The 52,523-nt window shown below is 65.9% G+C and carries 50 protein-coding genes and 2 tRNA genes; 20 read left to right on the top strand and 32 right to left on the bottom strand.

Features of this window, described 5'->3' with window-relative positions; all coding sequences use genetic code 11:
- Positions 1–49 precede the first annotated feature (49 nt).
- From AAHM44_RS14200 to AAHM44_RS14165, 8 genes are all read right to left on the bottom strand, one after another.
- Positions 50–2,068, bottom strand: a complete 2,019-nt coding sequence (locus AAHM44_RS14200; RefSeq protein ID WP_342250393.1) for an acetyl/propionyl/methylcrotonyl-CoA carboxylase subunit alpha — start codon at positions 2,066–2,068, stop codon at positions 50–52.
- On the bottom strand, positions 2,068–2,523 hold the full coding sequence (locus AAHM44_RS14195; RefSeq protein ID WP_342250392.1) for a lysozyme inhibitor LprI family protein: 456 nt from the start codon (positions 2,521–2,523) through the stop codon (positions 2,068–2,070). The genes AAHM44_RS14200 and AAHM44_RS14195 overlap by 1 nt, the downstream gene beginning before the upstream one ends.
- Positions 2,520–3,512, bottom strand: coding sequence for a biotin synthase BioB (gene bioB / locus AAHM44_RS14190; protein ID WP_269575111.1), 993 nt, complete (start codon positions 3,510–3,512; stop codon positions 2,520–2,522). The genes AAHM44_RS14195 and bioB overlap by 4 nt, the downstream gene beginning before the upstream one ends.
- A complete protein-coding gene (locus AAHM44_RS14185) occupies positions 3,509–3,853 on the bottom strand; it encodes a hypothetical protein (RefSeq protein WP_342250391.1) in 345 nt (114 codons plus the stop codon). The genes bioB and AAHM44_RS14185 overlap by 4 nt, the downstream gene beginning before the upstream one ends.
- Positions 3,850–5,991 (bottom strand): methylmalonyl-CoA mutase, encoded by a 2,142-nt coding sequence (scpA, locus tag AAHM44_RS14180; RefSeq protein ID WP_342250390.1) that lies wholly within the window; start codon positions 5,989–5,991, stop codon positions 3,850–3,852. Before scpA ends, AAHM44_RS14185 begins: the two co-directional genes overlap by 4 nt.
- 147 nt (positions 5,992–6,138) lie before the next feature.
- Entirely contained in the window at positions 6,139–6,555 is a 417-nt protein-coding gene (mce, locus tag AAHM44_RS14175; RefSeq protein ID WP_342250389.1) for a methylmalonyl-CoA epimerase, read from the bottom strand.
- Entirely contained in the window at positions 6,552–6,794 is a 243-nt protein-coding gene (locus tag AAHM44_RS14170) for a hypothetical protein (protein WP_342250388.1), read from the bottom strand. Before AAHM44_RS14170 ends, mce begins: the two co-directional genes overlap by 4 nt.
- A 9-nt stretch (positions 6,795–6,803) precedes the next feature.
- Positions 6,804–8,330: an acyl-CoA carboxylase subunit beta gene (locus AAHM44_RS14165; protein WP_342250387.1), complete on the bottom strand. Its 1,527-nt coding sequence runs from the start codon at positions 8,328–8,330 to the stop codon at positions 6,804–6,806.
- A 261-nt stretch (positions 8,331–8,591) separates the two neighbouring features.
- On the opposite strand from AAHM44_RS14165, the gene AAHM44_RS14160 reads away from it, so the two are divergent.
- Together AAHM44_RS14160 and AAHM44_RS14155 are read left to right on the top strand one after the other, a co-directional pair.
- Positions 8,592–9,992: a helix-turn-helix domain-containing protein gene (locus tag AAHM44_RS14160; RefSeq protein WP_342250386.1), complete on the top strand. Its 1,401-nt coding sequence runs from the start codon at positions 8,592–8,594 to the stop codon at positions 9,990–9,992.
- A gap of 51 nt (positions 9,993–10,043) precedes the next feature.
- Entirely contained in the window at positions 10,044–10,802 is a 759-nt protein-coding gene (locus tag AAHM44_RS14155) for a class II aldolase/adducin family protein (protein WP_269575104.1), read from the top strand.
- Between the two features lie 17 nt (positions 10,803–10,819).
- Here AAHM44_RS14155 and AAHM44_RS14150 read toward each other — a convergent pair whose 3' ends face one another.
- A complete protein-coding gene (locus AAHM44_RS14150) occupies positions 10,820–11,620 on the bottom strand; it encodes a DODA-type extradiol aromatic ring-opening family dioxygenase (RefSeq protein ID WP_269575103.1) in 801 nt (266 codons plus the stop codon).
- A gap of 77 nt (positions 11,621–11,697) precedes the next feature.
- On the opposite strand from AAHM44_RS14150, the gene AAHM44_RS14145 reads away from it, so the two are divergent.
- From AAHM44_RS14145 to AAHM44_RS14135, 3 genes are all read left to right on the top strand, one after another.
- On the top strand, positions 11,698–12,210 hold the full coding sequence (locus AAHM44_RS14145) for a (2Fe-2S)-binding protein (RefSeq protein ID WP_269575102.1): 513 nt from the start codon (positions 11,698–11,700) through the stop codon (positions 12,208–12,210).
- A 119-nt stretch (positions 12,211–12,329) separates the two neighbouring features.
- Positions 12,330–13,238: an RcnB family protein gene (locus AAHM44_RS14140; RefSeq protein WP_269575101.1), complete on the top strand. Its 909-nt coding sequence runs from the start codon at positions 12,330–12,332 to the stop codon at positions 13,236–13,238.
- Positions 13,239–13,327: 89 nt separating this feature from the next.
- Positions 13,328–14,050 carry a prolyl hydroxylase family protein gene (locus AAHM44_RS14135; protein ID WP_184166754.1) on the top strand — a complete coding sequence of 241 codons (723 nt, stop codon included), beginning with the start codon at positions 13,328–13,330 and terminating at the stop codon, positions 14,048–14,050.
- A 39-nt stretch (positions 14,051–14,089) separates the two neighbouring features.
- Here AAHM44_RS14135 and dapA read toward each other — a convergent pair whose 3' ends face one another.
- A complete protein-coding gene (gene dapA / locus AAHM44_RS14130; RefSeq protein ID WP_269575099.1) occupies positions 14,090–14,971 on the bottom strand; it encodes a 4-hydroxy-tetrahydrodipicolinate synthase in 882 nt (293 codons plus the stop codon).
- Positions 14,972–15,042: 71 nt separating this feature from the next.
- Here dapA and AAHM44_RS14125 point away from each other — a divergent pair, with 71 nt between their 5' ends.
- From AAHM44_RS14125 to AAHM44_RS14105, 5 genes are all read left to right on the top strand, one after another.
- Positions 15,043–17,049, top strand: coding sequence for a transglycosylase SLT domain-containing protein (locus AAHM44_RS14125; RefSeq protein ID WP_269576439.1), 2,007 nt, complete (start codon positions 15,043–15,045; stop codon positions 17,047–17,049).
- A gap of 15 nt (positions 17,050–17,064) precedes the next feature.
- Positions 17,065–17,541, top strand: a complete 477-nt coding sequence (gene greB / locus AAHM44_RS14120; protein ID WP_269575098.1) for a transcription elongation factor GreB — start codon at positions 17,065–17,067, stop codon at positions 17,539–17,541.
- Between the two features lie 91 nt (positions 17,542–17,632).
- Positions 17,633–17,926 (top strand): acylphosphatase, encoded by a 294-nt coding sequence (locus AAHM44_RS14115; RefSeq protein WP_269575097.1) that lies wholly within the window; start codon positions 17,633–17,635, stop codon positions 17,924–17,926.
- A gap of 115 nt (positions 17,927–18,041) precedes the next feature.
- Positions 18,042–18,425, top strand: coding sequence for a DoxX family protein (locus AAHM44_RS14110; RefSeq protein ID WP_269575096.1), 384 nt, complete (start codon positions 18,042–18,044; stop codon positions 18,423–18,425).
- A gap of 78 nt (positions 18,426–18,503) precedes the next feature.
- Positions 18,504–19,301 carry a transporter gene (locus AAHM44_RS14105; RefSeq protein WP_269575095.1) on the top strand — a complete coding sequence of 266 codons (798 nt, stop codon included), beginning with the start codon at positions 18,504–18,506 and terminating at the stop codon, positions 19,299–19,301.
- 27 nt (positions 19,302–19,328) lie between these two features.
- Here the strand turns inward: AAHM44_RS14105 and AAHM44_RS14100 are convergent, their stop codons facing one another.
- The 3 genes from AAHM44_RS14100 to ettA form a co-directional block, all read right to left on the bottom strand.
- The gene (locus AAHM44_RS14100) at positions 19,329–21,098 is read right to left on the bottom strand and encodes a methyl-accepting chemotaxis protein (RefSeq protein WP_269575094.1); all 1,770 of its coding nucleotides are present in this window, start codon (positions 21,096–21,098) and stop codon (positions 19,329–19,331) included.
- A 140-nt stretch (positions 21,099–21,238) separates the two neighbouring features.
- Entirely contained in the window at positions 21,239–21,685 is a 447-nt protein-coding gene (locus tag AAHM44_RS14095; RefSeq protein WP_269575093.1) for a GNAT family N-acetyltransferase, read from the bottom strand.
- A gap of 5 nt (positions 21,686–21,690) precedes the next feature.
- Entirely contained in the window at positions 21,691–23,370 is a 1,680-nt protein-coding gene (ettA, locus tag AAHM44_RS14090) for an energy-dependent translational throttle protein EttA (RefSeq protein WP_184166778.1), read from the bottom strand.
- Positions 23,371–23,686: 316 nt separating this feature from the next.
- Here ettA and AAHM44_RS14085 point away from each other — a divergent pair, with 316 nt between their 5' ends.
- The 3 genes from AAHM44_RS14085 to dctA all read left to right on the top strand — a co-directional run bounded on the left by AAHM44_RS14085 (position 23,687) and on the right by dctA (position 26,956).
- Positions 23,687–25,069 carry a M20/M25/M40 family metallo-hydrolase gene (locus AAHM44_RS14085; RefSeq protein WP_342250385.1) on the top strand — a complete coding sequence of 461 codons (1,383 nt, stop codon included), beginning with the start codon at positions 23,687–23,689 and terminating at the stop codon, positions 25,067–25,069.
- A 185-nt stretch (positions 25,070–25,254) separates the two neighbouring features.
- The gene (locus tag AAHM44_RS14080; protein ID WP_269575091.1) at positions 25,255–25,488 is read left to right on the top strand and encodes a hypothetical protein; all 234 of its coding nucleotides are present in this window, start codon (positions 25,255–25,257) and stop codon (positions 25,486–25,488) included.
- Between the two features lie 130 nt (positions 25,489–25,618).
- Positions 25,619–26,956 (top strand): C4-dicarboxylate transporter DctA, encoded by a 1,338-nt coding sequence (gene dctA / locus AAHM44_RS14075; RefSeq protein WP_342250384.1) that lies wholly within the window; start codon positions 25,619–25,621, stop codon positions 26,954–26,956.
- A 12-nt stretch (positions 26,957–26,968) separates the two neighbouring features.
- Here dctA and AAHM44_RS14070 read toward each other — a convergent pair.
- The 4 genes from AAHM44_RS14070 to AAHM44_RS14055 all read right to left on the bottom strand — a co-directional run bounded on the left by AAHM44_RS14070 (position 26,969) and on the right by AAHM44_RS14055 (position 30,473).
- Positions 26,969–27,045, bottom strand: a tRNA-Pro gene (locus AAHM44_RS14070).
- A gap of 49 nt (positions 27,046–27,094) precedes the next feature.
- Positions 27,095–27,171, bottom strand: a tRNA-Ile gene (locus tag AAHM44_RS14065).
- A gap of 25 nt (positions 27,172–27,196) precedes the next feature.
- The gene (locus AAHM44_RS14060) at positions 27,197–28,213 is read right to left on the bottom strand and encodes a polysaccharide deacetylase family protein (RefSeq protein ID WP_269575089.1); all 1,017 of its coding nucleotides are present in this window, start codon (positions 28,211–28,213) and stop codon (positions 27,197–27,199) included.
- A gap of 1 nt (position 28,214) precedes the next feature.
- Positions 28,215–30,473, bottom strand: coding sequence for a histidine kinase dimerization/phospho-acceptor domain-containing protein (locus AAHM44_RS14055; RefSeq protein WP_342250383.1), 2,259 nt, complete (start codon positions 30,471–30,473; stop codon positions 28,215–28,217).
- 181 nt (positions 30,474–30,654) lie between these two features.
- Between AAHM44_RS14055 and AAHM44_RS14050 the strand changes: the two genes are divergently transcribed.
- The gene (locus AAHM44_RS14050; RefSeq protein ID WP_183995261.1) at positions 30,655–31,116 is read left to right on the top strand and encodes an Lrp/AsnC family transcriptional regulator; all 462 of its coding nucleotides are present in this window, start codon (positions 30,655–30,657) and stop codon (positions 31,114–31,116) included.
- A 79-nt stretch (positions 31,117–31,195) separates the two neighbouring features.
- On the opposite strand, the gene AAHM44_RS14045 is transcribed toward AAHM44_RS14050, so the two are convergent.
- Positions 31,196–32,446: a tetratricopeptide repeat protein gene (locus tag AAHM44_RS14045; RefSeq protein WP_269575087.1), complete on the bottom strand. Its 1,251-nt coding sequence runs from the start codon at positions 32,444–32,446 to the stop codon at positions 31,196–31,198.
- Between the two features lie 271 nt (positions 32,447–32,717).
- Here AAHM44_RS14045 and AAHM44_RS14040 point away from each other — a divergent pair, with 271 nt between their 5' ends.
- Positions 32,718–33,197, top strand: a complete 480-nt coding sequence (locus AAHM44_RS14040; protein ID WP_342250382.1) for a hypothetical protein — start codon at positions 32,718–32,720, stop codon at positions 33,195–33,197.
- A 375-nt stretch (positions 33,198–33,572) separates the two neighbouring features.
- Here AAHM44_RS14040 and AAHM44_RS14035 read toward each other — a convergent pair whose 3' ends face one another.
- The 7 genes from AAHM44_RS14035 to AAHM44_RS14005 all read right to left on the bottom strand — a co-directional run bounded on the left by AAHM44_RS14035 (position 33,573) and on the right by AAHM44_RS14005 (position 39,382).
- Positions 33,573–34,052: a glutathione peroxidase gene (locus AAHM44_RS14035; protein ID WP_269575085.1), complete on the bottom strand. Its 480-nt coding sequence runs from the start codon at positions 34,050–34,052 to the stop codon at positions 33,573–33,575.
- Positions 34,049–34,645 (bottom strand): GNAT family N-acetyltransferase, encoded by a 597-nt coding sequence (locus AAHM44_RS14030; protein WP_342250381.1) that lies wholly within the window; start codon positions 34,643–34,645, stop codon positions 34,049–34,051. Before AAHM44_RS14030 ends, AAHM44_RS14035 begins: the two co-directional genes overlap by 4 nt.
- Positions 34,642–35,346, bottom strand: a complete 705-nt coding sequence (locus AAHM44_RS14025; protein ID WP_342250380.1) for an ABC transporter ATP-binding protein — start codon at positions 35,344–35,346, stop codon at positions 34,642–34,644. The genes AAHM44_RS14030 and AAHM44_RS14025 overlap by 4 nt, the downstream gene beginning before the upstream one ends.
- The gene (locus AAHM44_RS14020; protein WP_184168298.1) at positions 35,339–36,565 is read right to left on the bottom strand and encodes a lipoprotein-releasing ABC transporter permease subunit; all 1,227 of its coding nucleotides are present in this window, start codon (positions 36,563–36,565) and stop codon (positions 35,339–35,341) included. The genes AAHM44_RS14025 and AAHM44_RS14020 overlap by 8 nt, the downstream gene beginning before the upstream one ends.
- A gap of 376 nt (positions 36,566–36,941) precedes the next feature.
- Complete coding sequence (locus AAHM44_RS14015; RefSeq protein ID WP_342250394.1) at positions 36,942–37,310, bottom strand: PilZ domain-containing protein; 369 nt, start codon at positions 37,308–37,310, stop codon at positions 36,942–36,944.
- A 21-nt stretch (positions 37,311–37,331) separates the two neighbouring features.
- Positions 37,332–38,966, bottom strand: a complete 1,635-nt coding sequence (locus AAHM44_RS14010; RefSeq protein WP_342250379.1) for a pilus assembly protein TadG-related protein — start codon at positions 38,964–38,966, stop codon at positions 37,332–37,334.
- A gap of 20 nt (positions 38,967–38,986) precedes the next feature.
- Entirely contained in the window at positions 38,987–39,382 is a 396-nt protein-coding gene (locus AAHM44_RS14005; protein WP_184166810.1) for a TadE/TadG family type IV pilus assembly protein, read from the bottom strand.
- Between the two features lie 430 nt (positions 39,383–39,812).
- Between AAHM44_RS14005 and AAHM44_RS14000 the strand changes: the two genes are divergently transcribed.
- Complete coding sequence (locus tag AAHM44_RS14000) at positions 39,813–40,622, top strand: PAS domain-containing protein (RefSeq protein WP_269575080.1); 810 nt, start codon at positions 39,813–39,815, stop codon at positions 40,620–40,622.
- Positions 40,623–40,624: 2 nt separating this feature from the next.
- Here the strand turns inward: AAHM44_RS14000 and AAHM44_RS13995 are convergent, their stop codons facing one another.
- Complete coding sequence (locus AAHM44_RS13995) at positions 40,625–41,314, bottom strand: hypothetical protein (protein WP_342250378.1); 690 nt, start codon at positions 41,312–41,314, stop codon at positions 40,625–40,627.
- Between the two features lie 153 nt (positions 41,315–41,467).
- Positions 41,468–43,978 (bottom strand): TonB-dependent receptor, encoded by a 2,511-nt coding sequence (locus AAHM44_RS13990; protein ID WP_342250377.1) that lies wholly within the window; start codon positions 43,976–43,978, stop codon positions 41,468–41,470.
- A gap of 251 nt (positions 43,979–44,229) precedes the next feature.
- On the opposite strand from AAHM44_RS13990, the gene AAHM44_RS13985 reads away from it, so the two are divergent.
- The gene (locus AAHM44_RS13985) at positions 44,230–44,700 is read left to right on the top strand and encodes an Hsp20 family protein (protein ID WP_269575077.1); all 471 of its coding nucleotides are present in this window, start codon (positions 44,230–44,232) and stop codon (positions 44,698–44,700) included.
- Positions 44,701–44,920: 220 nt separating this feature from the next.
- Here the strand turns inward: AAHM44_RS13985 and AAHM44_RS13980 are convergent, their stop codons facing one another.
- The 5 genes from AAHM44_RS13980 to secG form a co-directional block, all read right to left on the bottom strand.
- On the bottom strand, positions 44,921–46,780 hold the full coding sequence (locus tag AAHM44_RS13980; RefSeq protein ID WP_342250376.1) for a methyl-accepting chemotaxis protein: 1,860 nt from the start codon (positions 46,778–46,780) through the stop codon (positions 44,921–44,923).
- A 206-nt stretch (positions 46,781–46,986) separates the two neighbouring features.
- A complete protein-coding gene (locus tag AAHM44_RS13975) occupies positions 46,987–47,619 on the bottom strand; it encodes a peptidylprolyl isomerase (protein ID WP_342250375.1) in 633 nt (210 codons plus the stop codon).
- Positions 47,620–47,715: 96 nt separating this feature from the next.
- Positions 47,716–48,279, bottom strand: coding sequence for a hypothetical protein (locus AAHM44_RS13970; protein WP_269575074.1), 564 nt, complete (start codon positions 48,277–48,279; stop codon positions 47,716–47,718).
- A gap of 95 nt (positions 48,280–48,374) precedes the next feature.
- Positions 48,375–50,009, bottom strand: coding sequence for a CTP synthase (locus tag AAHM44_RS13965; RefSeq protein WP_269575073.1), 1,635 nt, complete (start codon positions 50,007–50,009; stop codon positions 48,375–48,377).
- A gap of 106 nt (positions 50,010–50,115) precedes the next feature.
- Entirely contained in the window at positions 50,116–50,520 is a 405-nt protein-coding gene (secG, locus tag AAHM44_RS13960) for a preprotein translocase subunit SecG (RefSeq protein ID WP_269575072.1), read from the bottom strand.
- A 205-nt stretch (positions 50,521–50,725) separates the two neighbouring features.
- Between secG and AAHM44_RS13955 the strand changes: the two genes are divergently transcribed.
- The 3 genes from AAHM44_RS13955 (at position 50,726) to argC (ending at position 52,330) form a co-directional block, all read left to right on the top strand.
- Positions 50,726–51,079 carry a MarR family transcriptional regulator gene (locus tag AAHM44_RS13955; protein ID WP_183996777.1) on the top strand — a complete coding sequence of 118 codons (354 nt, stop codon included), beginning with the start codon at positions 50,726–50,728 and terminating at the stop codon, positions 51,077–51,079.
- 127 nt (positions 51,080–51,206) lie between these two features.
- Entirely contained in the window at positions 51,207–51,392 is a 186-nt protein-coding gene (locus AAHM44_RS13950; protein WP_342250374.1) for an SH3 domain-containing protein, read from the top strand.
- A complete protein-coding gene (gene argC, locus AAHM44_RS13945) occupies positions 51,389–52,330 on the top strand; it encodes an N-acetyl-gamma-glutamyl-phosphate reductase (protein ID WP_269575071.1) in 942 nt (313 codons plus the stop codon). The genes AAHM44_RS13950 and argC overlap by 4 nt, the downstream gene beginning before the upstream one ends.
- Positions 52,331–52,523 lie beyond the last annotated feature (193 nt).

Here is a 52,523-nt window from a genome sequence, read left to right as displayed (position 1 = left end):
CCCGGGCGGGGGGGGGGGGGGGGGGCCCCCCCCCCCCCCCCCCCTTCCCTTATTCGAACTCGAGAATCGCTGCGTCGACCGCCAGGCTGTCGCCGGGCCCGAAATTGGCGGCCTTCACCACCGCGGCCTTCTCGGCGCGCAGGATGTTCTCCATCTTCATGGCTTCCACCACCGCAAGCGGCTGGCCGGCCTCGACCCTGTCGCCGGGCGACACATGGAGCTGGGTAAGCAGGCCCGGCATCGGCGCGAGCAGGAACTTGCTCATGTCCGGCGGCACCTTCTCGATCATGTGATGCCGGAACTGCGCGATGTGCGGCGGGTAGACTTCGACCAGGTGCGAGGCGCCGTGCGCAGTAAGCTTCCAGGCGGCCCCCTTGCGCACCACCCCGGCGCTGAGCGGCGCCCCGTCGATCGTCGCGGAAAGGATCAGATTGTCCGCCTGCCATTCGCCGTCGATCTCGATCGGCTGGCCATCGACGGTGACGTCCTCGTCCACCACGACCGCGAACCGCTCGCCTCCGATCAGTACCACGCGTTCCTCGCCGACATCGACCGGGCCGTTGAGCTGCCCCGAGGTCGCCGCGGCGCGCTCGGCGCGTTCGAGGTCGATCACTGCCGCCAGTGCCGCCAGCTTGCGCTTCAGAGAGTCCGATGCCGGCGCACCGTGGAAGCCCTCGGGATATTCCTCGGCGATGAACCCGGTGGTGATCGCGCCCTCGCGGAAACGCGGATGCTGGACCAGCGCGGAGAGGAAATCTATATTGTGGCCGATGCCGTCGATCCGGAACCGGTCGAGCGCCGCCACCTGCAGGTCCGCCGCCTCGTCGCGGGTCTCGCCCCAGGTAATCAGCTTGGCGATCATCGGGTCGTAGAACATCGAGATCTCGCTGCCCTCGGTCACGCCGTCGTCAACGCGGACATAGCCATGGTCGCCGCGCGTGCCAGGCACGCCATAGGGCGTCTCCTCGCTCGCGGGCGGGCGATAGCGCACCAGCCGGCCGGTGCTCGGCAGGAAGCCCCGATAGGGATCTTCGGCATAGACGCGGTTCTCGATCGCCCAGCCGGTCAGCTTGATGTCGTCCTGGGTGAAGGCCAGCTTCTCGCCATAGGCGACGCGGATCATCTGCTCGACCAGATCGAGCCCGGTCACCGCCTCGGTCACCGGATGCTCGACCTGCAGCCGGGTGTTCATCTCGAGGAAGTAGAAGCCCTGCCCGGTCTTGTCGGCACCCGAGACGATCAGCTCGACCGTGCCGGCGCTGAAATAGCCGACGGCGCGGGACAGAGCGACGGCCTGCTCGCCCATCGCCTTGCGCATTTCGGGCGACACGAACGGCGATGGCGCTTCCTCGACCACCTTCTGGTGGCGCCGCTGGATCGAGCATTCGCGCTCGCCGAGATAGACGATGTTGCCATGCTGGTCGCCCAGCACCTGGATCTCGATATGGCGCGGGCTCTCGATGAACTTCTCGATGAACACGCGGTCGTCGCCGAAGCTCGCCAGGCCCTCACGCTTGGTCGCCTCGAAGCCCTCGCGGACATCGGTTTCGCTCCAGGCAAGCCGCATGCCCTTGCCGCCGCCGCCGGCCGAGGCCTTCATCATCACCGGATAGCCGATCTCGTTCGAGATGCGGACGGCATGCTCGGTATCCTCGATCACCCCGACGAAACCGGGCACGACGTTGACGCCAGCGGCCTTGGCCAGCTTCTTGGACTCGATCTTGTCGCCCATCGCGGCAATGGCATTCGGCGGCGGCCCGACAAAGGCGATCCCCGCCTCGGCGCAAGCCCTGGCGAAGCTCTCGCGCTCGGAGAGGAAGCCATAGCCGGGATGGATGCAATCGGCCCCGGTCTCCTTGGCGGCCAGCAGGATCAGCTCGGCCTTGAGATAGGACTCCGCCGCCGGCGCCGGCCCGAGCCGCACCGCTTCATCCGCCATCAGCACATGCGGGGCACGGGCATCAGCGTCCGAATAGACCGCCACGGTGGCGATCCCCATCTTCTTGGCGGTACGCATGACGCGGCATGCGATCTCGCCCCGATTGGCGACCAGGATCTTCTTGAACATCAGTTATTTGGCTCCACGTATTCACGCAGCTGCTTGGTTCGTTCCTGAGTAAGTTCGGTCAGGCAACCGTTGCGCATAAGCGGCCACATCGATCCGCCGATTTCGCGCGGCCCCGTTGTCGCCGCACAATGCGCATCGCGGAACGTGATCCAGGCACGCTGCGCGACCAGGAGCCTGCCATGCTCCTTCGGATCGCCCAGAACCTCGGTTCCTCCGCGCTTCGCAAACCCCGCTGCCCTGCTCCAGGCCTGGTTCATCGCGATATCCGCGCGCAGGAAGTCCCGGTAGGAACAGATATTCATTTCGGACTGGGTCCTCTGCGTCTCGCAATCGACCCGCCGCACCTTTAGCGATTCCGCAAGCCGGCACTGATCCTGCGCAATGATGCCGACAGCCTTGCCGCAATCCGGCCCTGACGCCACCGCTTGCGCGAGGAAGAGGGCGGCCAGGATCACTCCGCCGCCTCCAGCTCCACCTTCACCTCGGCCTGCATCGGCACCACGCCCAGCCGGGCGAACAGCGCTGAATCCTTGTCGTCGCCGGCATTGCCTGCGGTCAGCAGCTTGTCGCCAGTGAAAATCGAGTTGGCGCCGGCCAGGAAGCACAGCGCCTGGGTCGCGTCGCTCATGCTCTCGCGGCCGGCCGACAGGCGGACCATGCTCTCCGGCATCGTGATCCGCGCCACCGCGATCGTGCGGACGAACTCGATATCGTCGATCTGCGCCAGCGGCGTGTCGGCGAGCATGTTGCCCAGCACCGTGCCCTTGATCGGCACCAGCGCGTTCACCGGCACGCTGCCCGGATGCACCGGCAGCGTCGCCAGCGCATGGATGAAGCCGACCCGGTCCGGCCGGGTCTCGCCCATGCCGACGATGCCGCCGCAGCAGACGTTGATCCCCGCCTCGCGGACATGCTCGAGCGTGTCGAGCCGCTCCTCGAACGTCCGGGTGGTGATCACTTCGGCATAACGCTCGGGCGAGGTGTCGATGTTATGGTTGTAGTAATCGAGCCCGGCATCGGCGAGCATCTGGGCCTGCTTCTCGCTGAGCATGCCCAGCGTCATGCAGGTTTCCATGCCCATCGCGCGGACGCCCTGCACCATCTCGACGATGGCGGGCATGTCGCGATCCTTGGGATTGCGCCAGGCGGCGCCCATGCAGAAGCGCGACGAGCCGTGATCCTTGGCCTGGGCCGCAGCCTGCAGCACCTGGCGCACGTCCATCAGCTTGGTCGCCTTCAGGCCCGTCTCGGCCGAGACCGACTGGCTGCAATAGCCGCAATCCTCCGGGCAGCCGCCGGTCTTGATCGAGAGCAGCGTCGAGAGCTGCACCTCGTTCGGCGCGTGGTTGGCGCGATGGACCTCGGCGGCGCGGAAGACGAGTTCGGTGAACGGCAGGTCGAACAGCGCGGCGATCTCGTCGCGGGTCCAGTCATTACGGGTCATGGTTGCAGGGTCCGGGTAAAAAGATAAACGAACATGCCGACCCCGACGGAAAGCAGCACGGGTGCGGCGATCCGGCAGAGGTTCAGGCTCTTGTGCACTGGCCTGCGCTGGAAGCGCGCGCGGACGATCTCGCCTGCGCCCGAGAAGGACAGCAGCCCCGCCAGCGCAAGCACCAGCAGCACCGCGATGACCGCATTGGGCGGCAGGTTCTTGCCACCGGATACCAGCGCGAGCACGCCGCCCAGCGAGACGATGCACAGCGAGGTCAGGTGCTTGAAATAGTCGTAGAGCAGGGTCTCGCCGTCGCCGGCTTCCACCAACTCCTCATCGATTTCGCTCATTCGGCGGCTTCCTCCACAGGGGGCATATTGTGCCCTAGGAGCCTGAGCACTTCTTCGGCGGCTTTGACAAGGTTGGTGCCCGGCCCGAAGATCGCCTGCACGCCGGCTTCGCGCAGGAACTCATAGTCCTGCGCGGGGATCACTCCGCCCGCGATCACCTTGATGTCCGCCCTGCCCGCATCCTGCAGCTCGCGGATCAGCTCGGGGATCAAAGTCTTGTGGCCCGCGGCGAGGCTGGAGGCACCGACGACATCGACATCGCTCTCGATCGCCAGCGCCGCGGCTTCCTGCGGGGTCTGGAACAGCGGGCCCGGCACCACTTCGAAGCCGAGGTCGCCGAACGCCGAGGAGACGAGGTTCGCGCCCCGGTCATGCCCATCCTGGCCCATCTTGGCGACGAGCATGCGCGGCTTGCGGCCGAGGCGGCGTTCGGTGGCGTTCACGCCATCCTTGAGGCGCTCCCAGGTCACGTCGTCCTGATAGGCACCGCCATAGATGCCCTGCACCGGCGTCGGCTTGGTGGCATAGCGCCCGAAGCCCGCCTCCATCGCCGCGCTGATCTCGCCGAGCGTGGCACGCGCACGCGCTGCCTCGACTGCCAGTGCGAGGAGATTGTCGCTGCCCCGCGCGCCCTCCTGCAGCGCGAACAGCGCCGCCTGGCATGCCGCCTCGTCACGGCTCGCCTTCACCCGCTTGATCCGGGCGATCTGCGCCTCGCGCACGGCATGGTTGTCGACATCGAGAATGTCGATCGGCTCTTCCTCGGCCTTGCGATACTTGTTGACGCCGACGATCACCTGCTCGCCGCGATCGATCCGCGCCGCGGTCGCCGCCGCCGCCTCCTCGATCATCGCCTTGGGCCAGCCGGCCGCCACGGCCTTGGCCATGCCACCCTCGGCTTCGACGCGCTCGATGATCTCCCAGGCCTTGTCGACCAGCTCCTGGGTCAGGCTCTCGATATAGTAGGAGCCACCCAGCGGATCGACGACATTGCACATGCCGGTCTCCTCCTGGATGACCAGCTGGGTGTTGCGCGCGATGCGGGCCGAGAAGTCGGTCGGCAGCGCGATCGCTTCGTCGAGTGCGTTGGTGTGCAGGCTCTGCGTGCCGCCCAGCATCGCCGCCATCGCTTCGATCGTGGTGCGGATGACGTTGTTGTAGGGGTCCTGCTCGGTCAGCGAGACGCCGCTGGTCTGGCAGTGCGTGCGCAGCATCTTGCTCCGCTCGTCCTGCGCCCCCAGCTTCGTCATCACCCGGTGCCAGAGCACACGAGCTGCCCGCAATTTCGATACTTCCATGAAGAAGTTCATACCGATTGCGAAGAAGAAGCTCAGACGCCCTGCAAACTTGTCGATATCCAGCCCGCTGGCGACACCATACTTCACATATTCCATGCCGTCGGCGATGGTGAAGGCGAGCTCCTGCACCTGCGTCGCCCCGGCTTCCTGCATATGATAGCCGGAGATCGAAATGCTGTTGAATTTCGGCATGTTCGCGCTTGTATATGCGAAAATGTCCGAAATGATCCGCATGCTCGGTTCGGGGGGATAGATATAGGTGTTGCGGACCATGAACTCCTTGAGGATGTCGTTCTGGATGGTCCCGTCGAGCAGGCTCCGGTCGACGCCCTGCTCCTCGCCCGCGACGATGAAGAAGGCGAGGATCGGGATCACCGCGCCGTTCATCGTCATGGAAACCGACATCTGATCGAGCGGGATCCCGTCGAACAGGATCTTCATGTCCTCGACACTGTCGATCGCCACGCCCGCCTTGCCGACATCGCCGGTGACGCGCGGATGGTCGCTGTCATAGCCACGGTGGGTGGCGAGATCGAAGGCGACGCTCAGCCCCTTCTGCCCCGCCGCAAGGTTGCGGCGGTAAAAGGCATTGGATTCCTCCGCGGTCGAGAAGCCGGCATATTGGCGGATCGTCCAGGGCCGCCCGGCATACATCGACGCACGCACGCCGCGCGTGAACGGCGCGAAGCCCGGCAGGCCGGGATCGATCCCGGCCACGTCCTCGGCCGTATAGAGCGGCTTGACCTCGATCCCTTCTGGCGTGTGCCAGGTCAGGTCGCGGCCCTTCACTTCCTTCGAAGCGGCGGCAGACCATTGGTCGAGTGTCGGTTTGTCGGTCAAACTCCTTCTCCCCTTGTGGGAGAAGGAAGGGGCCCGCTGATGCAATCAGCGGGAAGGATGAGGGGGACGTAGGGAGACACAGCCCCCTCACCCTTCCGCGACTGCGTCGCTCCCTCCCTCTCCCACAAGGGGAGAGGGAATACAGGATCAATGATCACGCGGCGTCTCCATGATCTCGGTCAGCACCCCGCCCATGTCCCTGGGGTGGACGAAGAAGATCGGCGTGCCATGCGCGCCGATGCGCGGCTCGCCGAGCACCTTGGCGCCCTTCGCCTCGAACCAGGCCTTGGCTTCGTGGATGTCGGGCACCTCGTAGCAGAGGTGATGCTGCCCACCCGCCGGGTTCTTGGCGAGGAAGCCGTGGATAGGCGAGCCTTCGCCCAGTGGCTCGATCAGCTCGATCTGGCTGTTCGGCGTATCGACGAAGCAAACCTTCACCCCCTGCGCCGGCAGGTCGAACGGTTCGCGGATCACCTCCGCGCCCATCACGTCGCGGTAGAAGGCGATCGACGCTTCGATCGAAGGCGTCGCAACGCCGACATGGTTGAGGCGGCCGAGTTTCATCCGACTATCTTCCAATTCACGGCCGAGAGGCCGAAGCCCAAAATCCCCAGTCCGACGCAACCGACGAAAAATGGCCAGATCGTCGCCGCCCAATAGAATATCGGGCTGTCCGCACGCCGAATTGCCTTCCAGCCGAGGTTTCCACTCGCAACACCCGTTCGCAGCGCGCGGATGCCCTGCCGAAAGGCAAAAACCACGAAGCCAAGGATAAGGCACGTCCAGACAACGATGAAGATCATCGCGACCTCCTACAGCGGGATATTGTCGTGCTTCTTCCAAGGGTTCTCGAGCTGCTTGTTGCGCAGCTTCCGAAGCCCCAGGGCGATCCGCCGGCGCGTCGAATGCGGCAGGATCACTTCGTCCACGAAACCCTTCGATGCCGCAACGAACGGATTGGCGAAGCGTGCCTCATATTCGGCGGTCCGCTCGGCGATCTCCTCCGGCGTACGCCCACGGAAGATGATCTCCACGGCACCCTTGGCGCCCATCACCGCGATCTCGGCAGTCGGCCAGGCATAGTTGAGGTCGCCGCGCAGATGCTTCGAGGCCATCACGTCATAGGCGCCGCCATAGGCCTTGCGCGTGATGACGGTGATCTTGGGCACTGTCGCCTCGGCATAGGCATAGAGCAGCTTGGCGCCGTGCTTGATGATGCCGCTATGCTCCTGGCCGACACCCGGCAGGAAGCCCGGCACATCGACAAAGGTCACGATCGGGATCTCGAACGCGTCGCAGAAGCGCACGAACCGCGCCGCCTTCTTCGACGAATTGATGTCCAGGCACCCGGCCAGCACCATCGGCTGGTTGGCGACCACGCCCACCGTGCGCCCCTCGATCCGGCCGAAGCCGATCAGGATATTGCCGGCATGGCTAGGCTGCAGCTCGAAGAACTCGCCCTCGTCGAGCGTCTTCTTGATGAGCTCGTGCATGTCGTACGGCTGGTTCGCGCTCGGCGGGATCAGGCTGTCGAGGCTGGGCTCGAGGCGATCCCAGGGATCGTCGCTCGGCCGCTCGGGCACCTCTTCGCGGTTCGAGGCGGGAAGGAAGTCCACGAAGTCGCGGGCCGCGAGCAGCGCCTCGATGTCGTTATCGAAGGCCACGTCGGCGACCCCCGACTTCGTGGTATGCGTCACCGCACCACCCAGTTCCTCCTGCGTGACGATCTCGTTTGTAACGGTCTTCACTACATCTGGGCCGGTGACGAACATGTACGATGAATCCTTCACCATGAAGATGAAGTCGGTCATCGCGGGGGAGTAGACCGCGCCGCCGGCGCACGGGCCCATGATCAGGCTCAGCTGCGGCACCACGCCCGATGCCAGCACGTTGCGCTGGAACACCTCGGCATAGCCACCGAGCGACGCGACACCCTCCTGGATGCGTGCGCCGCCGCTGTCGTTGAGCCCGATCACGGGCGCGCCGACCTTCATCGCCATATCCATGATCTTGCAGATCTTCTGCGCGTGACGTTCGCTGAGCGAACCGCCGAACACGGTGAAGTCCTGGCTGAACACGAAGACGAGGCGGCCGTTGATCGTGCCCGATCCGGTAACGACGCCGTCACCAGGGACGATCTGGTCCTGCATGCCGAAGTCGACGCAGTTGTGCTCGACATACATGTCGAGTTCTTCGAACGATCCCTGGTCGAGCAGCACTTCGATCCGCTCACGCGCGGTGAGCTTGCCCTTGGCGTGCTGCGCGTCGATCCGCTTCTGCCCACCGCCCAGGCGGGCGGCAGCGCGGCGGCGTTCCAGTTCCTCGATCGTCGACGACATGCGGTTCCCCTTGGAATTGGCTGCCTCTGCATCGGGACATGCGTCCTTCGCAAATGCAATGTTGCAAAGTTGTATCGTGCGGGTTTGCAGATATACTGCGGACATGCGCAGATCGCTCCGCCTCGCCCTTCTTGCCCCCCTCCCTGGAAGGGAGAGGCTGGGGGTGGGTACTTGCCCGCGATACGGAGGGACCAAGTTCATCGGTGGAAGTATCACCAGGCCCACACCCACCCCTAACCCCTCCCTTCCAGGGAGGGGGATTTGACGACCTCCCCCCGCCGCCGGGTCTTCGAAGGCTTTCGCCTGCGCGAGCTGCGCAAGCGCGCGGGGATCAGCCAGGCAGCCATGGCCGCGCGGCTCGGCATCTCGGTTTCCTATCTCTCGCAGATCGAGAACAACGACCGGCCGATCACCGATATCGTGCTGGTAGCGCTGTCCCGCGAATTCCCGCTCGAGCCGTTCGGTGACGCCGAGTCCAGCACCTCCCTGCTCCGCACGATCGATGCCGCCACCGATGCCAGCGTCCCCGCCGAGCGGATGGAGGAAAGCGATGTCCGGCGCGGCATCGAGCAGCAGCCGCTGCTTGCCCGCCGCATGGTCGCGCTCCACGAAGCCTGGCGCCGCAGCCAGGAACAGCTTCGCGTGCTCGACGACCGCTACGACAGCGGCTCGAGTGATGCAGCCCCGCTCCCCTGGGAGGAGGTACGCGACTGGTTCCAGGCCGAGGGCAACTATATCGACGCCGTCGATCGCTCGGCCGAGACGCTCGCCGGCGACCTCGATCCCGATCGCCCCACCCGGGGACTGGAGGATCGCCTGCGCTGGCACGGCGTGCGCGTGGTCGGCGAGGATGGCGACGGCAGCCAGCTCAGCCGTTTCGATCCGCGCGACCGCACCCTCGCGGTCAACAGCGCGCTTCCGTCAGAGAGCCGTGCCTTCCTGCTTGCGCACCGGCTGGTCCGCTATGAGTTCGAGAATGAGATGCGCCAGGTGGTCGACGACGCGGGCCTGGCCTCGCCCGCTGCTCGAGAACTGCTCAACATCGGCCTGGCCAATTATGCCGCCGGTGCGCTGCTGATGCCCTATGGCGCGTTCAGGGATACCGCGCGCGACGTCCGCCACGACATCGATCGCCTGCGCCAGCGCTTCGGGGTGAGCTTCGAGCAGGCCTGCCACCGGCTCTCGACACTCCAGCGCCCGGGCGCCGCCGGCCTGCCCTTCTTCTTCTGCCGGGTCGATATGGCCGGCAACATCACCAAGCGGCATTCGGCGACGCGCCTGCAATTCGCGGCGCTGGGCGGCGCCTGCCCCCTCTGGGTGGTACATGAGGCAGTGGCGATCCCCGACCGAATCCTGGTCCAGCACGCCGAGATGCCCGACGGCACCCGCTACGTCTCGATGGCGAAGGGTCTGGTGAAGCCTTCGGGCAGCTACGCCCGCCCCTCGCGCCGCTATGCGGTGGCACTGGGTTGCGAGGAGCTGCACGCGGCCGACTTCGTCTATGCCGACGACCTCAAGCCCGGCGGCGCGGCCACACCGATCGGCGCCAGCTGCCGCATCTGCCCGCGCACCGATTGCGACCAGCGCGCCTTCCCGCCCGCCGCCTCCGCCATCGCCATCGATCCGGACCGGCGCAGCGTGGTGCCTTACGCCTTCCGCTAGGCCTCCCGACGTGGCATACCCGATCCACGAAAAAGCCTTGGGAGAGGTAACATGGCCACCGCGCTGGCAAGCAAAGTAATGACCGAAGCCGAGTGGGAGGCGCGCCAGCAGCTCGCGGCCTGCTACCGGGTGTTCGACATGCTCGGCTGGTCCGAGATGATCTACAACCACATCACGCTGAAGGTGCCGGACGAGGAAGGCGCGTTCCTCATCAATCCGTTCGGGCTGCACTTCTCCGAGGTGAAGGCCTCCAACCTCGTCAAGATCGACATCGACGGCAACAAGCTCGACGACTCACCCTATCCGGTGAACCGCGCCGGCTTCGTCCAGCATTCGCTGTTCCACCGCCACCTGCCCGACGCGCATTGCATCGCGCATACCCACACCACGGCGGGCATGGCGGTCGCCAGCGTCGAGGGCGGCCTGCGTCCGACCAATTTCTACGCCTGCAACTTCTCCGGCCAGATCGCCTATCACGACTTCGAGGGCGTGACCGTGCGTGACGAGGAAGGCGAACGCTTGCTCGCGCATCTCGGCGACAAGCGGGTGATGCTGCTCAAGAACCACGGCATCCTGGTGATGGGCCGCACCGTGCCCGAGGCGTTCATCAAGCACTGGTCGCTCCAGCGCGCCTGCGAGATCCAGATCGCCACCGCCTCGATGGGCGAGCCGCTAGTGGTGCCGGACGAAGTCGTGGCAGTGCACCAGCGCGACCTCCATATGGCGCAGGTTCCCGGCGGCCCGGGCGCGGCGGACTTCGCGGCAATGGTGCGGCTGGTGGACCGGACGGACAAGAGCTGGCGGGAGTAGCGCCTTGGGTGTCGGAGCTAGCCGAAGCGGTAGCCCGACACCGTCCATCCCATCACATGGTCTCGGTAATCGCACACCGCCGGCCCCTCGCCGCCCGCGCCGAGCGCGACCATCAGCGGAAGGAGATGCTCCTCACGCGGATGCGCGAAATGGGCGTGGGGCAGCTTGTCCCAGGCAGCGACACGCTCGGCCCGGCGCGCCGGATCGGCATCGGTCACCGCCGCGGTAAGCGCGTCATCCCATTCGTCGGCGACCGGCGTTACCTGCGGCCCGCGGGCGCGCAGGTTGTGGAAGCTCATGCCCGAGCCGACGATCAGCACGCCTTCATCGCGCAGCGGTGCCAGCGCCTTGCCCAGCGCGATATGGTCGGCGGGATCGAGGTCCTTGCGCAGCGAGAGCTGGACGAGCGGGATGTCCGCCCCCGGCACTGCGACCATCATCGGGATGAACACGCCGTGATCCCAGCCGCGCTCCCGCTCCTCGCCCACCGGGAAACCGGCGCCCTCGAGCAGTTCCTTCACCCGCACCGCGACTTGCGGCGAGCCGGGCGCATCCCAGCGCAGGCGATAGGTGTGCTCCGGGAAGCCATAATAGTCGAACAGCAGGGGCTGGCCGTTGCCGGCATGCACCGTGACCTGCTCCTCCTCCCAATGGCCGGAGATCAGCAGGATCGCCCTGGGCTTCTCCGGGAGCGAGTCGATCAGCCCGGCCAGATAGGCCTGCATCGGCTGCCACATCGGATCCGGAGGACCACCATTGGGGTCCATGAAGAAACAGGGGCCGCCGCCATGGGGCACGAAGAGCGTGGGAAGTGTCATGCACTGGATGTCGCGTGCGCCACGGCCCGGCGCAATGCCGGTTTCGGAAACGGCTGGTTTCCCGCTACACCCCTCCCATGACTCGCTTTACCGTCAACAACCAGCCGGTTGCCTACAAGATGGACCCGCGCACGCCCCTGCTCTGGGCATTGCGCGACGCGTCGAACCTCACCGGCACCAAATATGGCTGCGGCACCGGCGATTGCGGCGCATGCACCGTCGATGTCGATGGCACCGCGCGGCTCGCCTGCGAAGTGACGATCGGCGCGCTTGAAGGCACGTTCGTCACCACGATCGAGGGCCTGTCCAAGGATCGCAGCCATCCGGTGCAACAGGCGCTGATCGCCGCCAACGTGCCCCAATGCGGCTATTGCATCCCGGGCGTGGTGATGGCCGCATCCACCCTGATCCGCGCAAACCGCAATCCCAGCGAGTCGGACATCAAGGAAGCGATCCCCAATATCTGCCGCTGCGGCATTTACCCGCGACTGATGGAAGCGATCCAGAATGCCGCCCGCATCGCCCGTGGCGACGCGCCCGAGCCTGCATCGCCACCCGCCGCTCAGGAGGACCAGCCGGCGGAACCCTGAACTATTTCAGATGCTTTCAATAAGCTGACAGATGAATTCAGAGTCATGTCAGCCACTGGGCTTTAGAGAGTGTTTACCCTCGAAGCCCGGCGTGTGTGCCGGTCCAGCGGAGACACTAGATGAAGAAGACCTTGCTCGCGGCGATCATCGCCGCAACTGCTCTGGTCCCGCCGGCACTGGCGCAGGACCGTGGCCGCCACTGGGGTGGCGGCGACCGCAACGGCGGCAATTCGGGCGCCTCGCAGCCCTCTCAGGATCGTGGCGATCGCGGGAACCGCGGTGATCGTGGTGATCGCGGCGGCAACCGTGGTGGCTGGGGCCAGTCCTCGGCCCCGCAGCAGCAGGCGCAACCCCAACCCCAGCAGCAGCCGCGTCGCGACTGGAATGGCGGCGGCAATGTCGGCAACGGCTGGGGCCGTGGCGGCTGGAACCGTGGTGGCGGCCAGCCCGGCGGCCAGCAGGTTTCCCCGCCCCAGGCCCAGCCGCAGCAGCGCTGGGACGGCAATCGCGGCGGCAATGACCGGCGCGACTGGAACCGCGACAATAATCGCGGCGGCCAGTGGGATCGCGGCAACCCGAACTGGAACGATCGCAACCGCGATCGCAACTGGAACAATGATCGCCGCGGCAACGACTGGAACCGCAACAACGATCGCGGCTGGAACGACCGCAACCGCGGCTGGGACAACAATCGCGGCTGGGGCGGCAATCGCGGGAGCTGGAGCAACAGCTGGCGCAACGATCGCCGCTATGACTGGCGCGGCTACCGCACCTCGAACCGCAGCCTCTACCGTCTGCCGCGCTATTATGCGCCGTCGGGCTGGGGCTATGGCTATCGTCGCTTCGGGATCGGCTTCACGCTGAACTCGATCCTGTTCTCGTCGCAATACTGGATCAATGATCCCTATTATTACCGCCTGCCGGACGCGTACGGCCCCTATCGCTGGGTCCGCTACTACAACGACGCCCTTCTGGTCGATGTGGACACCGGCGAAGTGGTCGACGTGATCTACGACATCTTCTGGTAAGCCAGCCCGCATCTTGCCAGACAGAGGAGGCCCGGCCCGCAAGGACCGGGCCTCTTGCTTTTGCAGCCCGCAGGCGCGAATTGGCCGGTGTGAGCAAGCAAGTCGGCAAAGTGTCGGGAACCCCGTCCCCCAATCGCGCGCGCATCGGCCGCGAAGTGGTGGCGAAGCTGGAAGCCAATCCCGCGGTCAAGCGCGCGAAGGTGGAGACCGCGCAGATCTTCACCTATCCCGATTTCCTCAGCGACGCGGACTGCGACATCCTGGTCGGCATGATCGATGAGTCCGCCCGGCCCTCCACGCTGCTCGCGGCGCATGAGGATCCCGAATTCCGCACCAGCAGCTCCACCGATCTCGATCGCTGGGCTGCCGATGTCTGGCGCATCGACGACCACATCGCCAATGTGCTGGGCCTTCCGCCAGCCAATGCCGAAACGCTGCAGGGCCAGCGCTACGCCCCCGGCCAGCAGTTCCGCGCGCATTGCGACTATTTCCACGAAGGCGCGGAATATTGGGAGAAGATGCTAGAATTCGGCGGGCAGCGCACCTGGACCGCGATGATCTACCTCAACGATGTCGAGGAGGGCGGCGCCACCTGGTTTCCGCGCGCCGGCGTCCGCTTCCGCCCGAAAAAGGGGCTGATGCTGATGTGGAACAACATGATGGAAGACGGCACGCCGAACTATGACACGCTGCACGAAGGCATGCGCGTGCTTGAGGGCACCAAATATATCGTGACCAAGTGGTTCCGCGAGAACGCCTGGATCCGCGGCCATGTGCCGACCTACTACGCAGGCGGCGAACAGCGGACTTAAGGTCTAAACTCCCCTCCCTGGAAGGGAGGGGAATAAGAGCTAGACCAGGCCCGCAAACTCCAGCGCGGCGTCCACGGCCTTGCGGCTCGCTTCCCCCGCCGGCGTCATCGGAAGGCGCAGTTCCTCCGGGAAGCCTTGGCGCACGCGGGTCATTGCGTATTTCACCGGGCCGGGCGACGCATCGGTGAACATCGCGATATGCAGCGGATAGAGCCGGTCGTGCAGTTCCAGCGCCAGCGCGTGGTTGCCCGCCGCCCAGGCGGCCTGGAACTCGGCGCAGAGCTTTGGCGCGACATTGGCGGTCACCGAGATGCAGCCCGTGCCGCCCATCGCATTGAACGCCAGCGCCGTCTCGTCATTGCCCGAAAGCTGGATGAAGTCGTGGCCACAGCCTGCACGCTGCTCGGAAACGCGGGCGAGCGCGCCTGTCGCATCCTTCACGCCGATGAACTTGCCCGGAAACGCCTTGACGATCCGCGCCATCGTCGCGGGCTGGATGTCGGTCACGGTGCGACCCGGCACATTGTAGAGCACGATCGGCAGCTCAGCCTTCTCGGCGATCGCCGCGAAATGCTGGAAGATGCCTTCCTGGCTCGGCCGGTTGTAATAGGGCGGGACCATCAGCACCGCATCGGCGCCGGCATCCTGCGATGCCTTCACATTCTCGATCGCGACCAGCGTGTCGTTCGAACCGGCACCGGCGAGCACCGGCACACGGCCTTTCGCCTGGTCGGCACAGACGCGGACGACTTCGAAATGCTCGTCTTTCGGCATCGTCGCGGCCTCGCCGGTGGTGCCGCACGGCACCAGCCCGGCAGAGCCCTCAGCAATCTGCCATTCAACGAACGCACGATAATCTTCATCCGCGAAGATGCCGCTACGGAACGGCGTCACAAGCGCGGGAATGGAGCCGGAAAACATGGTCTCAAAATCTTCCCTAATTCCCCAATTCGGGGCTGGCAGATAGGAGCGACACGCGTATCATGTCCAGTATGCTTGCTCCGCTGCTCAAAAGTGCGTTGCTGTTCGCGGGCGTTTCCGGGCTCGCCGTCTCGTCGCAGCTCACGCAGGAACAGATCCAGTGGTACAAGGTGGCGCTCGAAGCCGGCGTTCCCCGCGTGCCCCCGCCCTATATCCAGGCAGATCAGCTCGGCGACGCGCTGATCGAATGGAAGCGCCTGCAGCAGTCGGACAATTATCCCTTTTCCGACTATGCCAACTTCCTGCTCATGCATCCCGGCTGGCCCGGCGAGAAGAGTCGCCGCGCCGCTGCCGAGACCGTGCTGGAAAGCGGCACATGGGCTCCTGGCCTCGTCATCCGCTTCTTCGAGCGCTTCCCGCCGCTGACCGCCGCCGGCCGAATCCGCTATGCCGAAGCGCTCGCGGCCTCCGGCAAGCGCGCCGAGGCCGAGCAGCAGGCACGCCAGGCCTGGCGTCACGGCGTGCTGCGCCCGCGCGACGAAACCGCGCTGCTCGCCGGCTTCTCGGCCGCGCTCACCCCGCCGGATCATGATGCGCGTATGGACCGGCTGCTCTGGGCAGGCTCGCTCAGCGCGGCGCAGCGCCAGCTCGCCTATGTCTCGCCGGCGATGCGTCCGGTCTTCGATGCCCGCATCGCCTTCCGCACCAAGGCGGCGGATGCCGATGTGAAGGGCTCGAACGCGCTTGCGCTCGGCCGCACCAATCCCGGCTTCATCGCCGATCGCGCGATGTGGTTGCGCGATACCGGCCAGAGCCCGGCGATGCGCGCCTATCTCGCCCAGCCGCGCCAGCTCGCTTCCACGCCCGGCGACGCCGAGGAGTGGATGGAAGTGCTGCTTACCGCGGCGCGCGGCGCCCAGTCGGATGGGCAGTTCAGCCTCGCCTATCAGATCGCCAGCCAGGTCGATGACGCGTTCCCGGCGGGCACCGATATCAGCGCCCAGCCGCTCGGCGAGCGCGACGACTATACCAGCCTCACCTGGCTGGCGGGCACCGTGGCGTTCAACAATCTCGGCCGCAGCCGCGACGCGGTCGGCATGTTCGATCGCTATGGCCATGGCTCGAAGACGCCGACAACCCAGTCCAAGGGCTTCTACTGGGCCGGCCGCGCCGCCGAAGCCTCTGGCGACCAGACCGGGGCGACCAGGTTCTACACCCAGGCCGCCGGCTTCCCCGACGTCTTCTATGGCCAGCTCGCCACCGAGCGGCTCGGCAATCCGCTCAAGCGCCCGCCCGATTTCAACGCACGGGTCGGCGATCCGGCGGTGCGCGATGCCTTCTTCAAGAAGGAGACGGTGCGCGCCGCACAGCTGCTCGGCACGATGGGCAATCGCCAGGACCAGGGCCTGTTCATCCGCCAGATCGCCAATGATGCGACTTCTGACAGCGACCATATCCTCGCCGCCGAGCTGAGCCGCGCGATCGGCCGCCCGGACCTGGGCGTGCTGGTCGGCAAGAGCGCGCTGCAGAACGGCCTGTCGGACTATACCGCGGCGGGCTACCCGACCGTGGCGGTGCCGGCATCGCAGCAGGATTACTGGACGATCGTCCACGCCATCGCGCGCCAGGAAAGCCAGTTCGATCGCGACGCGGTCAGCCATGCCGGCGCGCGCGGGCTGATGCAGCTGATGCCGGGCACGGCCCGCGAGGTCTCGACCAAGCTGGGCATGAGCTACAGCCCCGGCACGCTCAATTCCGATACCGACTACAACATCCAGCTCGGCTCGACCTATTTCCAGCGGATGTACAATCTCTACGGCAGCTATCCGCTGGCGATCGCGGCCTACAACGCCGGCCCGGGCAATGTGAACAAGTGGATCCGCGCCAATGGCGACCCCCGCCTGCCCGGCGGTGACATTGTCCAGTGGATCGAGCAGATCCCGATCTTCGAGACGAAGAACTACGTCCAGCGCGTGATCGAGAACGCCGTGGTCTACGACCTGCTCAACCCCGAGCGCTCGCGCTCGCGCGGGCCGGCGAACACCAGCTGGTATCTGGGCAAGAACAAGCCGGGCTGATAGTCCGGGCGGACGATGGACCGCCCCAACTACATCACCCCCGCCGGCTATGCGACGCTGCGGGCCGAGTATGAGCAGCTCTTCGCCACCGAGCGCCCCGCCCTGGTCGAGACCATCTCCTGGGCCGCCGGCAACGGCGACCGCTCGGAGAATGGCGACTATATCTACGGCCGCAAGCGCCTGCGCGAGATCGACCGGCGGCTCGGCTGGCTGTCGAAGCGGATGAAGGCGGCCAAGGTCGTCGATCCGGCGCAGCAGGAAGACAAGAGCCGCGCCTATTTCGGCGCCACCGTCACGATCGCCGACGAGGACGACAACCACCGCACCCTCACCCTGGTCGGCGATGACGAGGCCGATGCCGCCAGGGGGCTGGTCGGCTGGAACGCTCCGCTCGCCCGTGCCCTGCGCGGCGCCGGGATCGGCGACCTCCGCCGGGTCAGCCTGCCCGCCGGCGAGCGCGAATATGAAGTGATTGCGATCACTTACCCCTAAGGCGCGACGAGTCGCCGCGCCCAAGGATTCCCTCGAATCTGCAAGTTGATACAAGTGCAATCAGGCCGAAGGGTTGCGGCCGGGTAAAATAATGAGCTGGGGATATATGACGGCACAGCGTATCTATGTGTCGGGCCGCGTGCAGCGCGTGGGCTATCGCGACTGGGCGGTGCGTACCGCCAAGCTGCTCGGCGTGAAGGGCTGGGTCCGCAATCTCAAGGACGGGCGGGTCGAGTTGCTCGCCGAGGGCGATGACGAGGCGCTGACCTCGCTTACCGAAGCCTGTCGCGAAGGGCCGCCCCTGGCGGTCGTCGATCATGTCGAGGCCTTCCAGGCGGCGGAGGACAAGCACGCCAAGGGCTTCACCAAGCGCTTCACGGCCTGAGCCACTTCGGAAACGGATGGTTTCCCGGGCGTCGGTTGACCGTTCGGACATGAAGTGAAACATTTCAGCCTCGAAACGGCTCGCAAGGACGCGCGCCGGTCGAGGAGAAAACCTCATGCCCATTCCCGCAAGCTGGTCCGACAAGCTGCTGAGCGTCCTGCGCATCGTCGCCGGTCTCGGCTTCCTGCAGCATGGCCTTTCCAAGTTCTTCGGCGTGCCCCCCTTCCCCTATCCGCTCAACGGCCTGCTCACCGCGGCCGGCGTGATCGAGCTGGTCGGCGGCGCGCTGCTGCTGATCGGCCTGTTCACCCGTCCGGTGGCGTTCATCGCTTCCGGCATGTGCGCGGTCGGCTATTTCCTCGTCCACGCGCCGCAGGGCTTCTTCCCGGCGGTGAACGGCGGCGAGGCGATCATGCTCTACTGCTTCATCTTCCTGTTCTTCGCGGCCGCCGGCGGCGGTTCGTGGAGCGTGGACGCGCTGACCGCCAAGAAGGGCTGATCCGTCCAGGGCCGGCCGTGCAGGACGATTGCCACGGCCGGTGTCCACTTCTCTCAAGGAAGGCGCTATGGACCTCCCATGCGCCTTCCGATGAGTCTCGCCGCTGCCCTGCTCGCCGCCACTGCCGCCCATGCGCAGGACCTGCGCCCGCTCTGCCCGGACCGGCCCGGCCTCGACACGCCCGCCTGCACCGTCGACCAGGGGCATCTGATCGTCGAGAGCGGCCTGGCCGACTGGTCGCTCGACCGCGACGCGAGCCAGCGCACCGACAGTTTCACCTTCGGCGACCTGCTGCTCCGCTACGGCGTCACCTCGAACACCGAAGTCCAGCTCGGCTGGACCGCGCTCGGCACCGTGCGCACCCATGATCGCATCGCCGGCACCGTCACCCACGGTAGCGGCGTGGGCGACACCACCCTCGCCGTCCGCCACAATCTCTCGCATCCCGACGGTTCGGGCTTCGCCGCCGCCATCATGCCCTATGCCAGCCTGCCGACGGGCGGCGCGACGATCGGCGCGGGCGACTGGGGGGCCGGCCTGGTGGTGCCGCTCAGCTACAGCCTGAACGACACGCTGAGCCTCTCGCTTACCCCCGAAGTCGATGCCGCGGTCGACAGCGACCGGCATGGCCGCCATCTCGCCTATGGCAGCGCGGCCGGCATCAGCGCCACGCTGGCAAAGTCGCTGACCAGCGCGCTCGAATTCCAGGCGATCCGCGACGAGGACGCCGCCGGCCACGCCACCCAGGCGCTCGCCAGCCTGTCCTTCGCCTGGCAGCCCCGCTCGAACCTGCAGTTCGACATCGGCGCCGTCGCCGGGCTCAACCATGCCAGCCCGGATGCCGAACTCTATATGGGGATCGCCCGCCGCTTCTAGGCGGCGAACGATCCCCCGGGTGGATCCTCAGGCAGCCACGCTGTGGAGCTGGACCACCTTGCCGCGCGGCGCGGAAGCCGAAGCACCGTCCCCGGTGCGGAAGCGACCGGCCTGTTCGGCCAGGTTGCCGACTTCCTCGGCCAGGTTGCGCGAGGCAGCCGAAGTCTCTTCGACCATCGCCGCATTCTGCTGGGTCGACTGGTCCATCTCGTTCACCGCGGTAACGATCTGGGTGATCGCGGTCGACTGGGCTTGGTTGTCCGCCGCCATGGCGTCGAGCAGCTTGTGGACCGCGCCCACGCCGCCCGAAATCGCCTCCAGCGCCGTGTCCATGCGCTGCACCGCATCGACCGCCGTGCTGACCTCGTCCTGGGTCAGGGTCAGCTGTTCGCGGGCGCGCTTGGCTTCTTCTTCCGCCCGCATCGCCAGCGCCGAGACCAGGTCGGCGACCACCGCGAAGCCACGACCGGCCTCGCCGGCGCGCCCGGCTTCCACCGCGGCGTTCATCGCGAGCACCCGCGTCTGGAACGCGATCTTGTCGAGGCCCTCGATCACGTCGTCGATGCCGCGGGCGCTTTCGCTGACCCGGCCCATCGCCGTGACTGCCTGCTCGGCGAGCGAGCGGCCATCACCGACCACGCGGATCGCCTCATCGGCGCTGCGCACCGTCTCGTTCGCCGCCCGGGCGGTGCCGCGCAGCCGCTCGTCCATCTGGCTGAGCGCAGCCGAGGTTTCCTCGAGGCTGGCGGCATTGCCTTCGGTCCGTCGCGCCAGGTCTTCCGAAGCCTGGGCGATCTCGTGCGAGCCGGTCTGAATCGCCGCCGCGCCTTCGTTGACCGTGGCGATCAGCGTGCGCAGCGCGGTCAGCGCGCTGTTGAAGTTGGTCTTGAGCGTCGCATAGCTCTCCGGGAAGGCCACGCGGATTTCCTCGGTCAGGTCGCCTTCGGCCAGCGCCGACAGCCCCTGGCTCAGCGCCGTGGTGACGATGCGCTGCGTCTCCGCGGCGGCAGCCGCCGCGTCGCGCTCCTTGGCGATCACCGATTCGAGATAGGCATCGACCGCACGGGCGATATCGCCGATCTCGTCAGCCTGGTCGGTATGCGGCACCTGGGTCGTCCCGCTGGAGCGCGCCATGCCATGGATCACCTCGGCCAGGCCCTTGATCGGCGCCACCACCTTGCGGGTGACCATGTAGAAGGCGCCGCCCAGCACCGCGAGCGCAATCAGGCCCAGCGCGACCACGATGCCGGTGGCGACATTGGCCCAGCCCAGCGCATCGGTGGTCACGTCGCTGGCGATGCTGATCTGCATGGTAACCAGCTTGCCGACGGTATCCGAGACCGGATCGACATCGGTATAGAGTTCGGTGGCGACGAACTTGTCGATCCCTTCACGATCGCCGGCACGCAGCATCGCTTCCAGCCGGCCGATGCCGTCATTCGCCTTTGCCATGGCGTCTTCGGCCTGCTTGGCCAGCGCTTCCTCGTCGGGCGTCGCATCGGTCGCGGCATAGCGCTTCCAGGCCGCATCGAGATCGGTCTTGCCCTTCTGGATATTCTCCAGTGCCTGCGCGTAGCTGATATTGCCGTTGCGCGCCTTGTGCGCCGCATCGACGATGTGCACCGCATAGCTGTCCGCGACGAGCTTGAGGTCCTTCAGCGGGATCACGCGGTCCGCAAGCACCGTGTGCAGCGCCTGGCGGCTGGTGGCCGCGGACCAGGAAAAGCCTGCGATGACGGCGCCGAGCACGACCCCCAGCATCACCAGTGCGGAAAGCAGCTTCTGCTTCAACGTCATGGTTGAACTCCGAAAAATAAGATGTTTCTCGGAATTTATAGGAATCCTTACGGCTCTAGCTCTGTTGCGAAACATTTCTGAAACGAGAAATCCGGGCCTTCGCCGGTCGTGCAACCTCCGGAAAATCCGTATTTTACGTATTAACGCAACGGCTTGCGCTGGATCACTACCGGCATGCCGTTCGTGTCGTTTTCGAAGCCGGCAATCTGGAATCCGTGACGCAGATTGAGCAGGATCATCGGATTGTTCGCCGCCCGGGTACGGGTCTCGGCGAAGCGATAGCCGAGCATGGCGGCATCCGCATGCTGCCGTCGCATCAGCTCGGAAGCCACGCCCCGCCCCCGCAATTCGGGCACCACGCCGCCCAGCCAGCTGTAGAGCAGCGCATCGCCGCGCCGATAGCTGAGCTTGAACCCCTTCCAGCTGCCATTCTCGATCGCCAGCCAGAGCAGCGGGTCCTCCAGCCGCGCCAGCCGGTCGAGCAGATACCCATCCGTGAAATCGGGGAAGACCGCATGGCACAGATGCAGCAAGGGCGCGGCGGCATCTGCCACCGCGCCCTCGAAGCGTTCATAAGTGATCGGCACGCCGATCAGCGCGTCAGCTTCTTGTAGGCCAGTGCGGTCGGACGATCGGCGGCATCGCCCAGGCGACGGCGCTTGTCTTCCTCATAGGCTTCGAAATTGCCCTCGAACCATTCGACATGGCTGTTGCCTTCGAAGGCGAGGATGTGCGTGGCGAGACGATCGAGGAAGAAGCGATCGTGGCTGATGACCACGGCGCAGCCCGCGAAATTCTCGATAGCCTCTTCCAGCGCGCCCAGCGTTTCGACGTCGAGATCGTTGGTCGGTTCGTCGAGCAGCAGCACGTTGCCGCCCTTCTTGAGCATCTTGGCGATGTTGACGCGGTTGCGCTCACCGCCCGACAGCTTGCCGACATTCTTCTGCTGGTCGGCGCCCTTGAAGTTGAAGGCACCCACATAGGCACGGGTCGAGGCGTCGTGGCCGTTGACCTTCATGTAATCCAGGCCGTCCGAGATCTCTTCCCAGACATTCTTGGTCGGGTCGAGGTGATCGCGGCTCTGGTCGACATAGCCCAGGCGCACGGTCGAGCCCATCTCGATGGTGCCGGTGTCCGGGGTCTCCTGGCCGGTGATCATCTTGAACAGCGTCGACTTGCCGGCGCCGTTCGGGCCGATCACGCCGACGATGCCGCCGGCGGGCAGCGTGAACGAGAGGTTCTCGAACAGCAGCTTGTCGCCGTACGCCTTGGAGATGTTCTCCACTTCGATCACCTTGCCGCCCAGGCGCTCGGGCACCTGGATGACGATCTGGGCCTTGCCGGGCGCGCGGTTCTGCTGCGCTTCGACCAGCTGGTCGAACTTGGCGATACGCGCCTTCGACTTGGTCTGGCGACCCTTCGGGCCCTGGCGGATCCACTCGAGCTCGTCCTTGATCGCCTTCTGGCGACCGGACTCCTCGCGGTCCTCCTGCTCGAGACGCTTGGCCTTCTTCTCAAGATAGGTCGAGTAGTTGCCCTCGTACGGGAAGTACTTGCCGCGGTCGATTTCCAGGATCCAGCCGACGACATTGTCCAGGAAGTAGCGGTCGTGGGTGATCATCAGCACCGCGCCGGCATATTCCTTGAGGTGGTTTTCCAGCCACTCGACGCTCTCGGCGTCGAGATGGTTGGTCGGTTCGTCGAGCAGCAGGATCGACGGCTTCTGGATCAGCAGGCGGGTAAGCGCGATGCGGCGCTTCTCACCGCCCGAAAGGTTGGCGACTTCCCAGTCCGACGGCGGGCAGCGCAGCGCTTCCATCGCGATCTCGAGCTGGTTGTCGAGCGTCCAGCCGTCGACCGCGTCGATCTTCTCCTGGAGCGTGCCCATCTCTTCCATCAGGGCGTCGAAATCGGTGTCGTCCTTGGGATCGCCCATCTCGGCCGAGATCGCGTTGAAGCGATCGACCATGTCGGCGACTTCGCGGGCGCCGTCCTTGACGTTCTCGAGCACGTTCTTCGTCGGATCGAGCTCGGGCTCCTGCGGCAGGTAGCCGACGGTGATGTTCTCACCCGGCCAGGCCTCGCCCGAGAAGTCCTTGTCGATGCCTGCCATGATCTTCATCAGGGTCGACTTGCCGGCGCCGTTCGGGCCGACGATGCCGATCTTGGCACCCTGGTAGAATTGCAGGTTGATGTTGTTGAGCACCGGCTTGGGAGCGCCGGGGAAGGTCTTGGTCATGTCCTTCATGACGAAGGCGTATTGGGCGGCCACGTGGCGGTCTCCGTTCGCAGGTCTGGATATGCAGGAAGTTTGGCGGCGATGTAGCGAGCGGACGGTCAATTGGCAACGCGGGCGCGTCGGAACGCCCCGCTTGCAATGTAGGATATCCTCTGCTGCCCTCCGGCGGGCAGCGGCGGCACTGATTCAACCGATCAGGTTGCGTGCCGGCCGCACGTGTAAACGATTCAAGGGATTCAACGAATTGGTCAACCAGCTGGTTGAATATCGGCCCGTGACGGCATCGGAAATGCCGTGGAAACCGTCGGCGCATTGCCGAATGTTTCGGGGGCGGTTAGCGTCGCCGGCCATGACCAAGCGCACCCTGCTCGCGGCCGTCGCCGCCCTCGCCCTGCCCTTCCCCGCTCTGGCCCAGAGCGCCGCGCACGATCCCGTGGCGCTGCGCGACGCCGCCTTGAGCGACAATCTCGCCTGGGAGATCACCGAGGGGCTTACCACCGAAGTCGGCCAGCGCCTCGCCGCGACCGAGGCCGAGGCGCGGGCGCGTGCCTGGGCGGTGAAGAAGCTCACGGCGCTCGGCTTCAAGAACGTCCATATCGAGACGTACAAGATGCCGCTGTGGGAGCGCGGGATCGAGACCGCCGAAGTGCTGGGCGGCGCCGCGCAGAAGCTCGCCATCGCGGCGCTCGGCAATTCGGGCTCGACGGGTCCGAAGCCGATCGAGGCCGAAGTCGTCGCCTTTGCCACGCTCGCCGATCTCCAGGCGGCGCCTGCCGCGGCGGTGAAGGGCAAGATCGTCTATGTCGGCAATTCGATGACGCCGACGCAGGATGGCTCGCAATACGGCTATTTCGGCGGCGCCCGCCGCGCGGGGCCGAGCATTGCGGCGAGCAAGGGCGCCGCGGCGATCCTGATCCGCTCGATTGGCACCGATTATCATCGGAATCCGCACACCGGCGTGACAAGCTGGGCCGCAGGTGTGAATCCCATCGGCGCCGCCGCCCTCAGCCTCCCGGATTCCGATCAACTCGAGCGGCTGCTCAAGCGCGGGCCGGTGAAACTGCGCGTGCAGATCACCGCGGGCATGAAGGGTGAGGCCGAATCGGGCAACGTCATCGCCGATGTTCCGGGCAGCGATCCTTCGGCCGGGATCATCCTGATCGGCGGCCATCTCGACAGCTGGGATCTTGGCACCGGCGCCATTGACGATGCCTCGGGCGTGGCGATCACCACTGCCGCCGCCAAGCGGATCATGGACGCCGGCCAGCCGAAGCGTACGATCCGGGTCGTCTGGTTCGGCGCGGAGGAACCGGGTGGCTTTGGCGGCGCGGCCTATGCCAAGGCGCATGCGAACGAGCGCCATGTCCTGGCGCAGGAATCGGATTTCGGCGCCGACCGCGTCTGGAAATTCGAGGTAAACCTGCCCGCGGGCGCCAAGTCGATCGCCGATCGCCTCGCCACCGTGCTTGCGCCGCTCGGCATCTCGCGCGGACGCGGCACCGCGCATGGCGGCACCGATGTCGGGCCGGTAATCAATACCGGTGTCGGCGTGGTCGATCTTTCCCAGTCGGGCCTGCGCTATTTCGATTATCACCACACGCCCGACGACACGCTCGACAAGATCGATCCGGTGCAGCTGCGCCAGAATGTGGCAGCCTGGACCGCGATGCTCGCGGTGACCGCCAACGCTCCCGAGGATATCGGCCCGATCCCCAAGGGTGAGGGCGAGTGAGGGAACCGAATGGCGGGCCCACTCATTGATGGCCGCTAACTGGCAAGATTTAGGCAAAAAAATGTCCTAAATTTTGCCAGTGGGTGAATTTGCGATTGACGCAAACGCAACGACCGCTATGCCAACGGTTCGCGACGGCTAATCGGGCCGGATGCGAAACGTTTGAGTTCCTTTAGGAGCACCACATGAAGAAGATCCTCATTGTTGCTGCGACCGCCGGCCTGATGTCGCTCGCGGCTTGCGGTGGCGCCACCACCAACACCACCGCCGAGAACGTCGCTGCGGACGCTGCTGCGAACGCCGCTGCCTATGAGGCCGCTGCCGACAACACCACCAACGCCGCTGCCGAGGCCGTTCTCGAGAACGCCGCGAACGTGGAAGAGAACAAGGCCGACGCCGCCGAGGCGAACGCCCACTGATCTCTGTTCGGCACCCGGCCTCTGGTCGGACCGAGAGATAGAAGGACGCTCCCGCAAGGGGGCGTCCTTTTCCGTTTGGGCCCATCGCGCGCTCCGCTATGCCGGTGCGGATGTGGGGGGAGGATTGAGAATGGGCGCAGTCACGACCAGCTTTGCCGAACAGCCAGCCAGGCCGCAGCGCTGGTGGCAAATGCTCTATGTCCAGGTACTGATCGCCATCGCGGCGGGCGTGCTGGTCGGCGCGATCTGGCCCGCATTCGGCGCATCGCTGGAGTGGCTGGGCATCGCCTTCGTCAACCTGGTCAAGATGATCATCGCGCCGGTCATCTTCCTTACCCTGGTCACCGGCATCGCCGGCGCCCGCGAGCTGGGCTCGCTCGGCCGGGTGGTGATCAAGGCCCTCGCCTATTTCCTGTTCTTCTCCACGCTGGCCCTGATCCTCGGCCTGATCGTCGCCCATCTCGTCCAGCCCGGGGCGAGCATGCATATCGATCCGCACAGTCTGAGCGAGGCCAAGGTGATTGGCTTCGAGAAGCAGGCGCACGAGACGACGGTCCAGGGCTTCCTGCTCGCAATCATCCCCACCACCCTCGCCTCCGCGCTGACGAGCGGCTCGATCCTGCAGGTATTGTTCGTGGCCATCCTGTTCGGCGTGGCGCTGGCGGGGCTCGGCGAACGCGTCCGCCCGCTGGTTGACCTGGTGGAGCAGCTCGGCACCGTCGTGTTCCGCCTTGTCGCGATCCTGATGCGTGCGGCGCCCGTCGGCGCGTTCGGCGCCATGGCCTTCACCATCGGCAAGCACGGCCTGGGCGCGCTGTGGAACCTCGGCGGCCTGGTCGCGACCTTCTATGCCACCTCGGCGCTGTTCGTGCTCGTCGTCCTAGGCATCGTCGGCTGGCTGGCGGGCTTCTCGATCCTCAAGCTGCTGCGCTACCTCAAGGCCGAGCTCCTCCTCGTCCTCGGCGCCTCCTCCTCCGAAGCCGCCCTGCCCGCGCTGATCGACAAGCTCGAGCGCGCCGGTTGCGACAAGGAAGTGGTCGGCGTGGTCGTGCCCGCCGGCTATTCGTTCAACCTCGACGGCACCAACATCTACATGACGCTGGCCGCGCTGTTCATCGCCCAGGCCACGGGCGTGCACCTGTCGCTGGGCGAACAGCTGATCCTGCTCGGCACCGCGATGCTCACTTCCAAGGGTGCAGCCGGCGTCACCGGCGCCGGCTTCGCGACGCTGGCGGCGACGCTGATGGTCGTGCCCTCGATCCCCGTGGCAGGCATGGCGCTGATCCTCGGCGTCGACCGCTTCATGAGCGAATGCCGCAGCCTGACCAACTTCATCGGCAACGCCGTGGCGACGATCGTGGTGGCGCGCTGGGAAGGCCGGCTCGACCGCGACGCGCTGCAGCGCGCGCTCGACGGCAAGGCAGACAGCGGTCCGGCGCGGGTCGCAGCCGAAACGGATCCGGACTGAAATCCGGAAAAATGGTCGGGGAGACAGGATTCGAACCTGCGACATCCTGCTCCCAAAGCAGGCGCGCTACCAGACTGCGCCACTCCCCGACGCGGATCGCGGCCCTAGGGCCTTGGGGCCGGGCACGCAAGCAGTTGCTGGTGGGCCCGGCAGGACTTGAACCCGCAACCTAGCCGTTATGAGCGGCCAGCTCTAACCAATTGAGCTACAGGCCCCCAGCAAGACGGCCCTAGCGGAACCTCAGGCCGGCCTGCAAGCCGCCGCGACAATCTCGTCCACAGATGCCGAGCGCACCCCCAGCCTGTCGAGCAGCGCCAGCACCTCGTCCCACCACCGCAGGAACGCCGCCAGATCGGCTTCGGTCCGGACATAAGGCGTATGACCGGGCTCTACCGATGGAGAATGGAAGGCGAAGTTCAGCAGCCGCAGCCCCTCACCCACCGCGACCCGTATCGCTTCCTTGGCCTCGCCGAGCGGCATGTCCTCGGGCGTCAGCGCGACACGCGAGAGAAGCCCAAGCCGGGACGCTACGCCGATGCCATGCGGCAACCGCCCCAGCCCGCGGTGCAGCGCCGCCCCGCCCCGCCGCATTCGGCCGGTGAACACCGTGGTGAACGGCAGCTCGATCAGCGAACCGATCCGGAAGGCATCATTCGGCACCGCCGAGAAATCAGGACCGCCCTCGTCCGAATAATCATAGGCCGAGCGCATCGAGCTATCGATCCGATAGCCAAGCTCGGCCAGAAGCGCCGGCGTATCCGGCCCGATCCCATAGCGCCCCGCACGATAGACAAGCGGCCGGCGCCCGGCTGCACGTTCCACGGCTTCGGTGAGCGCCACCAGCTTGGCCCGCTGCAGCTCGAGCGGGAGATTGCCGGTGAAGCTGTTGAACCCGTTCACGTCCTCGACATGCGGAGGATTGACCCAGGGATGAAGCTGCGTGCCGATCGCGGAACGCCCGTCACGGATCACTTCGCGCAACACCTCGATCGCGAGCGGCGAGGTCGCGATCGGATAGTCGATCAGATAGGTTAGCGCAGCGCCCGCCGCCGCGAACCGGGCATGCACCGGCGGCAGGGCGGCCATATGGCGCGTGCCATCCGCATCGGCGCTGAGCGGCGCCCCCCAGTCAAACTCTTCCTCGGTGTCGACGAAGATGGTGAAGCGGGTGCCGAAATCGTCCGGCCACTGCACGCGCGCATCCGGAACGGGCGCAGGCACGCGATAGCCGCTGCCCTGCTGGTCCCCGTTCCCCATTTCAGCTCAGATGCGCTTGGCCCACCTGCTCGTTTACGGCGGCCGGAAGCCGCAAAGTCAAGCTTTCCCGGCCGATGACGAGGGCGCCTCCCAGTTCGCGGGAGAGATTGCGGGCGAGCCGCAACGCGAAGCCGGTGCCGAGCAGCGTGATATCCTCGCGCTCGTCATCGATATCGAGCACCGAATCGCCGGGATAATCGGCAAGAGCCTGCGGACGATCGATCGTGATCGCCACCATGTCCTTGCCCTCGGGCGCAACATGCACGCCGATCCGCTCGCCTTGCCCGCTCGCCGAGACGAGCGTGGCAAGCAGGCGGGCGAGCAACCGCTCCACCGCACGGCGATCCCCCATGACCGAGAGATCCGCGATCGGCAGCGCGACCACCGAGCCGCGCAATTCGGCAAGGGGTGCAAGGTCGTCGACGATCATTGCCAGCACCGGGCGAAGCGCGATCTGGCCCGGCACGAGTGACAGCGCGGCGCTGTCGATACGGGCGGCAAGATCGAGATCGTCGATCGCGCCAAGCAGCTCGCGGGCCTGCGAACGGATCACCTGGGCACGATCGCGATAGGCGTCGCCGACCGGCCCGAGCATCTGGGCCTCGATCATCTCGGCGAAACCGGCGATCGCGTTGGTCGGCGTACGCAGCTCATGGACCAGCTGGCGAAGGGAATCGGCGGGCATTGCCGGGCCGGCAAGCGGACGCAGCGGCTCGGCACGCTCATCGACACGCGGACGGCGCGCCGTGCCGCGATAGCCGGTGAAACGACCGTTGGAGGGATCGAACACCGGGATCGCCGAGATCAGCCAATCCCCCGCGGCATCCGAATCGCCCTCGACCGAGAGGCGGGCATTGGAGAAGCCGGCACGGCGGCGGAAGGCACCGCCGGCAACGCCATCGACACGCGAGCTTTCCGGGCCACCCGGCACGGACTGACTGTCGAGCGACACGCCCACAAGCGGCGCTCGGCTGACACCATCGACCCAACGGATCATGCCCTTGGCGTCGGTCTCGAAACGGAATTCATCGGCAGGACGAAGCGCCGGCAATTCCTGCGGTCCGGCTTCCTCGCGATGGCGCCAGAACGCATCGATCCTCGCGACGACATCGGCGATCTCGAAGGTGCCGTCATCCTCGCCCGCGGCTTCTGCCGCCATCTGCCGCACTTCGGCGACCAGGACATCGCTATGTTCCATCGCCGAACCCTGCGCCCGGCCTTCCAGTGGCGCAATCGCTTCGACGGGAAGCGGTGACTCGTCTGTCCCGGATTGGACCGCACGGACCGGAATCGAGGGCGCTTCTACCGCTTGCGCAGCATCGGCAATCATCGACGGCGCAAGACCGGCAAGCGCAATGAAGGAGAAATCCTCATCCTCGCCGCCCGCGACGACAGGCTCGGGCTCGACCAACGGTTCAGGCACCTGCTCGGCGACGGGCTCCGGCGCTTCGGCCAGTTCCGCATCGAGGATTTCGACGGCGGCGGGTACCGATTCGGCCGCCTGCGTCGCCTCGGGCAGGCGCGCCAGCAAGGCGGCAAGGGTCGCCTCCTGCGCCGGAAGGCGCTGCGGGGCAGTGGCGCTCCAATAGACAAGGGCCGTGTCTTCGGCCTCGTCCTCGGACGCCTGCTCGGGCTCGGCCACCTGCTCTACAGCGTCCGCAAGAGGCTCGTCGTCGATTTCAGCCGAGGCCGCTTCGGCCGGCGGCCCGTTGACGACCTCGGACCAGTCGATCGCGATCGCGCTGACCGCTTCCTCGACAAGCACAGGCTCCGGATCCGCCGCCACTTCCGGCTCAGGCTCCGGCAACTCGACCGGCACTTCCTTCACCGTCTCGTCCGGCAGCACGAAATCGATCGGCCCGAAACTCTCGAGCGCGCGGCGCACTACCGGGCTCAGGTCACGCCGATTGCGGAGGACCGCGCGCGATGCCGGCGCGAGCTCGGGAAGAAGCTGGATCCATTCGCTGGAATTCATCCGGGCGCTGCGCAGCACCGGCAGCGCGACCTGCAGCTCGTCGAGCGCGAACAGGCGGACGAGCGGCGGCGGGGGATCGGCGAATTCGAGTGCACGCCCACTGGCAGCGCGTACCGGCAAAGGCACCGAGTCGCGGATCGAGCGCAGCACGCTCATCGCGCGATGCCCGGCCACGGCGCGACGGCGACCGATCAGGTCGACGAGCTGTCGCCATGCGGACTGGACGCCATATGGCGTGCTCAGGTCCGAGGCGAGCACCGTCTCCAATGTATCGTCGAAGCGCAACGCGTGCTCACCCTTTACCCGGCACCGCGACGCGGGCCGTAACGATTCCTTAATGCGCCGGCCGCCCGTTCGAAACCGTCCATTTCGGCACGTCGCATTGTGGGACAATTGCGTTGCGGCGTAATAATATTATGTCTAAACGCAACACACGGAAACGAATCAAAAGACAGAAGGAACATAAATGCGATTCGACGATATCGACGTACGGATTCTAGGCCTGCTTCAGGATAATGGCCGGATGACCAATGTCGAGCTTGCCGAACGCGTTGGGCTGACGGCGCCGCCGTGCCTGCGCCGCGTGCGTGCGCTTGAACAACAGGGGGCCATCACCGGCTATCATGCCGCCCTCGATCCGGCTGCACTTGGCTATAATCTCACCGTCTTCGCGATGGTCAGCCTGAAGAGCCAGGCGGAATCGGATCTGCGTGCCTTCGAGCAGATGGTGGCGGACATTCCCGAGGTTCGCGAATGCCATATGCTCAACGGCGAGATCGACTTCATTCTCAAGATCGTCGCGCCCGACCTGCAGAGCTTCCAGCATATCCTGACGACGCGGCTCACCCCGGCGCCGAACGTGGAGCATGTAAAGACTTCGCTGACGATCCGCACCTCCAAGGCCCTGCCCGGCGTGCCGGTCGCCTGATCCGCTGCGTCTAGGCGGAGAAAGAAAAAGGGGCGGCCCGAAAGCCGCCCCTTTCCTGTTTCGGGCCCGATGGCCGCGCTCAGCTGAGCGGCGGCGTATCGAGCGAGACCTGCCAGAGCAGCGCGACATTGACGAACGGGCCGGTCTTCACCGCCTGGAACGCCGCCTTCGCCTCTTCCTTGCGGCCGAGGCGCTGGAGCGCGATGCCGCGGTGCAGGTTGATCTCGTTGGTGTCCGCACCGCCCTTGGCGAGCGCCGCGTCATAGAGCTGGAGCGCGCGGGCGTTGTCGCCGGCGGCCAGCAGCGCATCGCCATTGCCCGCGCCGCCCTGCTTGGCGAGCGCGTCGAGCGCCGGGCTGCTCTTCACGCCGGCCTGGGCCGCCGTGTAGGTGCGGTTGCCGTCGGCATCGGTCGCCGGCAGCTTGCCGTTCTTGCGGCCTTCCTCGATCACCGAGATCGCTTCCCAGGGCAGACCCGAGGACTGGGCGGCATAGGCATAGTCGGCATAATCACCGCGATCGGCGAGCGAGTTGGTGATGCGGCGCAGGCGATAGAGATCGATACGCTCGGTCTTGGCGGCGCGGTCCACACCCTTGGCACCCTGGCCGAGCACTTCGATCGCCCAGCGCCAGTTCTTCACCGTCGGATAGTCCTTCAGGTAATAGGCCAGCCAGTCATAGGTCGCCTCGCGGTTGCCGGTGGCGGTCACCTTCGGGATGGCGAACTGGTACCATGCTTCCGGCGCCTTCTGGCCGGTCGACTTGGCATATTCGATCGCATTGCGCGCTTCCGCGGCGGCTTCGGCGTTCTTGCCGGTCGCCGCGTAGGCGTTGGCCATCATCAGCGGGATATCGACGTTCTTCTCGCCGCCTTCGCGCGCCTTGGTCATGTAGCTGATGACGTCCGCATGCTTCTTCTGCGACGCGGCTGCCTTGCCCATCAGGAAGTTGAGGCGCGCGGCATAGGCGGCCTTGGCTTCCGGGCTGGTGCGCGGGCTGACGCTCAGCGTCTGCAGTGCCGGGATCTGCGCAGCTTCATTGCCGCGGCTCAGCTCGAGCTGAAGGCGCAGCCACGACGAATAATATTTCTCGTCGTCATTCTTCGCGGCGGCTTCGGCGGCGGCGATCTGCGGCTCGGCCGTGGCCCAATCCTTGGCCTTCACCGCAGCCTCGGCGAGGCCGGCGGGCTTGCGGAACTCGTCGCTCACCTTGAGCGCGTTGGGGTCGGCCTTTTTATCATCCTTCTTCTGCGCGGCAGCCGGGGCCACGGTGAGCGCAGTGGTGCCCAGCGACAGCACGGCGGCCAGCGCGAGCTTGGAAGCGAAGTTCATGCGAAACTCTCCTAAACGGGGAAAGAGCGGGGGCTTTCGGGGCACCTCTAGTTGCCCCTCTCGCGCCGTTCAAGCCGATCACCGCAGCCGATGCCGCGTTTGCGATGAACGCGCGTTTAACAGGCTGGCTCCTTCCCGGCACGTAATGAAGTGTTTCGACATGGCCTGCGGGCGTTAACCATCATGTCCGGATATTTTGGTTGATGTGAATTAACCCTGTGGATAAGTTCGCGATCAGTTGGGGTAACCTGTTGCGTTAGAGGGGTAAAACATGGGGTCGCTGTTTCGCGGATGCGCTCTTTGCGAGGTCGATGCAGAGGGAAATCTGCTCCTGACCGAAAGCACCGCTCAGGCCCTTGGCCTGCCCGCGACCGACGAGCCCCTGGTCCTTTCCGCGCATGAACGCGATCAATGCCTGGTCGGCTATGCACGCGCCGACCTGCAGGAAATCCGCACCCGTTCGGGCATGGATGCGCGGGTTGGCGACGCGAGCATGCGCCGCATCCTCGGCATCGTCGATGTGGCGCCGCGCAGCGCGCAGGGCCTCACCCTTCCCGCCGCGATGCGCCATCATGGCCGAATCGAGAGCGTCGCGCTGGTCGTCGGCGCCGGCGACCGGTTTGAGATCTGGAATCCCCAGCTTGCGGCCGCCCAGAACGGCTTCAGCGCCGGCGCGTACGCGTTTCCGCCGGTCACCTGGCGCCACCCGCCGCGCGGCGGCTCGCGTCGGTCCCGCCCGGCACGCTATTGATGCGCTCGCTACGCTGCCGGCTGCTCGAACACGCCGCGATGCCCGGGCGGCTTCGCGACGGAGAGCATGAATTCGCCATGTGCGTCCGTTGCGGCGCGGATCTGCAGCGCCTGCTCGGCGGCGAGGAGTGGGCGGAGGTGCCGGCCGGCGAGGCGATCGACTGGCGGCGGCGCGATGTCGGCTCCAGCGCCTCGGCGGTGGCGGCGCGCATGCAGCTACCCCCTGCCCCGCGCCGGCACGCACCACGCAACGCTATCTCCGCGGAAGGACGCGGTCAGCGCCGCATGCGCCCGCGCCGCAGCGCTTTGCTCGAACTTACCGGCCAATTCGTGCTCGACACCATCGTAGATCGAATCCGTCGCCCCGCACCAGCCGCTAGAGAAGCTTCTCGATCTCTGGCCCGATCGCGTCGGGGCTAGTCGTCGGCGCGAAGCGCTCGACCTTCCGGCCTGATCGATCGACCAGGAACTTGGTGAAGTTCCACTTGATCCCCTTGGAGCCTAAAAGGCCCGGGGCGGCTTGCTTTAGGGATTCGAAGAGCGGTGCGGCGTTTTCGCCATTTACGTCTATTTTGGCGTAGACCGGGAAGGTCACGTCGTAAGTGAGCGCGCAGAAGCTCGCTATCTCCGCCGCATCGCCCGGTTCCTGCGCGCGGAACTGGTTGCACGGGAAGGCCAGCACCGAGAAGCCGCGATCCCGGTACTTGCGATACAGCGCCTCGAGCCCCGCATATTGCGGCGTGAAGCCGCATTTGGAGGCCGTGTTGACGATCAGCAATACCTCGCCGGCATGATCGGCAAGCGTGACCTGCTCCCCATCCGCCCTGGTCACGGGGATATCGGTGATCACGGTCATGCGGGCGCTCCCTCGTAACGGGCCATCAGCAGCTCGATGTTGCGGCGAACCCCCGGCCACTCATGCGCGAGGATAGAATAGACCACGCTGTCGCGGTGATGGCCGTTCAGGATCAGATGCCCGCGCAGCACCCCGTCCAGCCGCGCGCCCAGCCGCTCGATCGCGCGGCGCGAGGCGACATTGAGGAAATCGGTGCGGATCTGCACGCAATTGACCTCCAGCACCTCGAAGGCGTGGCGGAGCAGCATGAACTTGGCTTCGGTATTGAGCCCGGTGCGCTGGACCCGCGGCGCATAGAGCGTGCCGCCGATCTCGACCCGGCGATGCCCCTTGCTCATGCGCAGGAAGCGCGTCGCGCCGGCAATCCGCCCCTCACTATCGAGCACCGTGAACGGCAGGCCGCGCCCGGCCGCGACGTCATTGTCGATCCGGTCCATCCACGCATCGATACTCGCATCACTCGGCACCGTGGTGTGGAACAGATGCCGAAGCCCCGCAAAGGCATCGAGCAGCCCCGCGCGATCCTCGCGCACCATCGGCCGCAGCGTGACGTGACGCCCCGCCAGGGTCGGCACTTCCCGCCACGGCTTCATTCGAGATGCCCTTCGTGCAGCCGCACCACCCGGTCCATCCGAGCAGCGAGCCGCTCGTTATGCGTGGCGATCAGCGCGGCCGATCCCTGGGTGCGAACCAGGCTGAGGAACTCGGCGAGCACCTTGTCCGAGGTCAGCTCGTCGAGATTGCCCGTCGGCTCGTCCGCCAGCACCAGCGCCGGCTTGTTGGCGAGCGCGCGGGCAACAGCAACGCGCTGCTGCTCGCCGCCCGAAAGCTGGTTCGGCCGATGGGTAAGCCGATGCCCGAGACCCAATGCGGTGAGCAGCTCCTCCGCCCGCTTGTCGGCATCGGCGCGCAGCGACCCCTGGATCATCTGCGGCAGCACGACATTCTCGAGCGCGTTGAAGTCCGGCAGCAGGTGGTGGAACTGGTAGACGAAGCCCAGATGATCGCGGCGCACCGCGGTGCGGCCCGGGCTGTCGAGCTGTGCCGCTTCCTTGCCGGCGATGCGGATCGATCCGTCGAACCCGCCTTCGAGCAGGCCGACGGCCTGGAGCAGGGTCGACTTGCCCGAACCCGAAGGGCCGAGCAGCGCGACGATCTCGCCCGGCTGCACGTCGAGATCGACGCCGCGCAGCACTTCGATCGTCTCGCCGCCCTGGCTGAAGCTGCGCTTGAGGCCGCGCGTCTGGAGAACCGGCCCAGCGCCGTTCACGGCGCCCCCTTCAAAGCTACTCATAGCGCAGCACCTGGACAGGATCGGTATTGGCGGCCTTCCAGGCCGGATAGAGCGTGGCGAGGAAACAGAAGACCAGCGCCATCACGCAGATGCCGATCGTCTGGAACGGATCGGTCTTCGCCGGCAGCTCGGTGAGGAAGCGCATCGACGGGTCCCAGATGTTCTGGCCGCTCACCAGCCCGATGAACTTCACCACGGATTCGCGGAAGGTGATGAAGAGGAAGCCGAGCACGCCGCCGGCGGCTACGCCCAGCGCGCCGATCGTCGTGCCGACGGTGACGAAGATCCGCATCAGCCCGCCGCGTGTCGCGCCCATCGTCCGCAGCACCGCGATATCCCGCGTCTTGGCGCGCACCAGCATGATCAGCGAGGAGACGATGTTGAACGCCGCCACCACCAGGATGATCGAGAGAATGGTGAAGGAGACAGTGCGGTCCACCGCCAGCGCCTCGAACAGCTCCGAATTCATCGTCCGCCAGTCGGTGATCTGGCCGACCTGGCTGACCTTGTCGACGAGCGGCTGGAGGATCTCGCCGACCTTGTCCGGGTTGCTGGTCTCCAGCTCGATCATCGAGACGCCATCGCCGAGCAGCAACAGCGTCTGCGCATCCTCGATCGGCATGATCGCGAAGACCTTGTCGTAATCATAGACGCCGACCTCGAAGATCACCGCCACCTTGTACTTCACGATGCGCGGCATCGTGCCGAAGGGCGTAGCGGCGCCGGCGGGATTGAGGATCGATATCTCGCTGCCCACCGTGGCACCCAGCGATTCCGCCAGGCGCGAGCCGATCGCGACCTGCTGGCCGCCCGGCTTCAGGCTCTTGAGCGAGCCGATCACTTCCTTGCCCTTGAGCGTCGGGTTGCTGAGGATCTCCTCCATGCGCATGCCGCGCAGCTGGAGGGCCTCGGCCCGGCCATTATAGGTGGCGAAAAGCGGCTGCTCGATCAGCGGGGTGGCACTGGTGATGCCCGGCGTCTTGCGCGCCTCCTCCAGCACCTCGCGCCAGTTGCGCAGCTGGCCGCCATAGCCCTGAATCACGGCATGGCCGTTCAGCCCGGTGATCTTGTTGAAAAGCTCGGCGCGGAAGCCGTTCATGACGCTCATCACCACGATCAGCGCGGCAACGCCGAGCATGACGGCGACAAGGCTGAACCCGGCGACGACGGCGATGAACGCCTCGCTCCGCCCCGGCAGCAGGTAACGGCGGGCGATCATCCGCTCGTAGCGTGAAATCAATAGCATGGGGGTCTGGTAACTCGCCCGTAAAACAGCTCTGACGCCGATCTAGGGTAGATGGCGGCGAATTCCTACTGCCAACCGACATGTTGCCGATTCAACACAGGGTGACACCAAACTGCGGCTACCCCTTGTAATGCAAGTGACAAAGCCGGTCCGGGAGCCTAGCAAAACTCTTGTCGAAACGCAGGCGAAAGGCCGTGGTTCGGGGAGGCTCCAAGCCCCGCTCGTAGGCAAGTACGAGTGTGTGGGCTGGGCCTGACAAAGGGGGCTGACGAGCATTCGTCACGCAGGCGCCCGGATCGGAAACGGTCCGGGCGTTTGCCGTTTCAGAGCCCCTGGAACCGCACCGGATTCATCGCAACGCCGAAAGCGGACGCCATTCCGCCTGCTGCTCCGGCGTGGGCAGGTTAATGATGTGGTTGACCACGCCCGGGTGCAGCTGCTCGAGGAACTGCAGCCCGGCCGCATCGCGATTGCTCCAGACAACCCGAGCGGCGAGCGGCTTGAAGCCGGGAAGACGGACCACCGTCTCCATCCCCGGCGCAAGCAGAAAGCCTGTCTCGATCCGGCAGCCCAGTCGCGAGATTTCCACCAGTCGCACATCCTGGAAGCAGAAGCGCGATTCCTTCACCGCAATCAGCACGGAAACCGGCCAGCGCATCGCCTCGCGCCGGTCCACACCCTGGGTAATCTTCAATCCTCTACGATCGCCACGCATCATCACGCCCCACGCTCACTCCCCTCACCCAACCAATATCGGCTTGCCGCACCGCACGCCGTTCACCCGCACATCCGCCTGCCCGACATTCACGCCGAGCAGGCCGGTAAGATCGTTCAGAAGCGAATCCAGCGGCGCCGCCGCCCCCTGCAGCACCGTTCCCACCGTCGAGGTCACCAACGAGAGGTTGATGCCGAACCCCGGCGAGCCGACCTGCACATCCAGATCGCGGACCAGCGAGGCGGCGACTCCACCCGCCAGATCGTTCGTCGATACGGTGCGGGTCTTGCCCGCGGCGATCTCCTGGGCGGTGAAGCTCACCTGTTGCGGGCTGGCCCCGCCCAACTTGATATTCGATTCGCCCGTGACCTCACCCAGCCCGAGCAGCTTGACCAGCGTGGCCCGCCGCGGCGCGACCGGGGTGTTGAAATTGCCAAGCACGGCGGCATCGACGTCGCCGATGGCGACCTGGCCCACCGCCGTGGTGACATTCAGGCTCACCGTGGCGGTGGACGGCGTGGGACAGGAGACGCTGCGAAGCGACGCCTCCGCCGTGGCGAGCTCGACGAACAGCGGCAGGTGCACCTGGGTCGCGGAAAGCAATCCCGATCCGCCCACCTTGGCATCGACATACAGCCGCGACTGCGCGGTATGCAGCTTGACGCTCTGGTCCTTCGCAACGGTGAGCCAGGGCGATTGCGCCGCCCGCTCGCCGATCGCGAGCGTCACCTTCGTCGAGGCAACGCCCGGGATACCCGCTCCCAGATCGAGATCGACCTGGCGCTTGCCGGTCGCGATCCCGAGCATTTCACGAACCAGCGCATAGCCATCCGCCTTGATCGGACGGGCGGGATCACTCTGCGTCTCACCGGACAGCGGGCCGAGATTGATGATCTTCGAGAGCTGTACCGTGACCGGCGGAACGCGCGCCGCGATGGCGCGGAGTGCCGTTTGCGCCGCTGAATTGCCGGTTGCGGCGGCCATCGCGGCCAGTGCCTTGGACAGCGGCACCTGCGTGGCCAGCGTCTCCCCGAAGGTCAGCCCCTGCAGATTGGCCTGGGTGCGCAGCGCATCGGCATAAGCGAGGATATCGATGTCGGCGTTGACCAGCCCCTGCGAGTCCATCGCGGTGAGATTGAGCTCGGTCCCGGCCAGCCCCGACAGGAGTTGCCCCGGCAGCCCGCCGCCGACCGAAGCCAGGCGCGAGCCGATCGAGAAGGAGGCCAGGTCGACACGCGCGGCCAAGGCCGTCACCGATACCCGGGCGGTCGGCCTGCCCGTCAGGAACTTGCCGAAGAACAGCGGCACATCGCGCCCGACGGTGAGGCGCACCGCGTTCCCCCCGCTTCCGGAAGCGACGAAGCGCGCGGCCGGCGCGATGCTGCTGTCGGGCGAATAAGCGCCCTGCTCCAGCTTCTCGATGCTGGCGTCGCCGGCCTGGTTGGCCGCCATTGCCGAGCGCGCGGCGGCGTCCGCGCCCTGGCTGTTCGCCGCGCTCAATGCCGCGGCGTCGGCCACGCCCTGGAGCCGCCGCTTCTCGAGATAGAGCGATCCGGTATCCACGGCGAACGCCGCGGACCCGGCGAGCATCACAAAGCCGCCGGCGAACAACATGGTGATGTTGCCGCGGCGATCCCCCGCAAGGGCACGAAGGAACAAGGGCGCGCGCACCGCCAGCCTCACGGCGCCGACAGCGTGACCGTCGCGCTGCGCTCGATCACCTTGCTCGGCGGCGGCACGAGCTTGATCGAAAGCAGCGGGTCATTCGACGCATCGTAGGAAAGGCGCACCGTCACCGTCCTGCCGTCATCGTCGACAAGCGCGTTCATCTGGTCCGGCTTGAGCGCCCCGGTCTTGCGGATATTGGCGTCGAGCGCGGTGCGGACCAGCGCCGCCCGCTCCGTGGGATCCAGGCCGCCAACGGCGGCACGCGCCGCCTCGTTGGCCGCCTGCTGCACGCTATGGGCGCAAAGGAACCAGCCGCCATAGGTGACGATGCCGCTGACCAGCAGAAGCAATATCGGCAGCGAGAAGGCCATCTCGATCGCCGCCGCGCCGCGCCTGTCCGCCCACAACCGCCGGCCGGAACAGGCCGCCCTCGAAGTGGAAAGGAACCAACGCGAGCACATGCGCATCTTTTCGCATGTCGTAGCTTCCAAATTGCTCCCAGGCAGCGAAGCGCGATATTCGGATTTTCAGTAAAGATCGGACATAGGCAAGGAACGCCAAAAGCACCTGGATTCGAACGATACTCTTGATTTTTCGCTCCATTTTCGACACAGCACGGCTTGATTTACGTTAACGGTGCTATATTGTCCTCGTAGAAAACACATTGGTCAAAATACGTAATTGCTCGAACTTGTCGCGACCGAGCCGTAACAACTGCCGACGCCCGAAAACATTCGAGAGTTTTCAGTTATGCAACGACCATCGGCCCAGACCGTTTCCTCCGCTGAACTTACCCGCAATTTCGCGTATTGGCAGGACAGGGCCATGCATGGCCCGGTGACCATCACTTATCATGGTCGCCCCCGCTATGTTCTGCTCGCCGCGGAAAGCTGGGATGCCGAACAGGCAGTCGTCGAACGGGACACGACACAGCGTGATCTCGAATACCAGTTCCTCGTGGAGCATATGGACGGCGGCCTGCTCGTGATCGATCCCGAGCTGAAGATCACCGACGCGTCCAGCGCCGCCGCGATGATCCTGGGGCGGGCTCCCGCGGCGCTGGTGGGCATGCCCGTCGCCGATGCGCTGCCCGCGACGACGCATTCCACGCTGCTCTCCAGCCTGCGCCACGTCCTTCGCAGCGGCGAGCAGGCGCAGTTCGAGCTGACGCTCGACGAGGAGAATGGCACGCGGCTGCGCGTGCGCGCCGTGCCCTGGGTGGAAGGCCTCGCCCTGCTCGTCCGGGTCAGCTACGAGGGCGACGAGGAAGCACGGCTCGCCGAGCAGACCGCCCTGGAGAAGGCGCGGGTTGCGCATGGGCGGATCGAAGTGATCCGGCTCACCGTGCGCGGGACGGTGACGATGGTGGAGCCGGAATTCGCCCGGCTGGTCGGCTTGCCGCGGGACCGGATCCTGGGGCTGCGCTTCGTCGATCTGCTGGCGGTACGGGACCGGGCGCTCGCACGCGACGCGATCGAACGGGTGCTCAGCGGCCGCTCCGAGGCCGAGGCCTTCGACACCAGGCTGTTGTGCGGGGGCGCCGAGGAGATCGGCGCGCGCATCTCGATCGCGCCGCTCGCCAGCGGCTATGCGGTGGGCGGCGCCGTGGTGATCGTCACGCTCGACCCGGGGACCGAGGCGGCCTAGGCCTAGTAGCAGGACGGGCGCTTGAGCGCGGCGGTGCGCGACACGGCGCGCCTGAACGTATCCACCACCTGATTGGTGAGCTCGTCCGGCCGGCGCGTCATCCCGGTCAGGCGGCCGCAGGACAGGGTGACTCCCGCCCAGGTCACTGCCCAGCCGATGCGCGGGCGCTCGATGCTGTGCCCCTCCAGCGTGACATTGCCGTGGATCTCCGCGGGCGCGCCGTCGTCGATGCGGGTCAGGGCGGCCTGGTTGAGGCGGGTGGCCCAGCCGCCGTCCCCACCCTCGCCCGGCCGCAGATCGATACGCGCCGCACCGGGTCCTCGGCGCAGGCGCGGGTCGACGGCCTGGTCCTCGGGCTGGACGACGCCCTTCGGGCGGGCGCCCATCGCGGCGGACACCATGTCGCCCACCTGCTTCACGCCCGACACGTCGCTGCGCACCGCCACGCCGAGCAGCACGGCGATCATCCCGAGGATCAGCGCGATGCGGACCAGGTTCGGGATGGTGAGCCGCGACAGCACCAGCACCGAGATGCAGAGCGAGGCGATCAGCGCGATATTGGCATAGCCGCCCGGCGTGAAGGCCGGCGAGTTCACCCAGACCAGCGCGCCGGCGATCTGGCATGCCGCCACCAGCGCGGCCAGAAGGCCTGCGCCACTGAAGCTCGGCACGGTGTTCGGCGAAACGCGCATGATCTTCTCAATGTAGAAGATCCTACTATTCGATTCCGGTTAAGACGCGGCAAATCCTCCGGAATGAACAGATAACAAGAAGGGAGGCGGTGCGGGCGCCGCCTCCCTTCCCCAACCTCCCCCGGCCATGGCAGGAGGTCAGTATCGCGAAGATCAGAAGCTCTTGCTGATCGTCAGGCCATAAGTCCTCGGGTCGCCGGGCTGGCCCACGATCAGGCCGGTGCTGCCCGACTGGACCGAGAGCAGCTCGAAATACTGCTTGTCGAACACGTTGCGGACCCAGCCATAGATGTTGAGATCCGCGCGCCGCCAGCCGAGGCGGACGTTAGACAGCGAATAGGCGTCGATCCAAGTATAGGCCGAGGGCGACGGGTTGGACGAGAATTTCGAGCGCCAGTTGCCGTCATAGCCGAGATAGACCGTGCCATCCCTGGCCGGCTGGCGGATCTCGCCACCCCAGCTGAGCGACCATTTCGAGATACCCGGCAGCACCTGGCCCGAAATGTCGCAATAGGCGGGGCTGCGGCCGCCCGGCGTACCCGCCGGATCGGTGACGCCGCCCGGCGCGGTCGCGGTACCGCCGGAAAGCTCCGGCGGGCACGGCGCGTTTTTGAAATCGGCGTATTTCGCGTCGGTATAGGCGCCGTTGAAGTAGAAATTGACGTTCTGGGTCGGACGGGCCGAGAGATCCCATTCAAAGCCCTTCACCCGCACCTTGCCGGCATTGGCCAGATAGCCGCGGATCACGTTGATCGCGTTGTTGTTCACCGTCGCCTGATAGTCGCGGATCTCGGTCCAGAAGGCAGCCGTGTTGAAAGTCACCTTGCGATCGAGGAACTGGGTCTTCAGGCCGATCTCGAAGTGATCGACCTTCTCCGGCTTCACCGTCTGGGTCGAGAGATCGACACCCGTGCTGGTCGAATTGAGCGGCAGCCCCGAGAGGTTGATGCCGCCCGACTTGAAGCTGCGCGCATAGGTCGCATAGCCGTGGACGTCCGGCGAGAAGTCGTACGACAGGGTGATGTCGCCCGAGACGTTCCAGTCGCTGAACTTCGGGCTGTAGCGCTGCGGGGCCAGGGTGTTCAGCTGGTCCGCGGTAGCGGTGCCATTTGCGAGCAGCGCGGCGACATTGGCCGCCGTCGCGACGAAATTGTAGCGCGCGTTGCTGATGCTGACGACCGACTCGTAGAAGCCGGACTTCTTGTCATAGTTCAGGCGAAGGCCCGGCTGGATGTGGAAGCCGTCCACGGGCTCCCAGTTGAGCTTGCCGAACAGCGCGAAACTGGTGTTGTCGAAATTGATCGTGTTGGTCGAGGTCAGCCCGTTCAGCACCAACGGGTTGCAGGCGGCTGCCGTAGCCGTGGCGCAGCCGGTCGCACCGATCGGAACATTGCCCGGATTGAGCAGCCAGCGGCTTGCCGCCGCCCCCTGGACCTGCGAGCCCTGGGTATCGATCGTCTGGTGGAAGAAGAAGGCGCCGATCGTGAAATCGAGCCGGCCGTCGCCATTGGAGCTGAGGCGCAGTTCCTGGCTGAACTGCTTCTGCTGCGACGGGTTCTGCGAGACGGTGGTGATCGGCAAACCGATGAAATCGCGATCGTTCTTCGGCTGCCAATCCCAATAACGCCACGCCGAGACCGAGGTCAGCGTCGCCGGGCCGAGATTCCAGTTGGCGACCAGCGAGGCGCCGCCGATTTCCTGGCGCGAGTTGATCTGGGCATCGAGATCAACCTTGCGATCGAACGGATCGGTACTGGCCGGCGCATAGCCGAACGCGGCTGCCAGCGCCGTATACTGGCGGGAGATCGGCCGCTGGGTAGCGCCGACCCGCGCATAATATTGCACGCAGCACAGCGGGTTCTGGAGGTTCCAGTCGCCCGCCAGGGTGAAATCGAGATCGTCATTCACCTTCCATAGCAGCTGGCCGCGGAAGCTGCTGGTGCGCTGCTTGTGGAGATCCTCGCCGGTGCGGACATTCTCGATCGTCCCCTCGCGGCTGGTGAGCGCGCTAGAGATGCGGATCGCGAGCTTGTCGCTGAGCGGACCCGAGACCGATGCCTTGGCCGAGATCAGGTCGTAATTGCCGACGCTCAGCTCGACCTTGGTCTCCGGCGTGAAGCTGGGCGCGCGGGTGGTGATGTTGATCGCGCCAGCCGTGGTGTTCTTGCCGTAGAGCGTGCCCTGGGGCCCGCGCAGCACTTCCACCCGCTCGACATCGACGAAATCGAAGGTCGAGGCGCCGATACGGCCGATATAGACCTGATCGAGATAGAAGCCGACGCCCTGCTCGATGCCGTCATTGGTGAGACCGAACGGTGCGCCCAGGCCGCGGATGTTGATCGCGGAATTGCGCGGGTTGCTCGAATAGAACTGCACTGCTGGCAGCGAGGTCTGCAGACGGTTGAGGTTGGTCGCGCCGGTGTTCTCGATGGTCGCGCCGCCGATCACCGAAATCGCGATCGGCACGTCCTGGGCCTTTTCCTCACGCCGGCGGGCCGTGACGACGATCTCGCCGCCATCCTGAGGCTTCGCCTTTTCCTGCTCATCCGCATTGGCGTTGGCGCTGGCGTTGGCAGCGGCGGGCGCCGGATCGTCACGCAGAACTCCGGCAGGTGCCGGAGCCGTACTGGCTAGGAGTAGCAGTGAAAGCGAAGCAAGGCTCATGATTATCCCCTCTGGCCGTGTTGCGCTTAATCTCCACTCAATTGGGGGATATTAGCGAGCAAGGAGATGTTTAGCGATACCTAGCCTGAGTTGGCCGGCGCTTGCGGGGCCCGTTTCGCCGCATCTTGAAAGGCAGAATCTCCGACACAATCTGTATTAAGCGGCGCCGTAACGGGCCGCGAAAACCACGGCGTCGCGGGCATCCGGGCGCCGGCAAGTTCATCAATTCGCTCAAGAATAGAGGTCTTGATATGCGCCAGTTCGATTTCACCCCGTTCCGCCGCTCGACCATCGGGTTCGACCGGCTGTTCGACCTGCTCGAGGCCAGTGCCCGCGCGCAGGCATCCGAGAATTATCCCCCGTTCAACCTCGAGCGCGTTGCCGAGGACCGCTACCGGATCACGATCGCCGTCGCCGGCTTCAAGGCTGACGAGATCGACATCACCGCGCAGCAGAACCTGCTGCTGGTGGCCGGCAAGAAGCGCGAGGAGAACGAGAACAACCAGGGCGCGTACCTGCACCTGGGAATCGCCACCCGCAGCTTCGAGCGGCGCTTCGAGCTGGCCGATTTCGTCCGCGTAGAGAGCGCCGACCTTGCCGACGGCCTGCTGGTGATTGAGCTGGTCCGCGAAGTGCCCGAGGCGATGAAGCCCAAGAAGATCGCGGTGAACGGCGGCTCCGCACCGAGCCCGATCGAGCATCGCGAGGCCGATGCCGCATAACTGACCGACCACGGCTAGCGACGCCTTCCTCCCTTTGGACGTCGCAGCGGGGGGCGCTCGGGCGATGGTCCGGGCGCCCTTTGTGTTTGCGCGGACCTGCCCTCCAGCGGCCTTGAAATGCGAAAGGAGGGAAGGACTTGCGTCCTCCCCTCCCCATATGCTCGCAGTTTCATTATAGGAAAGCCTGCGTGCAAATCGCGTATTTCACGAAAAATATGATTTAAAACGTCGCCCAATCGTCCGACGGGGTGAGCGCGGCGACGGCGGCCGCCGGAAGCGGCTTCACCGGCGAGACATAGCCCGGCGCAACCTTGGCGCGGATGCTGCTCGCCGCCGGCTTGGCGGGGCGGCGCGGCGGGGCCTGGCTGGCACCGATATTGAACGCCGAGGCCTGTTCCGAGAGCAGCTGGACTTCCGAGCTCAGGTTACGCGATGCGGCCGAAGTTTCCTCGACCATCGCGGCGTTCTGCTGCGTGGCCTGGTCCATCGTACCGATCGCCACGGCGATCTGCGTGACGGCCGCCGACTGCGCTTCGTTGTCGCTGGCGATATTGGCGAGCAGGTCATGGACCTGGCCGACATCGCCCGAGATATTGGCAAGCGCGCCATCGACCTTTTGCACCATCTCCACCGCGGCGACGATATCGCCCTGGGTTGCGGTGAGCTGGTCGCGGGCACGGCCTGCCTCTTCCTCGGCGCGCATGGCGAGCGCGCTGACGAGATCGGCGACGACCGCGAAACCGCGACCCGCCTCGCCCGCACGCCCCGCCTCCACGGCGGCGTTCATTGCAAGCACGCGCGTCTGGAACGCGATCTTGTCGAGGCCTTCGATGACCGAGTCGATGCCCTTGGCGCTATCAGCGACGCGAGTCATCGCCTGGACAGCGTCATCGGCGATCGAACGGCCATCGCTGACGGTGGAGATCGCCTGATCGGCGCGGGTCAGCGTATTGCCGGCGGCCCTGGCCGTCGCCTTGAGGCGATCGTCCATCTGGCTGATCGCGGCCGACGTCTCCTCCAGCGAAGCGGCGTTGCTCTCGGTACGGCGGGCAAGATCCTCCGACGCCTGGGCGATCTCGCCCGAGCCGGTGCGGATGGTGGCCGCACCTTCGACGACCGAGCCGATCAGCGTGCGCAGTGCAGTGAGCGCCGAGTTGAAGTTGGTCTTCAGGGCAACATAGTCGGAAGCGAACTCGCTGTTGATCTCGGTGGTGAGATCACCCTTCGCCAGGCTTTCCAGCCCGTCGGTGAGCGCGGAGACGACATGCTTCTGCTCGGCGTCGGCGACCAGCTTCGCGGCATCCGCCTTTTCCTTGGCGACCGCGGCATCGCGGAACACCAGCACGGCGCGCGCCATGCCGCCGACTTCGTCCTGGCGATCGGTGCCGGGCACGTCGATCGTGTTCTCGCCGCCGGCGAGCCGGCCCATCAACCCGGTCATCCGCTTGATCGGATGCGCGATCATCGTGGTGAGCAGCCAGCCGAACAGCGCGGCCATGGCGATGCCGAAGGCGCCACCCAGCGTGAGCGCGGTGATCGCAGCTGCACGCGCAGAGGCCTCAACCTTCTGGGTCGCGGCGACGCGCTCGTCCTGCACATCGTTGATCTCACCAATGATCTTGCGGATCTTGCCGAGCTGCTTGACGCCCGCGAGCTGCTGCGCCTCGCCCTGGGTGGCGGGATTCTTCGCAAGCGCGATCATGTTATCGAGCTTGCCGCGAAGCTCCGCGATCGCGGCGACCAGATTGTCCATACGCGTCTTCTGCTCGGGAACCGCGGTTCCTGCGCGGAACGCGTTGGCCAGTTCCTCGATCTTCTTCCCCGCCTCATCATAGGTCGTGAGGAAGTCGGCGTTGCGCAGGATGACATAGGCGCGGACAGCGCTCTGCTGCTCCAGGATCTGGCCCATGATGTCGCTGACATGCTCCGACATCTCGGACGCACGCTGCTTGTCCTCGGAGGCTGCGCCGACGGTCTGCAGGCTCGAGAAGAGCAGCCAGCCTACGCCGGCAAAGATGCAGACGAGCAGGACGAAGGCCGCCGCGAGCTTGCGCGGTATCGACATATTCTGAATTATCATATTCCCTCCCGACCGGCCCCCGAGAGGACCGGCATCCGAAAAACATTCGGGCAAGACGCGAGAAGCCTGCGAGCGGAGGGCCGGTTCGATCTAATCCCATTTCCGTCATAGGAACCGGGCGGCCGATCGATCCGAAACGGCGTGAAATATTTTTCCGGAACGTGTCCAGCTTGCGACCAAGTCTTTCCGCCGTAGGGGAAATTCGGTTACTTCGGCGTGCCGATCAGCCAAGGCTTCACATAGCCGGTGGGCCTGGCGACGCCGTCCAGGCGGACGGCGCGGAGGATCTGGACGGGCTTGAGGATCATCTGGTCCTTCATCGCATCGCGGCCGCCGCCGGTGGGCATGGCGAGCATGCGCTTGACCACGTCCATGCCGGTGACGACCTTCCCGAACGCCGCAAAACCGCGATAGCCAGCCTTGGCATCGAGCCCGGGATTGGGCCCGACCATGATCGAGAAGTTGCAGTTCGCTCCGTCCGGGTTGGGGCCGTGCGCCATCGAGATCGTCGCGTCGAGATGGCGGATGCCGGTCTGCAGCGTCGATTCCAGCGGCGGCGACGGCAGCATGCGCCGGGCATCGGTGCCGATCCCGCCCTGGACGAAGCCGTGCGCCGGATCCCCCTTGCGCCGGGCGGAGCGGTAGAACTGGGTACCGTCGAGCCGGCCGTCATCGACATAGGCCATGAAATTGGCGACCGTCTTCGGCGCGCGCCTGGCATCGAGCGCGAGGACGATGTTGCCCGCCGAGGTGACCAGGCGGACACGCACCGTGGCGGGCTCCTGCGCCCCGGACGCGGCGGTGAGGAACAGGGCGAGGACGGCAATCAGGATACGCATGCGGCTTCGCTAGTCGATGCCGGCCGCCGAAGGAAAGGTCCTTGTTGCGGCTGCGAAGGCATTTGCGACCGTGCGAGCTTCCGCGAACGAAGCGCTCTAGAGGAGATAGACCACGACATAACGGGCCACGAGGGCGGCCATCACCACTCTCGCCCAGCGATTGTTGGGCACGAACATCGCGGCGAGCATCAGCGCGGCGAGGATGACGGTGAGCGTGAGCGCGAGCGGGCGGAACAGATGCGGCGCGATCTTGGGCAGGCCGGCGTAGAAGCCGAGCTGGCAGATCAGTAGCGCGAGCATCACCCCGATGACGATGCGGCGGACGCGGAAGAAATGCGCGTCGAAGTCCGCCTCCTCCTGCACTTCGCGCGGGAAGACGAGGTGGGCGGCGAGATAATAGGCGCTCGCGAATACGGTGATCGCCATCAGCGCCTTGCCCGAGACGAGTACGAGCTCGCGCACCGTCCAGGCCGCCTGCCAGAAGGAGAGCAGGTCGAGGATCACAAAGGCGCCGAGCAGCGGGGTGAGCCAGCCGATCCGGATCGTCGAGCCGGGACGCAGACGGGCTTCGATCGCCCGGGCGAGGCCGCCGAGCACCTCGGCAAGCGAAAGCCCGAGCAACAGTCCGTAAAGTGCGAAGATGAACTCGAAATCCGACATGCGGCTGTCCCCCTGCCCGGCTGTTAGCGCGAGGGACCGGCAAAAGAAAAGGCCGGGCGTTGCGGCCCGGCCTTCCTGTTCCTGCGGGACTGGGCCTAGACCAGCCGCGACTGCCGCACCGCCGCCTCGATGAAGCTGGCGAACAGGGGATGCGGCTCGAAGGGCTTGGACTTGAGCTCCGGGTGGAACTGCACGCCGACGAACCAGGGATGGTCGGGCCGCTCGACGATCTCGGGCAGCGAGCCGTCGGGCGACATGCCGGAGAAGACCAGGCCGCCCTGCTCCAGCACCGGCTTGTACGCGGTGTTGACCTCGTAGCGGTGACGATGGCGCTCGCTGATCTCGTCCGAGCCGTAGATCGACGAGACGACCGAATTGCCGCCGAGCTTCGCGGTATAGGCACCAAGGCGCATCGTGCCGCCGAGATCGCCGCCCTCTTCCCGCTTCTGCAGGCCCTCAGCGGTCATCCACTCGGTGATCATGCCGACCACCGGCTCCTCGGTCGGGCCGAATTCGGTGGTCGAGGCATTGGCGATGCCGCCGGCGCGGACGCCTTCGATGCAGGCCATCTGCATGCCGAGGCAGATGCCGAAGAAGGGCACGTTGCGCTCGCGGGCGAACTTCACGCCGGCGATCTTGCCCTCGCTGCCGCGCTCGCCGAAGCCGCCGGGGACGAGGATGCCGTGCAGCGGCTCGAGCTGCGCGGTGATCTCTTCCTCATTGTCATGCTCGAACAGCTCGGCGTCGAGCCAGCGGATGTTGACCTTCACCCGGTTGGCGATGCCGCCATGGGTGAGCGCCTCGGTTAGCGACTTATAGGCGTCCGGCACGCCCATATACTTGCCGACCACGCCGATCGTGACTTCGCCCTCGGGATTGAGGACGCGGTCCTCGATCTCTTCCCAGCGGGCGAGATCGGGCGAGCCGGCGACGTCGATGCCGAAGGCCTTGAGCACTTCGACGTCGAGACCCTCGGCATGATATTGCAGCGGCACGCCGTAGATGGTCGGTGCGTCGAGTGCCGGGATCACCGACGAGGCGGGCACGTTGCAGAACAGCGCGATCTTGGCGCGGTCGCTCGCCGGCAGCGGCTTTTCGCTGCGGCAGACGATGACGTCGGCATGGACGCCGAGCGAAGCGAGCTCGCGGACGCTGTGCTGGGTCGGCTTGGTCTTCAGCTCGCCGGCGGCCGCGATGTACGGCACCAGCGTCAGATGGACGCTGACCGACTGGTTGCGGCCGAGATCGTTGCGAAGTTGGCGGATCGCCTCGACGAAGGGGAGGGATTCGATATCGCCTACGGTGCCGCCGATTTCGCAGAGGACAAAATCGAGATCCTCGGTGTCCGCCTGGGCGAACGCCTTGATCGCGTCGGTCACGTGCGGGATCACCTGGACGGTGGCGCCGAGATAGTCGCCGCGGCGCTCGCGCTCGATGATCGTCTTGTAGATCCGGCCCGACGTGATGTTGTCCGACTGCCGCGAGGCGACACCCGTGAAGCGTTCATAATGCCCGAGATCGAGATCGGTTTCCGCCCCGTCGTCGGTCACATAGACCTCACCATGCTGGTGCGGCGACATCGTGCCGGGATCGACGTTGAGATAGGGATCGAACTTGCGGATGCGGACCCGATAGCCACGCGCCTGGAGCAGAGCCGCGAGGCTCGCTGCCATGAGACCCTTGCCTAGCGAGGAGACCACGCCGCCGGTGATGAAGATATACCGCGCCATGGGAGAAAACGCCTAACGTGAATGGACGCGCGCCGGAAGCGTGCGAATCACGCAACCGGGCACAAATTTATGTGGACAGACCCGGACCAGGCCGGGACCGGCGGATTTACTGGGCCAGCGGAACCGAGCTGTTGCCCTGCGCGGCCGGAGCCGGCGCCGTACCAGTCGGGGCCGAGCTGTTGCCCGGCGCGAAGGGAACCGCACCGCCCGCGGGCGCGCTGGTCGGCAGCGCCTGGGGCGCCGCAGCCGGAGCCGCACGCTGGAGCGAGGCGTCGATCGTCGCGCCGTGGCGATTCGCCGCCAGGAAGGCGAGCAGGATCGACATGGCGATGAACGCGGTCGCGAGAATCGCGGTGGTCCGCGTCAGGAAATCGGCCGCGCTGCGCGCCGACATCAGGCCCGACGGGCTGCCGCTCGAAGTGAGGCCGCCGCCCTCCGACTTCTGCACGAGGATCACGCCGACGAGACCAGCGGCGATGAATGCCTGAACGATGAGCAGGAAGGTGAACATGAAATGTGCGGACCTCTTGGAGAAAGGCGGCACATAGGGGAGCAACCCGCTCCGATCAACCTTCGAGAGGCGTCCACTCATCTCGGTTAATCAACAAAGCTGTAACATTTCGCATCCGGACTGAAACCGGATCGGTTCACGCGCGTTATGACGTGTGGCCCTGGCGTATCGGGGGCGTAACAACAGAGTAGATGCCGTGAACGCAATGACCGACAGCTCGCTTTCTTCGTGGAAGAACACGCTGATCGACTATGTGCGATCGGGAGAACCGGACCTGACCAACCGGCAGATGGCCCTGCTTATGCTCGTCTATCTGGAACCTGGCCCCCATACCGTGCGCGGTTTGGCCCGGGCTTTGAACGTATCCAAGCCCGTTGTAACGCGTGCCTTGAATAGACTGGGCACGCTCGGCTATCTGCGCCGCCAGCGCGACGACACCGACAAGCGGAACATCTTCGTCGCCAAGACCGCGGAAGGGGCAGAGTTTCTTGCAGAATTCGGGCATTTCCTCGCTGGGGGGCACATCGCCGAACCAGTCGCCCGCAGGGCCAGCGCGTAAGCGTTTCGCGCTGAAGGGCCGTTCGGTTCCCATCGATCCCAGGGTCGATGCGGTTCGTCGTGATCTGGCAGACGTGCGTCTGGCGGATCGCGTTTTCGCACCCCATTATGCGGCGCCTATGCCTCGCATGATCGCCTCTGCCGTGCCCCTGCGCGCCGGCCCCAAGCTCGATTCGGATACGCTGGTGGAACTGGCCGCCGGCGAATCGTTCGAAGTGCTGGAATTCGCCGGCGATCACGCCTGGGGCGTGGCACCCGGGCACAATCTGGTCGGCTATGTGCCGGCCACGGTCCTGGAGCGCCCGGCGGCATGACGATTCGCGTGTTCATCGACGGCGCCGTGGGCACCACGGGCCTGGAGATTCGCGAGCGGCTGGATGGCCGCGCGGGGATCGAGCAGATCATCCTGGACGACAAGGACCGCAAGGACGCCGCCAAGCGCGAGGACGCGCTCAATTCGGCGGACTTCGTGATCCTGTGCCTGCCCGACGACGCCGCCCGCGAAGCGGTGGAGATGATCAAGGCCAGCAAGGTCCGCGTGATCGACGCATCGAGCGCGCACCGCGTCGCCGATGGCTGGACCTATGGCTTTCCCGAGCTGGAGCCCGGACAGAGCGCGCAGATCGCCGAGTCGGCGCGCGTCTCCAATCCCGGCTGCTATCCGACCGGCTTCCTCGCGCTCGTCCGCCCGCTGATTCGCGCCGGCCTGGTGCCGCACGACCATCCGCTGAGCGTCAACGCGGTCTCGGGCTATTCGGGCGGCGGCAAGAACATGATCGCCGAGTTCGAGGACGCCAAGGGTGCGACCTATACCGAGACGGCGTTCCGCAACTACGGGCTCAACCTTGGCCACAAGCATGTGCCCGAGATGACCAAGCATGCGCGCATCGTGCACCCGCCGATCTTCCAGCCAGCGGTGGTGCGGACCTATCGCGGCATGCTGGTCGAGATTCCCCTGCCCCTCCACGCCTTTACCCGCCGACCTTCGCTCGACGCGATCGAGAATGCGCTGCGCGAGGCCTACAAGGATTCGCCGATCGTCCGCGTGCTGCCGGGCGACGTCGCGGCGGTGACGATCGAGGAGGACGCAGGCACCGACCGGCTTTCGCTGCGCGTGTTCGGCAATGCCGAGACGGGCCAGGCACGGCTGGTGGCGACGCTCGACAATCTCGGCAAGGGCGCCGCGGGTGCCGCGGTGCAGAACCTCAACATCATGGCCGGATTCGAGCAGACCGAAGGGCTGGTGCTCTAAGGGGCTTGTCTGGTTTTGGATTTTGAAGAGGCCGGGCCCTTGGGTCCGGCCTTTTTCGTTTTCAGCGGCTGGTGCGGCTGTTCCCGGCGAAGGCCGGGGCCCAGGGTCATAAGCGACACGGCAGAGAAACCCTGGGCCCCCGGGGGGGGGGGGGGGGGAGGATTGTGTGGTGGGGCGCCCCAGGGGTTAAGGA

Origin of the sequence: Sphingomonas sp. OTU376 (genome assembly GCF_038440415.1) — a bacterium.
In the GTDB taxonomy this organism is placed as follows: Bacteria; Pseudomonadota; Alphaproteobacteria; order Sphingomonadales; family Sphingomonadaceae; genus Sphingomonas; species Sphingomonas kyeonggiensis_A.
The sequence above is the reverse complement of the archived record's forward strand: the minus strand, read 5'-3'. Positions and strand labels throughout refer to the sequence as shown.

What these genes read in the sequence shown, in the direction of transcription:
- AAHM44_RS14125 (WP_269576439.1), top strand. Translation starts at nt 15,043, where the DNA reads ATGCTTGCTCCGCTGCTCAAAAGTGCGTTGCTGTTCGCGGGCGTTTCC.
- dapA (WP_269575099.1), bottom strand. Translation starts at nt 14,971, where the DNA reads ATGTTTTCCGGCTCCATTCCCGCGCTTGTGACGCCGTTCCGTAGCGGC.
- AAHM44_RS13980 (WP_342250376.1), bottom strand. Translation starts at nt 46,780, where the DNA reads ATGATAATTCAGAATATGTCGATACCGCGCAAGCTCGCGGCGGCCTTC.
- AAHM44_RS14020 (WP_184168298.1), bottom strand. Translation starts at nt 36,565, where the DNA reads ATGATCGCCCGCCGTTACCTGCTGCCGGGGCGGAGCGAGGCGTTCATC.
- AAHM44_RS13985 (WP_269575077.1), top strand. Translation starts at nt 44,230, where the DNA reads ATGCGCCAGTTCGATTTCACCCCGTTCCGCCGCTCGACCATCGGGTTC.
- AAHM44_RS14060 (WP_269575089.1), bottom strand. Translation starts at nt 28,213, where the DNA reads ATGGGGAACGGGGACCAGCAGGGCAGCGGCTATCGCGTGCCTGCGCCC.
- AAHM44_RS14115 (WP_269575097.1), top strand. Translation starts at nt 17,633, where the DNA reads ATGAGCTGGGGATATATGACGGCACAGCGTATCTATGTGTCGGGCCGC.
- bioB (WP_269575111.1), bottom strand. Translation starts at nt 3,512, where the DNA reads ATGACCCGTAATGACTGGACCCGCGACGAGATCGCCGCGCTGTTCGAC.
- secG (WP_269575072.1), bottom strand. Translation starts at nt 50,520, where the DNA reads ATGTTCACCTTCCTGCTCATCGTTCAGGCATTCATCGCCGCTGGTCTC.
- AAHM44_RS13990 (WP_342250377.1), bottom strand. Translation starts at nt 43,978, where the DNA reads ATGAGCCTTGCTTCGCTTTCACTGCTACTCCTAGCCAGTACGGCTCCG.
- AAHM44_RS13950 (WP_342250374.1), top strand. Translation starts at nt 51,207, where the DNA reads ATGATCGCCTCTGCCGTGCCCCTGCGCGCCGGCCCCAAGCTCGATTCG.
- AAHM44_RS13955 (WP_183996777.1), top strand. Translation starts at nt 50,726, where the DNA reads ATGACCGACAGCTCGCTTTCTTCGTGGAAGAACACGCTGATCGACTAT.
- AAHM44_RS14100 (WP_269575094.1), bottom strand. Translation starts at nt 21,098, where the DNA reads ATGACGTTGAAGCAGAAGCTGCTTTCCGCACTGGTGATGCTGGGGGTC.
- AAHM44_RS14015 (WP_342250394.1), bottom strand. Translation starts at nt 37,310, where the DNA reads ATGATGCGTGGCGATCGTAGAGGATTGAAGATTACCCAGGGTGTGGAC.
- AAHM44_RS14200 (WP_342250393.1), bottom strand. Translation starts at nt 2,068, where the DNA reads ATGTTCAAGAAGATCCTGGTCGCCAATCGGGGCGAGATCGCATGCCGC.
- AAHM44_RS14080 (WP_269575091.1), top strand. Translation starts at nt 25,255, where the DNA reads ATGAAGAAGATCCTCATTGTTGCTGCGACCGCCGGCCTGATGTCGCTC.
- AAHM44_RS14025 (WP_342250380.1), bottom strand. Translation starts at nt 35,346, where the DNA reads ATGAGTAGCTTTGAAGGGGGCGCCGTGAACGGCGCTGGGCCGGTTCTC.
- AAHM44_RS14185 (WP_342250391.1), bottom strand. Translation starts at nt 3,853, where the DNA reads ATGAGCGAAATCGATGAGGAGTTGGTGGAAGCCGGCGACGGCGAGACC.
- AAHM44_RS14040 (WP_342250382.1), top strand. Translation starts at nt 32,718, where the DNA reads ATGGGGTCGCTGTTTCGCGGATGCGCTCTTTGCGAGGTCGATGCAGAG.
- AAHM44_RS14035 (WP_269575085.1), bottom strand. Translation starts at nt 34,052, where the DNA reads ATGACCGTGATCACCGATATCCCCGTGACCAGGGCGGATGGGGAGCAG.
- AAHM44_RS14145 (WP_269575102.1), top strand. Translation starts at nt 11,698, where the DNA reads ATGACTCGCTTTACCGTCAACAACCAGCCGGTTGCCTACAAGATGGAC.
- argC (WP_269575071.1), top strand. Translation starts at nt 51,389, where the DNA reads ATGACGATTCGCGTGTTCATCGACGGCGCCGTGGGCACCACGGGCCTG.
- AAHM44_RS14170 (WP_342250388.1), bottom strand. Translation starts at nt 6,794, where the DNA reads ATGATCTTCATCGTTGTCTGGACGTGCCTTATCCTTGGCTTCGTGGTT.
- AAHM44_RS14155 (WP_269575104.1), top strand. Translation starts at nt 10,044, where the DNA reads ATGGCCACCGCGCTGGCAAGCAAAGTAATGACCGAAGCCGAGTGGGAG.
- AAHM44_RS13995 (WP_342250378.1), bottom strand. Translation starts at nt 41,314, where the DNA reads ATGCGCGTTTCGCCGAACACCGTGCCGAGCTTCAGTGGCGCAGGCCTT.
- AAHM44_RS14150 (WP_269575103.1), bottom strand. Translation starts at nt 11,620, where the DNA reads ATGACACTTCCCACGCTCTTCGTGCCCCATGGCGGCGGCCCCTGTTTC.
- mce (WP_342250389.1), bottom strand. Translation starts at nt 6,555, where the DNA reads ATGAAACTCGGCCGCCTCAACCATGTCGGCGTTGCGACGCCTTCGATC.
- AAHM44_RS14140 (WP_269575101.1), top strand. Translation starts at nt 12,330, where the DNA reads ATGAAGAAGACCTTGCTCGCGGCGATCATCGCCGCAACTGCTCTGGTC.
- AAHM44_RS14110 (WP_269575096.1), top strand. Translation starts at nt 18,042, where the DNA reads ATGCCCATTCCCGCAAGCTGGTCCGACAAGCTGCTGAGCGTCCTGCGC.
- AAHM44_RS13970 (WP_269575074.1), bottom strand. Translation starts at nt 48,279, where the DNA reads ATGTCGGATTTCGAGTTCATCTTCGCACTTTACGGACTGTTGCTCGGG.
- dctA (WP_342250384.1), top strand. Translation starts at nt 25,619, where the DNA reads ATGGGCGCAGTCACGACCAGCTTTGCCGAACAGCCAGCCAGGCCGCAG.
- AAHM44_RS14030 (WP_342250381.1), bottom strand. Translation starts at nt 34,645, where the DNA reads ATGAAGCCGTGGCGGGAAGTGCCGACCCTGGCGGGGCGTCACGTCACG.
- AAHM44_RS14050 (WP_183995261.1), top strand. Translation starts at nt 30,655, where the DNA reads ATGCGATTCGACGATATCGACGTACGGATTCTAGGCCTGCTTCAGGAT.
- AAHM44_RS14045 (WP_269575087.1), bottom strand. Translation starts at nt 32,446, where the DNA reads ATGAACTTCGCTTCCAAGCTCGCGCTGGCCGCCGTGCTGTCGCTGGGC.
- greB (WP_269575098.1), top strand. Translation starts at nt 17,065, where the DNA reads ATGGACCGCCCCAACTACATCACCCCCGCCGGCTATGCGACGCTGCGG.
- AAHM44_RS14105 (WP_269575095.1), top strand. Translation starts at nt 18,504, where the DNA reads ATGCGCCTTCCGATGAGTCTCGCCGCTGCCCTGCTCGCCGCCACTGCC.
- AAHM44_RS14165 (WP_342250387.1), bottom strand. Translation starts at nt 8,330, where the DNA reads ATGTCGTCGACGATCGAGGAACTGGAACGCCGCCGCGCTGCCGCCCGC.
- AAHM44_RS13975 (WP_342250375.1), bottom strand. Translation starts at nt 47,619, where the DNA reads ATGCGTATCCTGATTGCCGTCCTCGCCCTGTTCCTCACCGCCGCGTCC.
- AAHM44_RS14085 (WP_342250385.1), top strand. Translation starts at nt 23,687, where the DNA reads ATGACCAAGCGCACCCTGCTCGCGGCCGTCGCCGCCCTCGCCCTGCCC.
- AAHM44_RS13965 (WP_269575073.1), bottom strand. Translation starts at nt 50,009, where the DNA reads ATGGCGCGGTATATCTTCATCACCGGCGGCGTGGTCTCCTCGCTAGGC.